The following is a 57,671-nucleotide window of genomic DNA, read 5'->3' as shown; positions in this document are numbered from 1 at the left end:
TCGCTCGACATCGATGGCGTTGGCGAACTGGTGCGCATGGCTGCCGAAAAGGGCAGGGCAACGCGACCCGACATCAAGCTCGGCATTTGCGGCGAACATGGCGGCGACCCGGCCTCGATCCGCTTTTGCGAAGAGGTTGGCCTCGACTACGTGTCCTGCTCGCCCTATCGTGTGCCGATCGCCAGACTGGCGGCCGCGCAGGCAGCGGTGCTGGTCGCGAAGGCAGGCCGCGGATAGGTCCATCCAGGCCGAGCTTACCGTTTTGTAAAACAAGTCGCGCGAACGTGCTGACGGGTTTGCATAATCTCGACAATATTTCCGCTCAATTTGCAGACGTCCCGACAATTGCTCTCGGAAACAGATGTTGCAGAGTTCACCCGCACTGTTCCACTCGATCCTGGTCATTCAGACGAAGTTCATCGGTGATCTCGTTCTCGCCTCGACGCTTGCAGAAAACCTGCGGCTCGAATTCCCCGGCGCCAGGCTGGTGTTTCTGTGCGAGGCGCGCTTCGAGAGCTTCGTGATCGCCCATGGCATTGCTTCCGAGGTGGTCACGTTCAGGCGCGCCCGCATGCGCGGCACCAACCTCGAGCGCGGGAAAGAGCTTTACGCCATGGTGCGGGCGTTGCGCCGCTTCCGCTTCGACCTGACGATCGACTTGGCCGATTCGAAGACGTCGCGCATCATCACCGGGCTCGTCAACGCAAGGACCCGCGTCGGCTACAATCCTCCCGAAAGACCCTTGCGTATGCTGGAGCGGCAGCCCGCCAATGTCTTTGCCACGCCCTACGGCTCTGATGGCCAGCATTTTCAGTACCGCTACCTCTCGCCGCTCGAAGCGCTCGGCATCGAACTTCGCACGGTGATTCCGAGCCTTCAGCCGCTGCCGCTGGAGACGGCGAATGCATTGTCGCTGCTGGGTAAGCACCACCTGCGGCCAAACGCCTTCATCACCGTGCATGCGGGTGCAAGCTTCGAGGGGCGACGTTGGCAGCCGGAGCGGTTTGCCGCGGCGATCGTGGAAATTACCGGCGAAACCGGCCTGGACGTTGTCCTGGTGGGCGGCCCGGATGAGCGGGAGATTGCCGAACGTATCGTCGCCAGGACCGCGCCGTCAGTGGTCGATCTCGTAGGGGCTCTGTCGCTTGAAAGGCTGCTGGCGGTGCTGAAACAGGCCCGGCTGTTTCTTGGCAACGAGAGCGGCCCGATGCACATGGCCGCAGCCACTGGGACCCCGGTTGTCGGGCTGTTCGGTCTGACGGATCCGGCGCGCTGGGGTCCCGTCGGCGTGCCCAGCATCTCGCTCCAGCCGCCGATGCCTTGCGCCTGCGTGGCCAAGGACCTCTGCCGCGCGCCGGATCCCAGCAAGGCTTGCTGCGTCTGGGGCCTTGAGGTCAAGCCTGTCGTCGACGCGGTGCGCGAGCTTCTTTCGCGTACCGAAATGAAACGGGAACGCTCCGTCTGAGATCATGCGCCGCGCGGGCAAGCGCTGTCGCCGTCGTGGAATGGCCTGTTCAACACGCGAACGGTCAAATTGTCACGCCGGGCGCTTTTCTGCTATGCGCCATCCCGATTTCCGCCTTCATGCCGTTCTTGGGATGCCCGCTTGAAATGACCCGTCAGGAATTCGGTTTGATGCGCCTGCTGCAAGAAAATCTCTGCATGATCGCCATGTGCTTGGCGATGGTATCCGCCGGCCATGCCGCGCCGCTCGTCGAGCCGACGCTGCACATCAGGCCGCAGGCGAGCGGAGCCGGCCACGTTGCGCTCACGCTCGACGCATGCGGCGGACAGACCGACAACCGGATCCTTTCGGCACTGGTGGACAACAAGATCCCCGCCACCATTTTCGTCACCGGGATCTGGCTGAAGCGAAACGCTGCCGCCGTCGAGATCATGCAGGCGCATCCCGATCTGTTCGAGCTGGAAAATCACGGCGGCCATCATATCCCGGCGGTCGACACGCCGCGGAAAATCTACGGCATCCGCAGCGCCGGCAGCCCGGACGCGGTGCTGGCCGAGGTCGAGTCGGGTGCCGCCGCCCTTGCCGGGACCGGGGAGCCGGCGCCGAAATGGTTTCGTGGCGCGACCGCCGAATACAGCCCGTCGGCAATCGCCATGATCCGCAAGCTTGGCTTCAAGATCGCGGGATTCTCGATAAACGGCGACGGTGGCTCCTTGCTTGGCGCCAAGGAAACCGCGCGGCGCATTGCGGCGGCCAAGGACGGTGACGTGATTATCTCGCACATCAACCAGCCGACCCATGCGGCCGGCGAAGGCGTGGTGCAGGGGCTGCTGGCGCTCAAGGCCAAGGGCTTGACCTTTGTGCGGCTCGATGATGCCGACGGGGTCGGCAATCACGGCACCACCGACTGACCGGTGCATTGATATTCAGCCGGACTGCGAATGGTGGTTTCCTGTGCTTCCGGTACTCACGGACCCAAAAGTCCGCTCCGTTCCGGTTCTCGGAACGCACCATTCTCGGCTCGACCTGACCTGAATCTCGACGCACCTCACGCCGAGTTCGCCTGGGTTCGAAAATCGCTCAGGCCGGTTTGGCTTCGATCGAGACCTTGCTGGCGTAGAATGCGCCGTGGTCGCGGATTTCAGTCATTTCGTCGAAAGGCCGTTCATAGGCCCACATAGCGTTCTGGCCGGTCTCGCCGGCAGGCAGCACGCTCCAATAGTTTGCGTCGCCCTTGTAGGGGCAATGGGTCGAGTGTTCGGTGCTGCCGAGCTTGCCGAAATCGATGTCGGCGAACGGAATGTAGAAGGCCGCGGGATAGGGGGCCTCGGTCAGCACCTTGGCGTTCGCTGATGAAGCGATGACCACGTCTCCGGCGCGCACCGTGACGGTGCCCGCATAGGGCTCGATGGTGATGACTTTGTCGGGATTGCGTTGAAAACCGGGGGCGGGATTGGCGATCTGATCCATGGGGGTCTCCTTGCGTCGACTTTAAGTGTGTCGCGCAAGCGCATTGCGCAAGGCCCCCGGGGGCGTGCAACACACAAGGCCTGGCCGAGGCCGGCGATGATGGATCGCGCCTCCGAAGATACTTGTCCGCCAGAGCAATCCAGGAAAAATATGAAACGGTTTTCCCTTGGGAATTGCATCAAAACAGTCGGTTAGGCAGCGGCCTTGAACACGTCCATGAGACCGGCATAGGCAGCAGCGATACCGGCGACCGGATTGCTGCTTCTCGACACGGTCTCGACTTTCAAGGAACCACCGCCGGTCGGCAAGGTGAGCAGCAGAAACTGGCGATTGCCGCCGTCGCCGACGGATGCGGCAGCGACATGCTGGCCTTCGCCCTGATTCTGGACGCACATCTTGAACAGCAGTGTGCCGCCGACCGCTTCGAGCGCGCCGCCGACAACTTCAACAAATTCATCTTCGGAAACAGTCTTGGTATCCGGCACCAGATCGGCCAGACTTTCGGCAAGCGTACTCTCCAGGGCCTTGTCGTCGAGCTGCGCGTCCATGCGAACCTCTTTCAGTCGCCAATCGCACCCCTTTGCCCGTTAACGAAACTTAACGCCGACGATGGCCGGATTGTGGCGGTTTTTCACCAATGTAGCGCCCGGCGGTGCTGGCGGCTGGACAATCCGCGGGTTCGCTCCACAATGGCCCGAAAAGCACAACGCGAAAGCGTGAGGGAGGACCGAATGCTGGGACTGATGCAGGAATGGCCGCTGCTTTGCCACAAGCTCATCGACAATGCCGAGCGGCAGCATGGCGTGCGCGAGATCGTGTCGCGCTCGATCGAGGGGCCGATCGTGCGCACCACCTATGCGGACATCCATCGTCGCGCCCTGAAGGTCGCCCAGCGGCTGGAGCGTGACGGCTATCGCCTGGGCGACCGCATCGCCACGCTGGCCTGGAACACCGCGCGCCACATCGAGGCCTGGTATGGCATCATGGGCATCGGTGCCATCTACCATACGCTCAACCCGCGGCTGTTTCCCGAGCAGATCGTCTGGATCATGAACCATGCCGAGGACAAGGCTGTCTTCGTCGACCTGACCTTCGTGCCGCTGCTCGAGAAGATCGCCGGAGCCGTCAAGTCGCTGAAACAGGTGATCGTGCTGACCGACAAGACACACATGCCGCAGACGACATTGCCCAATGTGGTCGCCTATGAAGACTGGCTTGATGAGGCGGATGGCGACTTCGCCTGGAAGACCTTCGACGAAGGCACAGCCGCCGGCATGTGTTACACGTCCGGGACCACGGGCGATCCAAAGGGCGTCGTCTACAGCCACCGTTCGAACGTGCTGCACGCCATGATCGCCGCCATGCCCGATGCCATGGGCCTGTCGTCGCGCGATACGATCTTGCCGGTCGTGCCGATGTTCCACGCCAATGCCTGGGGCCTTGGCCAGAGCGCGCCGATGATCGGCGCCAAGCTCGTCATGCCTGGCTGCAAGATGGACGGCGCCTCGATCTACGAACTGCTCGACACCGAAAAGGTGACCTTCAGCGCCGCTGTGCCGACCGTCTGGATGATGCTGCTGCAGCATCTGGAGGAGACCGGCAAGAAGCTTCCCTATCTCAACAAGGTCGTCATCGGCGGCTCGTCCTGTCCGCGCGCGATCATGACGAAGTTTCAGCAGAACTACGATGTCCAGGTCATCCATGCCTGGGGCATGACCGAAATGTCGCCGCTCGGCACGCTGTGTACCTTGAAGCCGGACTATGCCGGTCTTCAGGGGGAAGCCCGGCTCGATGTCCAGCAGAAACAGGGCTACCCGCCCTTCGGCGTCGAAATGAAGGTGACCGACGACGACAACAATCCGCTGCCCTGGGATGGCAAGACATTTGGCCGCCTGAAAGTGCGCGGACCGGCCGTTGCCCGGGCCTATTATGGCGGTGCCGGCCTGGAGCAGTTCGACGAGGACGGCTGGTTCGACACCGGCGACGTCGCTCACATCGACGCTGGCGGCTATATGCAGATCACCGATCGCGCCAAGGACGTCATCAAATCCGGTGGCGAATGGATTTCGACCATCGACCTCGAGAACCTGGCTGTTGGCCACCCCGATGTCGCCGAGGCGGCAGCCATCGGCGTCCATCATTCGAAGTGGGGCGAACGGCCGTTGCTGGTCGTCGTCCGCAAGCCGGGCAAGGAACCCAGCAAGGTGGATATTCTCGACTTCATGAATGGCAAGGTGGCCAAATGGTGGATGCCGGACGATGTCGCCTTCGTTGGCGAAATTCCGCACACCGCCACCGGCAAGATCCAGAAGATCACCTTGCGCCAGCAGTTCAAGGACTATCGCTTGCCGACGGATTGACGGGGTGGTGCATGTTTCGGCTTCATGCCATCGCAAAAAGGCACTAAGTGTCCGTTCGGGTTGGGGCAGCGCAGAGAACGATGGTTAGCATTCCCGAACGGCAAACGTCGAAGGCGGCCGGATGGTCCCGGCGCACGGCCGCTTTTTCGTTGGTGTTGCTGCTGACGGTCTTCGTCGGCCATCGCTTCGATTTCGTCGAAACACCGGTCTTCCTGTGGGTGCTGGGCATTGTCGCGCTGCTGGCGGCCATGGCGCTGCTGTTTGCCGGATTTGCCTTTTCGCGGCTGTGGAACTTCGGCGATCGCGGCGGTCGCGACCTGACGGTCGGCGCGCTGCTGGCGCTGCTGGTGCTCGCGCCCTATGGCGTCGTCGCCTACTGGGCGACAATCTATCCGCCGCTCAGGGATATCTCGACGGATTTCGACGAGCCGCCGGCGCTCGACGTGAGCGACCGGACGAAGGACATGAACGTGCTCTCCCCGTCGACGCCTGGCGAACAGCGGCTGCAGACCGACAGCTATCCGCTGGTCAGCGCACGCAGCTACGACTTGCCGTTCGAGACTGTCGTCAATGCCGTGGAAACCGTACTCGATCGGCGCAACTGGGATCTGTCGGAACCCTATCCCGACCTCGCCGGGCAAAGCGACGTGACCATTACCGCCGTCGCCAAGGGCTTTGTGCTCGGCCTTCCCGCCGATGTGGCGATCCGCGTGACCGACGATGGCGATACGGTCATCGTCGATATGCGGTCAGCTTCGCGATACGGCCGCTACGATCTCGGCGACAATGCCGCGCGCATCACCGATTTCCTGGCGGAACTCGACCAGGAGGTCGCCGGCCAGGTTGGCGCGGCGCCGGCCGAGTAGGGCCGGCCTATCTGGCCGGCGTGAAGATGCCGTCAATGGCCGGGGCGGCGTCTGTCATGACCAGACCGCGCGCCACCAGATCCTCGAGATGGGCAAGCACCGACAATCCGGCGGCGCCATGCAGCCGCGGGTCGGTATCCCTGTAGATCGCCTTGACCATGTCCACAATCGTCCGGTCGCCCTCTCTGACCCGCTGCAGGATGGCGCGCTCGCGCATTTTGCGGTGCGTCTTCAGCCCGCGCATGAAAGCCCGCGGCGCCGTCACCGGTCCGCCATGTCCGGGCAGCAGCAAGCCATCCCCGCGTTCGATCAGCCGGTCCAGCGAGGCCATGTAATCGGCCATCGCTCCATCCGGCGGGGCGACGATGGAGGTTGCCCAGGCCATGACGTGATCGGCCGAAAACAGGATGCCGGTTCCTTCCAGCGCGAAAGCCGCGTGATTGGCGGTGTGGCCCGGGGTCAGAACCGTCCTGATCGACCAGCCGTCGCCGTCGACCACCTCGTCGTGGGAAAGGGCGATGTCGGGGACGAAAGCCATGTCGGCACTGGCGTCGAGCGCATTGGTCTCCCCGATATGCAAAGGCCTTGCCGGCCGGTGCGGCCCTTCTGCCAGCACGGCGGCGCCGGTGCGCTCTTTCAGCCGGGCCGCCAGCGGGGAATGGTCGCGGTGCGTGTGGCTGACGAAGATATGGCTGACCGGCCGGCCCGCGATCACGTCGAGCAGTGCGTGCAGATGCGCCTCGTCATCCGGCCCCGGATCGATCACCGCCAGCGTCTCGCGGCCAACGATGTAGCTGTTGGTGCCGTGAAAGGTGAAAGGGCTCGGATTGCGGGCCGTGATGCGCTGGATATCGGGCGCGACGCTTACCCCCTGTCCATAGAAGGGATCGAAGCCGGTATCGAATTTGAGTGCCATGGCGGATGCATCGGTGCCTTGTTTCAGGAAACGGCAAAACCGATTGCCGCATAACACGCAAGCCAATATAGGAGGACGTGAGGCCGCGAACATCGGAGTGCGGCAATCGGAATGGGGAAATACCATGGCAATTGCAACTACGATGCGTCCGCTTGTTTCTCTGGCTTTGCCGCAAAATGCCGCGGCGCGGCTGGCAACGCAGCTTTTCCTGGCGATCGCCGGAACGCTGGTGCTGACCCTGTCGGCCAAGACCAAGGTCATGCTTGGGCCGGTCGACATTTCGATGCAGACGCTGGCCGTGCTGCTGATCGCCGCCGCCTTCGGCATGCGTCTCGGCGTCGCCACCCTGCTGCTTTACATGGCGGAGGGCGCCATGGGCTTCCCCGTCTTCCAGAGCACCCCGGAAAAGGGTCTCGGCATTGCCTACATGCTCGGCTCGACCGGCGGTTATCTCGCGGGCTTCGTGGTCATGGCGGCAATCGTCGGCTGGGCCGCCGATCGCGGCTGGGACCGCCATCCGATCAAGCTTTTCAACGCCATGCTGGGTGCCGAGGTCGTCATGATGGCGATGGGCTTCGCCTGGCTGGCGCTGCTGATCGGCCCGGAAAAGTCGTGGCAGTTCGGCGTCGTGCCCTTCATCGTCGGCGACATGATCAAGGTTGCCCTGGCAGCAAGCCTGGTGCCGGCCGTTTGGACGTTGCTGAAGCGCGGCTGAAGCGCGAACAGGGCCTGCGGCTTGAGCAATCAAGCCTTGGCTGGAACGGCGGGTTGGCGGGGCGTGGTGTCCGCCAAGCGGCCTGCCTTTCCATCAAGCGGGCCGTTCTACTTCTCAATTCGCCGTCGTCATCCGCAATGTAGCATTTCTGCCCTTCCGACTTGTGTCTGGCGCGAATAATAGCAGAGAATGCGCCCAAGAGCTAAACCATCGACAGTGAGCAAAAAAATACTGCTCGAGGGTGCTCGAGTAGCGCGTTTTTTCCAACAGCACGGTTTGATGGGCGATGGCAACGCAACTGAGCCTTCTGGAGTGGATGGAAAAGCCGACACTCGAGGCGGTTGTGAAACCAGATATCGTCTTTGATAGCGAAGATTGGGTCTTCGTTACCAAGCACCCTGAAAATACCCGCTTTGAACGCAAGTCAGGACGGATCGAACCAAAGGACCTCGCAGTCTGTCTTTCTGCGTTCGGCAATGGGCCAGCGATCGAGGGCGGTATCGTCGCCATTGGCATCGAAAAGAATGGCAGCGTATCCGGCTGCAAGGACATCTCAGAGACGAAGTTGCAGGAATTGGAGTTCATGGGGCGCGACCATTGCGTCGCCGGACGCTTCGTGACCAAGAGGCGGGAAGTAACTAACCAGAAGGGTGAGCCGGATTTCATAATCCTAGCGCGGGTGTTTTATGTGGAAGAGCGCCTTGTCGAACTAACCAGCGGCACGGCTTATTGCCGCGAGTCAGATCGCTCACGGCGCTTGTTGGACGCCGAAAAGGCAGAAATTCGCATCAACAAGGGGGAACGGGCATTTGAGCTAGAAGCGTGCACGCTGACCTATCCGGACGATTTCCGAATTCCCCTGATCCGCCGCTTTTCACAACAGGTGCTTACCGCGCGCGCTTCATCGGCGGCAATCCTCGACGAGGAAGTTTTGGAATCAATGCGTCTAGGAAAAATCCGAGACGGGAAATTCATCCCAAACAACATCTGCGCGCTGATGTTTGCAAAAGATCCACAACAGGTTTTCCCCGGTGCCTATGTTCATTTTCTCCGTTTCGAGGGCACCGAAGAAAGGTCTGGAAGCGAATACAACGTCACTAAAGATCGGATGCTGTCTGGCACCCTTCTTGAGGTAATCGCGGACGCTTCCCAAACGCTCGACGCAAGCTTGCGGGAGTTTACCGAGTACCGTTCCGGCAAGTTCCATCAGGTTCCCGAATACCCTCGTGACGCATGGTACGAATTGATCGTCAATGCATGCGTCCATCGCTCATATCATGCCAAGACCCAGCCGATTTTTGTGAAGCAGTTCGACGACCATTTGGAGGTGGAAAGCCCCGGCGTGTTCATGCCGTCCGTCACTTCGGAGAACCTATTTCACAAACCAAGAAATCCGTTTCTTATGTTCGTCCTTCGCGAGTTTGGGGAAGTACGATGCATCAGTGAGGGAACGAAGCGCATCAAGCGGGAGATGACCGAAGCAAAACTGCCTCCTGCGGAATTCAAGGAAACCATACATTCGATCAAGGCAATCCTGCGAAACGACATCGCGAATAGGACAAATTCCCTCGACAACGAAGCGTATCGCATGTTGGGCGAAGCCCTCGCGTTTTCGCTCGACGCTGATGAGAGACGGCTTGTCAATTTTGTGGTTGAGCACGGGAGAATCAATTCCAGTGACGCGCTTAGAATTCTCAGCACTACCTATTGGCACACCGCCAAAGCCAAGCTGAAAAGGTTGGCTGATCGCGGGATACTGACATGGGTCTCAACTAAGGTTCGCGACCCAAATTCGCACTTCATACTGACTAAGCGTTCATAACTTGTCTCAAGGGGATAATTCCCATCATCAATGGGCAAATGCCCGACTTTCCTCCGCTGCTAGAACCGATGCCGATTCGGCAACGCGCCAAGAAACACAAGAAGAGTGACCAGATTGAAATGATGCTGCCAATAGGCGAGGGCATCCCTGTCAAATTGCGGAAGAACGAGGTTCTTGATCCTCGCTATCTCGATTTGGTTGGCTAGGCCGAGGGGCGTCCGCAATGAAAGAAGCGATTTAGCCTTACCGCTCAACTCCTATTCCGCTTTGCAAGATCCCAAGCGTCATCTACGACATTGAGTGCCTGTTCTCCAGGCATGTTACAAATGGGCGCTTCTGATGAAAGTTTTGGTCACCGGCGCTGCCGGCTTCATAGGCTATCATGTATCGAAACGGCTGCTGGAGCGCGGCGACGAGGTTGTCGGCATCGACAACGTCAACGACTACTATGATCCGCGGATCAAGGAGGCGAGGCTGCGGCTGCTGGAGGAGGCGAGCCGCAAGACCAATACCGGCTATCAGTTCATCCGTGGCAATCTCGCCAACAGAAGTGTTGTCGATGGCTGCTTTGCCGACCACGCATTCGACCGGGTGATCCATCTCGCGGCCCAGGCCGGGGTTCGCTACAGCCTGGAAAACCCGCACGCCTATGTCGAAAGCAACATCATCGCCTATGCCAACATGCTCGAGGCCTGCCGCAACAGCGCCGTTGCGCACCTGACCTATGCCAGCACCTCGAGCGTCTACGGCGCCAACACCGACATGCCGTTTTCCGAGCACCGGCCGGCCGACCACCCGCTGCAGTTCTACGCCGCGACCAAGCGCGCCAACGAGCTGATGGCGCACAGCTACAGCCATTTGTTCCGGTTGCCGACGACCGGGCTTCGCTTCTTCACCGTGTATGGCCCCTGGGGGCGCCCGGACATGGCGCTGTTCCTGTTCACCAAGAACATCCTTGCCGGCGAGCCGATCAAGCTGTTCAACAACGGCAACCACACGCGCGACTTCACCTATGTCGAGGACATCGCCGAAGGCGTCGTGCGGGCCAGCGACAGCCCGGCCACGGGCAATGCCGCCTGGGACTCCTGCCGTCCAGATCCGGCGACGAGCAGCGCCCCGTGGCGCATCTTCAACATCGGCAACAACAATCCAGTGAAGCTGACCGCCTATGTCGAGGCGCTGGAAAAAGCGCTGGGCCGGAAAGCCATCGTTGAACTGCTGCCGCTGCAGCCCGGCGACGTGCCAGATACCTTTGCCGACACATCGGCGCTGGAGCAGGCGGTCGGCTACCGCCCGACGACGACGGTGACCGAGGGGGTGGGGCGGTTTGTGGAGTGGTACCAGGCGTATTTTGGGCGGGGATAGGTCTGTTTTGGCGATTCCTGGCCGATTCCGCGCATAGCCATGGTCCGTGACCACGCAACCAGGGGGAGATGGAATCGATACGGCTCGCAAACAGAACGTCTGCACCCCACCGCGGTCCAAAGCGCTGTTGAGCGTTTGCATTCCTACGTTCAACCGGCGGGGCATCCACTAGTCAGCTAAGTTACTGATATGCCTCCACGCCCAAGGCGGGAGAGACACACAATGTCTCCCTTGTGTGTCTGACCTGCCTGATTTCCGGATTGAAAGGGAGACGGCAATACTCCACCATCGACCTGTTGTTGCAGTTGAACTGGTCGCAACAGTGATATTCGACAGCGAATTGCAATCCAGACGCGATTGAGCTTACGATGCCTTTTGCCAGCATACGGTCTGGCGGGGATCGGGCGTGGGGTCCGGCATGTATCACGGCAGCTTGTCACGAGCGGCTTTATGGAAAGCCGCATCATTGTCACGCGAGAGATTGCAGGCAGAGAGACGGAGAGGTTTCTCATGCTGATTGCGCGTCTCATATGAACCGCGTAGGCATCGCGGCATTCACCGCGCCGCTAACGCTCGCTGTGGTTCTGTTGGCCGTGCACAGATTTCCTGCCGGGCAGACAGCTGCAAACGTTGATGTGACGCCTGAAAATCAACAGCAACAGCCCGCTGCGATTGAAAGTACGATCCAAGGGCAGGCGTCGGTCATCGACGGGGACACACTGGAGATTCACGGCATTCGAATTCGGCTTAATGGTATTGACGCGCCCGAATCTGCGCAAAAGTGTGAAGCAAAGGGAATAAGTTACCGTTGCGGACAGAAAGCAGCGTTTGCGCTAGATGAAATTCTTGCAGACAAGACGGTAGCATGTACCAAACTCGGTATCGACAGATACGGTCGAACGATAGCGAAGTGTACTGTCGCAGAGGTTGATGTTAGTGCTGAGATGGTCCGCAGAGGGTGGGCAACAGCGTACAGAAAATACTCCCTTGACTATGTGTCGTTTGAGGATGTTGCACGAGCGAGTGGACTTGGTATATGGGCTGGTCCATTCGAGAACCCTGCTAAGTTTCGCCTAAATCGGAAAAAAAGTTGAAGTGAGACGACAAATAGAACTGGTTATATTACTGATAACGCAACGAGATGCGGGCTAGGGAGCATGGAAAATGGCAAAGAGAGACGAATCTAAAAGTCTTACAGCGAGTACTGAGCCTTTGGGGCAAGTCCCAACAGTTATTCCTCTGGGACAAAGCAGTCAAATCGATCTGTCATGGATGCCGGAAGACCAGCGTCGAGCGCTGCTGACCGAATACGCAAGAGGCGCGCTGGATGTGAGCAAACGAGCCCAGGAACTAGGTGTCGAAGTTTCAGTGCTTCGGAGTACATTAGGCACCTTGGGCGAGACCACTAAGCAGGTTGCGCAAGACGGCAATTCAGTGACGTTGACGCACGTACAGAACAGTCAATTTGGTCGCACTGAGGTAATCATGGGGAATACCGATGCCGCGACAGCAGGAAAACTTTCACGTTCTCAAACGGGAGAACGAGATTGGACGCCTTACTATGTACTAGGTGGAATAGTTGCGTTGATTTTTATTGCGATTGCCCTGGGTCGCTAACGTGTACCGGACGACGCTACGCCTGTCTGAAGACGTTGACGTTGAGAAGCAAATAGCCGTCTTGCGTAGAGATAGTTCTAGAGCAGGTCTTTCGGAATTAGTCATCGAGGAGATGACTGATCAGGTGCGGGTCGTCGTCGGCATGGCTGCGGCACAAGGCACGAAGTTAACGGCGCAAGGCAGCCAGATGTCGCTCTCTCGGCAAATAAGGGGAGAGGGATATGAACTGCAACTTATCTACGGGGCTGGCGCTCAAACGTCCTGGTTGGGCCGCTTTGTTCGCGCTCTGAAGGGGTGACAATGGCACAATACAGCCGCCGATATCCAAAGCGCCCACACTCCAACCGAGACTATGGGCATGAGCGGGCGCGTCAACACATTGAAGATGCGAGACGCTTAAGTCACGAACTCGGGGGAACTGATGAGGACGTTAAGCGGTATTTCTTTTCGCTGTCCCAGTCTGACTTGAGCCGAATACTGGACGAGTACGGTCGAACGTATGGATATCAAAAGCAGGAATACGCTGCAGAGACCATGCATGATTGGAGAACTGGGCGAAGGCAGATGAGCGGGACTGTTGCCGAGAGACTGTTCAATCTTCTTCCCCCCACTATGCCGCTGTCGGAGAAATATAGGCTGACTGAAGGTCTCTGGCGGCACTATGGACCAAGCTCCAGGCGCGTCATGCGAGTAGGACTTGACGCGAACCTTGAACAGGTTCTCGAACTGGCACGTCAGCACATTGACGAGGTTGTAACGCAGTACCGGATTCCAGAGCAGATAGAGCGCCGATTTAATTGGCTTTCGTCTGGTGACGTTGGCGTGAAGCAGGAACTTCTTAACCACGTGAGGTCGATGGAGCGCACAATGGTGGTTGAAGCGGCCCGCGCGCAGATGCCAGTTCTTTTAGAACATATCAAAGGCCAGTACGGGGGGCGAACATCGCGACTCGCTCAAGTTCTAAAGGTCGGCAAGCACGAACTTGAATTACTTATCGACAAGAGCGCGTCGGGAGTACGAATCGAAGAGGCAACTTACCGTGTAGCGTCCAGTCCGTCTGCGTCTGGTGGGGGCGGTGGATTGGCCCTGATGATCATTGTTGGAATAGTTGTTCTCTTTTGGTTGTTGCATTAGTCCACCTCAGCTGGTGATCTCCTTACGGAGAGCCGCGCAGGCACCTCGCAGGCGGTTATCGCCATCGCGAACCGGTGTGGGGAAGAGGCTCACAATATGGCGATGAAACGCCCGGGCGCGATATTGCAGGATCAGCCGCTCGTGCCCAGCTCGCATCGCTGGCGATATCTGCTTGCGCGAGCACCTCTTCGAGTTCTGTCGATGCGCTGCAACCGGCCCCATCCTCAACGGCTCTTTCTGGCGGCGGCACGCTGCAGGTGGTGAAGGATCTGCCTGCGCCGCAGAACACCCAGAATGGCAGCGAGCAGCCCTTGTCTGCCAACGATGTGCTCGAGGTCAGCGTGTTCCAGGTCGACAATTTGAACAGAACCGTTCAGGTCGACGCGGGCGGGCAGATTTCGCTTCCGCTGATTGGGGCGATGGCTGCGGCCGGGAAGACCGTTCGCCAGCTCGAGAAGGAAATCGAGACCGCCTATGGCGAAAAATACCTGCAATCGCCTGATGTGACGATTTTCGTCAAGGAATCGATTGGCCAGCGCATCACGGTCGATGGTGAAGTCAACAAGGCTGGCATTTATCCGGTGTCCAGCAGCGCTTCCTTGCTGGATGCGATCGCCCTTGCCGGGGGCTTCAATCCGGTTGGTGATGCCGGCAAGGTCTTCGTCTATCGCAATGTCGGCCAAAACAAGCTGGTCGCAAACTACAATGTAGAGGAAATCCGCGCCGGCAAGAATCGCAACCCGCGCATCTATGGCGGCGACGTGGTCGTCGTCTTTGCTTCGAAGTCGAAAATCGCGATGAACAATTTGAAGGATGCTCTGGGCATCGCCTCTAGCGCTGCCCGCATTGCGGTCATTCCGTAGACACGGACAACCCCTGGATCACCTCGCGCATGCTCGATCGTAACAGGCAGCCCCAATTTACCGGACCCGGACATGGCCAGGCCCTGTCAGCGGACCTCTATTACGACGTGCCGCAAAACTACGGCCCCTATGGTCGCGACTATGCCGGCCAGGATGAGGGGTTCAATCCGCTCAAGCTGCTTTTCTACATTGTCCAATACCGCTGGCTGATCGTCATGATGGCAGCCGCCGGGCTTGTTGCCGGCGTCATCGTGACGATGATGCAGACACCAAAATATCAGGCAACGACGCAGCTCGAAGTTCTGGTCCCTTCGGCGAAGGTCTTTCAAGACATTGAGGTTGTTTCCGAAACCAGCGATGTCAGGGCCTTCCTGACCGCGCGTGAGAAGCTGAGGAGCCGGGCGCTGGCTCAGCGCGTGGTGTTCCAGCTGGGGCTTGGCGAAAAGCCGGATTTCCTGTTTCCGACGCCGAGCTTTTCGCTGAGCAACATTGTCTACCGAGCGTTCGGGATGTCCAAGTCGCCTTCCATCGAGGAGAAGACACCCGAAGAGCGTGAGGCAATTGCCATCAAACGCATCCTCGAAGACCTGACGGTCAATCTGGTCACCAACACAAGCCTGCTGTCGATCACCTTTGTCGACCAAAAGCCGAAATATGCAAGCGATGTAGCCAATCAGGTGGCGCAGAGCTTTATCGATCAGCGCCTGGACCAGACCAGCGAGACCTCTGATCTGGCAAGGCAGTTCATCCAGGAGCAGGTTTTGCAGGTGAAGCAAAAGCTGCAGACCTCCGAGGAGGAATTGGTCGCCTATGCAAAAGATGCCGGCATTACGGTTACGGGCGACGACAAATCGCTGATCGGCTCGAACATCGAAGCCCTGAACACCGCACTGGCCACGGCAATCCAGGAGCGCCTTGATGCGGGGCGGATGGTGGATCAGATAGAAAAGGGCCGCGGGTCGAGCCTCGGTCCGGTTCTGGAAAGCGAAGGTCTGCAGAAGCTCAGCGAAAAGTTGGCGGATCTGACCAGCCAGTATCAGCAGAAACTGGGTATTCTGAAGCCTGGTTATCCGGAAATGCAGCAGCTGCAATCGCAGATCAAGGAACTGCAGCGGCTCTACAACAACGGCGTGCTGGCGATAACCGATTCGTTGCGGCTGAAATACCAGGAAGCGCAGAACAAGGAGGCCGATCTCAAATCCAAGCTCGCGGAGATGGAGAGGCAGCAGGTCGCCTTCAACGACAAGAATATCAAATACACGATCCTGAAGCGTGAGGTCGATTCCAACCGGTCACAGTATGACAGCCTCATCACAAAGCTGAATGAAGTCGGGGTTAGCTCGGAGCTCAAGACGCAAAGCGCCGCGATTGTCGATTTCGCTTCGTTGCCCACAGCCCCCTATTCTCCGCGCCTGAGCATCAATCTTGCAATCGCTCTGGCGCTTTTCATGGCCTTGGCTGCATCGATCATCTACATCATCGAGTTGCTGAACAACACCTTCACCAACCCTGAGCAGATCGAGAAAGAGCTGGGGCTGTCGATGCTCGGCATCTTGCCGCTTGTCGATGACCGCGAACTCATAGGCAGCATCGCCGATCAGAAGTCCGGGCTCTCCGAGGCCTATCGTTCACTGCGAACATCGCTGCAGTTCTCCGGTGCGGAGGGCGCGCCGCGATCGCTGCTGGTGACCAGCTCGGAACCGTCGGAAGGCAAGTCGACCACCTCGTTCAAGCTTGGCCAGGATTTCGCGGCGCTCGGCGCAAGGGTTCTGCTTGTCGATGGCGACCTTCGCAAACCCAACCTGCATCGGCTGTTTGGCCTCGACAATGCGATCGGGCTGAGCAACCTGCTGACAAATACCGTTCGCAAGGACGATCTGGCGGGCATTTTCAGGCCGACGAAATACGCCAATGTCACCGTGCTGACGTCCGGAACGATTCCGCCGAATCCGGCCGACCTGTTATCTTCGCAGAAGATGGCGCTGGTCTTGACCAATCTCGGCAAACGCTTCGATCTGGTCATCATCGACGCCCCACCGGTCGTCGGTCTTTCCGATGCACCAATCCTCAGCCGGCTTGCCGAAGGCACGTTGATGGTCGTTTCCACCAACCAGGTCACGCGCAAATCAGCCAAGACGGCGGTCAAGCGTCTGCGCGCAGCCGGTGCGAATGTGATCGGAGCGGCGATGTCGAAATTTGCGGTCAACACGTTCGATTATAACTACGCCTACAAATACATGAACTACCAGTACTACGACTACGGCGCGAGTACCCCGAAAATTGAGGGCAAAGTCGATGACGGAGCAGGCCAGCCCGCTCACGCGAAATCTGCGACGTTCAGGCGTTTGGTTCGTCGCCTCCGTTCTGGTGTTGGCGGCCTCGTCGATCGGGTTAAGTCGGTTTCTTGAGACCCGAACGCCGGCCGTATCGCTTGCGCTCGATCCGTTGAACATAGACGCCTTGATAGGTGAAATTACCGGTCAACTGAACGAAACAGACAATGGTGCTGATCTCGACGTTTTGGCTGAAAAGGCCAGGGACGCACTTCGCTTCAATGTCGCGGACGCCCGGCTCTACAGCCTGATCGGCGAGATCAAGTACCGGCAAGGCGAGAAAGACGAGGCTTTTGAACTCTTCGATCAGGCTCGAAGGCTGTCCAAGACCGAGATCCATGCGCTTCAGCGGTCGATCGACCGCTCGATCGAGCTGAGCGATCTGTCAAAGGCTGTCGGGGAGATCGACACCTTGCTGCGCCGGTGGCCGGACCGGTTTCCCGTCATCGCCGCGGGCATGCCGGCCATTCTTTCAAATCCAGACGGATATCAGGCTGTCCTGGCAGCCATAAGGATCGAGGCACCGTGGAGGGCCGGTCTTTTCTCCGCCCTTGGCCAGGATCCGCGCGGCCTGCGCGCAGCAGATCAACTGCTGCTCGACCTTGCCGGATCGGGTTCACCGCCGACACCGAAGGAATTGTCCGCCGTAATCAACGGCTACATCAGGCAAAAGCAATACGAGGCCGCCTATCGGCTGTTCCTTTTCAGCCTGTCCGATCAGGAGCGGACGCTGGGCGGATACATTTTCAACGGCGGCTTTGAGCCGGTCCGCAGCGGCAAGCCGTTCGATTGGCAGGTTCACGATCGATCCGGTCTGGAAATTACCTTTGCCGGGTCGCGCGAGGTCGGCGAAAGCGACAGCGGAGCGACCGTTCGATTTTTGAACACGCCGGTGAAGAACGCCGCGCTCCAGCAATATGTCGAATTGCCTCCCGGCTCTTACAGGATTTCCCTGATCGCCTCCGCGAGAAACCTGAAGCTGCCAAAGCAGCTGTTCTGGTCCATCAGATGCGCAGATCCGGCAAGCGAGATAGCCCGGTTCAACATCCCGGAAGGCACATTCAACCGGCAGGATTTGAGCCTGGATTTCGCGATCGGAGCAAGCGCGTGTCCCATGCAATTGCTGCGGCTGGAAACAGCCGCTATCGCTGAGAGCTGGCGATTTCGATACGTCGGCACGTTGGTCATGCACAAGCTGAGCATCGAAAGAGTTTCATCTTGAGAGAGCGGTCAACCCGGTCCACGGAGTGGGAAAAGTATCTGCTTGGGTCGGTTCTTTTCGTGTCGGTGCTGATTGGCGGCGGCACGGCGAGTGGCCTTTATACCGAAACGCTGATCGAGATTGCGGCGATTGTTTCGGCCGCGGCCGTCTTTTCAAGGCCATCGGGGCAGGGCATTCCCCGTTCGGCTCTGTGGCTGCTTGCCCTTGCCCTGGCCGTGTTATGTTTTCAGATCGTGCCGATGCCCGCGGCCCTGTTGAGCGGATTGCGGCCTGAAGTTCTGCTCGCGAGCCCGTGGCTCGCCGGCGAGACCGAGCTGCGCTTCATCAGTGTTGGCGTGGGGCGCACGATCGAGTGTCTGTTGTATTTCGCGGCGGCGGCGGCATTTTTCCTGGGCGTCACCCGCCTGCGCCCGGATCAGGTCTACGGCCTTCTGCCCTTCTTCTTTATGGGTGTCATCTGCAACGGATTGGCCGCGGCGATCCAGTATTCACTCTCCGACACGGTTGCCATAGAGGGGTTGTTGCCGTTCACGATAAACGCGGGGCTGTTTGCCAACCAGAATCATTTTTCAGCTTTGCTCTTCGTCTCCATTCCCTTCGTCGTCTACTACGGTCTGTTCCGCGGGCACCTTCTGTCCGGATCGCTGGGGTTGATGTCGCTGTTGCTGCTGCTTCTGGCCGCGGGTTCGCGCGCCGGTATTCTGATAGGGCTAGCGATCACGATAATAGCGGTTGTCTTTCTGTCTGCTCGCTCCAGGCTAGGCGGTTATGGCATCCTTGCTGTCTTCATCGGTCTTTCGCTCTACACGATAGGCGCGTGGACCAAGATCGATGCGGAGGTGGTTGATCCGGCCTTTGGGCGAGCTGAATTTGCCCGCACGACGATTGCGGGAATTGAAGAGAATTGGCCGACAGGAGTGGGTTTCGGCAGTTTTCAGAAGGTCTATCAGATTTACGAAAAGGGAGAGATGATCTTCAAGCCCTACGTGAATCACGCTCATAACGACTATCTGGAATTGGCACTTGAGGGTGGGGCGCCTGTTGTTTTTCTGATCGCAGTTTACCTGATATTGCTTTTTGCATCATCTGTTGGGGGCCGGCGAGATCCGCTTCAGAAAGCGGCGTTCCTCTCAGTGTCGTTTCTTCTCGTTCATTCTCTGGTTGATTATCCCTTGCGAACAGCGGCGCTTGCGATGGCTTTTGCGTATATGAATGGCATTATCCTTCACAAGGGATTTGCTGAACGGTTGAGCCAAAGAGGCGAGTCGACCGCGGCCCGTCATGACAATCTCCTTGTTCCCGTCAGGCCGTCGGCTCTGGCAAGATAAGAGCAGTGGGGTCGCCTGGAATTGGCGATGGATTGGCGCCGGACGTGGTCCGGTCGTTTGTCGAATCCCGAGATTGACAAGCCATTGCATGGAACCTAAGCACGGACTGCTCGGGCCGGGGGGCTTAGGCATGTCAAGGAGAGCTTCTTGAAAGGAATTATCCTTGCTGGAGGCAGTGGAACGCGTCTTTATCCGCTAACATTAGCAATCTCTAAGCAGATTCTGCCGATATACGACAAGCCGATGATCTATTATCCGCTGAGCGTTTTGATGCTCGCGGGTATCCGCGAGATTCTGGTCATTTCAACGCCGCGTGATCTGCCGGTTTTTCGCGATCTGCTTGGCGATGGATCGGAGTTCGGGCTCGAGCTGTCCTATGCCGAGCAGCCGCAACCCAACGGCCTTGCGGAAGCCTTTATCATCGGCCGCGAGTTCATCGGCAAGGACAGCGTGTCGATGATCCTCGGCGACAACATCTATTTCGGCGATGGGCTGTCGCAGCTTTGCCGCGACGCGGCCTCGCGCGAAAAGGGCGCTTCGGTGTTCGCCTATCATGTCGAGGATCCCCAGCGTTATGGTGTCGTATCCTTCGACAAGGCCACCGGAACGGCGCTGACGATCGAAGAAAAGCCGCAGAATCCGAAATCCAACTGGGCTGTCACGGGTCTCTATTTCTATGACAACGACGTCGTCGACATCGCCCCCGCCATCCGGCCCTCGGCGCGCGGCGAGCTCGAGATTACGGCGGTCAACAATGTCTACCTCGAGCGTGGCCAGTTGCATGTGCACCGGTTGGGGCGCGGCTATGCCTGGCTCGACACCGGCACGCAGGACAGCCTGCATGAAGCCTCCTCGTTCGTGCGCACCATCGAGCATCGCCAGGGCATCAAGGTCGCCTGTCCCGAAGAGATCGCCTTTGAACAGGGTTGGCTGACTGTGGACCAGGTTCTGCGGCGCGCCGACCGCCTGGGCAAGAATGAGTATGCCGCCTATCTGCGCCGGCGTGTCATCGATCTGTCGGAGGGCTAGGTGCTGGAAGTCAGGTCCCTTGGCATCGATGGCGTGCTGGAAATCGTTCCGAAGCGACATGGCGACGCGCGCGGTTTCTTCGTGGAAACCTACAATGCCGAGCGCTTTTCGCAGGCCGGCATAGACTTGGCTTTCGTGCAGGACAATCACTCCTATTCAGCGGCGGCGGGTGTCTTGCGGGGGCTTCATTACCAGCTTGCGCCGCGGGCCCAGGACAAGCTGTTGCGCGTCATCCGGGGCAGCATTCTCGACGTCGCGGTCGACATTCGCCGCGGCTCGAAGACCTTCGGAAAATGGGTCGCTCTCGAAGTGTCGGCCGAAAAGGGCAACCAGATTCTGGTGCCGAAAGGCTTCGCGCACGGCTTCGTGACGCTCGTGCCCGACACCGAGGTCCTGTATAAGGTCACCGACACCTATTCGCAGGCGCATGACCGGTCGATCCGCTTCGACGATCCCGCCATCGGTATCGAATGGCCGTCATTGACCGGCGGGTTCCAGCTTTCTGACAAGGACCTGAAGGCGCCGCTGCTGGCCGCCGCCGAGGTGTTTGCCTGATGGATTGCCAAGGCGTGAGGACAGCGGCATGAATTTTCTGGTGACGGGCGGTGCTGGCTTCATCGGTTCGGCGGTGTGCCGGCACCTGTGCGCCAACCCCGCCTATCGGGTTACCAATCTCGACAAGCTCACCTATGCGGGAAACCTGGCCTCGCTGCGGCCGATCGAGAATGCGCACAATTACCGCTTTGCTCATGCCGATATCTGCGACGAGAAGGCGGTGCTCGACATCCTCCACCGGGACGATATCGACATCGTCATGAACCTTGCCGCCGAGAGCCATGTCGACCGTTCGATCGACGGGCCGGGCACGTTTATCGAGACCAACATCGTCGGCACCTACAAGATCCTCAATTCCGCGCTGGAATACTGGCGCGGCCTGCCCGAGGACAGGAAGGGCCGCTTCCGCTTCCATCATGTCTCGACCGATGAGGTGTTCGGCGATCTTCCTTTCGATGGCGGCATGTTCGTCGAGGAGACGCCCTACGCGCCGTCTTCGCCCTATTCCGCCTCGAAGGCGGCCTCGGATCATCTGGTGCGGGCCTGGCACGAAACCTATGGCCTGCCGGTCGTGCTTTCCAACTGCTCGAACAATTACGGACCCTATCACTTTCCCGAAAAGCTGATCCCGCTGGTGATCCTCAACGCGCTCGATGAAAAGCCGCTGCCGGTCTATGGCGCCGGCGCCAATGTGCGCGACTGGCTGTTCGTCGAGGATCACGCGCGGGCCCTGGAACTCGTCGCCACGAAGGGCCAGCCGGGCGAGAGCTACAATGTCGGCGGCAATTCGGAGCGGACAAACCTGGGCGTCGTCGAGACGATCTGCGATCTGCTCGACAGCAGGCGTCCTCGAGCCGGTGGCAAGAGCCATCGCGACCTGATCTCTTTCGTCACCGACCGTCCCGGCCATGATCGCCGCTATGCGATCGACGCTTCGAAGATCAGCCGTGACCTCGGCTGGGCGCCGAAGGAGAATTTCGACAGCGGCCTGGCCAAGACCGTCGATTGGTTCCTCGACAACAAATGGTGGTGGGGGCCGATCCGCGAGCAGCGCTATGCCGGTGAACGGTTGGGCGAAGCACGCAAGGGGGTCGCGTGAGGCTCGTTGTCACCGGACGTGAGGGCCAGGTCGCGGCAAGCCTTCTGGAGGCCGGCCAGGGGCGTGCCGGCGTGGAGGTCATCGCCATTGGCCGTCCGGACCTCGACCTGGCAAGACCCGATACTGTCGTCGAAGCCATTGCGGCCGCGAAGCCGGACATCGTCGTCTCGGCTGCCGCCTACACGGCGGTGGATCAGGCCGAGGATGAGCCCGACCTGGCATTCGCGGTGAACGCCGTCGGCGCCGGCAAGGTGGCGCAAGCAGCAAGACGGCTTGGCGTGCCCGTCATCCATCTTTCGACCGACTACGTCTTCGACGGCAGCGCTCCCGGTGCCTATGTCGAGACCGACGCAACCGCGCCGCTCGGCATCTACGGCGCCTCCAAACTCGCCGGCGAGCAGGCGGTTGCATCAGCCAATCCGCGCCATCTGATCCTGCGCACGGCCTGGGTCTACAGCCCGTTCGGCAAGAATTTCGTCAAGACCATGCTGCGGCTTGCCGCCGACCGCGACGAGATATCGGTGGTGGCCGATCAGTGGGGAAATCCCACCTCGGCGCTTGATATCGCCGACGCAATCCTGCATGCGGCAGCACGGCTGTATGGAAACAAGGATTCCGCCGCGTTCGGCATCTATCATCTGGCCGGAACCGGCGAGGCCAACTGGAGCGGCTTTGCCCGCCATATCCTCGACACAAGCCGCGTGTTTGGTGGCCCTTGGGCGCGGGTACGGGACATTGCCACGATGGACTACCCGACCAAGGCGCGCCGCCCCGCCAATTCCCGGCTATCGAGCGCGAAATTCGCCTCCGTCTTCGGCTGGAACGCGCCGGACTGGCGGGCGGCGGCAGGCCGAGTTGTCGAGCAACTGCTTGCGAGGCGCATTTTAAATGGATGAATCATTGAAATCACACAATGACCGGAATGCAGCTCCCGACGTAACGCACCCAGATCAACTGGGCCCGATCCTAGACGACAGACTTGCTCCGCTATTTTGGCCGCCCGCGTCGCTCGATCGCGCAAGCGCCTGGTTCGGACACATCCCCTTTGCGCAGTGGCTCGTCAATACCACTAGCCCGAATGTCTTGGTGGAACTGGGCACCCACACTGGTGTCTCGTATTCAGCGTTCTGCTCGGCAGTCGCACGTGGAAATCTCAATACTCGTTGTTTCGCTGTCGATACATGGAAGGGGGACGATCATGCAGGTCACTACCCGGAACAGATTTACATAGATTTTTCACTGTTTAACGACGCGACTTACGGCAGTTTCTCGACCCTATTGCGGCGAACCTTTGATCATGCGGTAGAGCATTTCGCTGACGGGACCATTGATCTTTTGCATATTGATGGTTTTCATTCCTATGAGGCGGGTAGCCACGATTTCAATACGTGGAAGCCAAAGCTCTCCGACCGCGCGATCGTTTTGTTTCACGACACCAACGAACACAGAGAAGGCTTCGGAATCTGGCGGCTTTGGGAAGAACTAAAACAACAGTACCCAACCTTTGAATTTCTCCACAGCCATGGACTGGGTGTCCTTTGTTTTGGAAATCACGTCCATCCTGCTGCAATTGACCTGTGCAATCTCGATGGTGAAAATGCCAACAAGCTGCGAGAGCGTTTTCAAGCCATCGGAGACAGATGGACCCTGGATGCGGCCCTGCGTCGCAAATCAACCGAGGCTGAGGCTCGGCTTGGCAAGCAGGCTGAAGAAGCAGCCTCCCTTCGAAAGCAGCAGGAAATTGCAGCGAAAGAGCGCGCGGATTTGCTTCGGGCCAATGATGGATTCAAGTCTGAACTCGAATCCATTGCGCGACATAGAAACCAGGAGGGGGAGGCAGCCCGCAAATTGATCAGTACACGCGATGCTGAAATCGCAAGGCTGACGGCCGAGAAGAAAGGCTATGAGATACAGAGGCGGGAACTCGAAACTCATCTTGTGGGCCTTCGTCGAGAAAAGCAGGAATTCCTAGCATCTACTTCTTGGCGTCTCACTGCGCCGGTTCGCTTGATGCCAGCCAGCATACGCGTTCCAGCTAGGCGTCTCGCGAAGTTGGCTTGGTGGGGCATCACACCTCACCTTTGGGCTACGCGGTACAAATACTATCGAAACGCATTCTCTGTTAGGAATTCTGAAGAAAACACGACGTCTTCCGTTGTCACGGGATCTTCAAGTAGAACGCAAAAACAAGTTGAAATCAGATATCCTATAAAGCGAATAGAGGATAAGTTTAATTCGGTTGCGATCATCGTCCCTATCTATAATGCTCCAGAGGAAACGGAAAGATGTGTCCGCTCGATCTTGCGGCATAGTGACTCTTCGGTTCGCCTCATTCTGATAAATGATGCTAGCTCAGACCATAAAGTCCGGGAAATTCTGGAGAAATATCAATGTTTGCCAAACGTCGAGGTGGTTAATAATAAAGACAATCTTGGTTTCACAAGAACGATCAATCGTGGCATTGAACTGGCCGGTTCTGCAGATGTCGTATTTTTAAATTCAGATACGATCGTCACACCCCAGTGGTTGCGCAATCTTCAATTCGCAGCGTACTCGGAAGATCGTATAGCCACAGCGACGCCATTTTCGGACAATGCAGGGGCGTTTTCGGCGCCGGAGATTGGCAAAAGGAACTCAATCCCGGCATGGCTGGAACTCGACGACTACGCTCGTCTGGTCACGCGTGGCAGCATGCGGCATTACCCCAAGGTTCCGACCGGAAATGGCTTCTGCATGTTTGTCAGACGAGCCTGTATTGAGGAAGTTGGCGTACTTGATGCCAAGGCGTTTCCGCGTGGCTACGGCGAAGAGAACGATTTCTGCATGCGCGCCGGCAGGAGAGGTTGGCGGCATGTGATCGATGATGCGACGCTGGTTCATCATGTACGCTCAGCAAGTTTTGGCGATGAGAAAACGAAATTGATGAAGGATGGTCGCGCTGTTATCGACAAGCGCTACCCGGAATACACGCGGAAGGTTCGTAGCTTTATCGATGACCCCATCGCTTCGGCTGCACGCCAAAGAGTTGGCGAGGTTGCCTCTGTCCCGCTGCTGCAGAATGGAGTGCGCCCCCGCGCCGTATTCGTCATATCAACCCGAACTGGCGGCACGCCGCAAACAAATCAGGACCTTATGGAGGCCCTGGACGACCGCTACGAGTCTTATCTGTTGCGCTGCGATGCTAAAACAGTCGAATTTTTCCGGATCGCTGGACGCCAGCAAATACTGTTGGAGGCGGTCAAGCTCGAACGGCCGATCAAAGCATTTCCACATGTGTCGGAGGAATACGACGCGATCGTTCGCAGGCTTTTAATCCAGCACCAGATCGAGATTGTGCATATTCGGCACATAGCATGGCATAGCCTCAAACTACCCGCGATCTGCAAATCTTTGCAGCTTCCGGTCGTTTTTTCATTTCATGACTTCTATACTATTTGCCCGACGGTCAAGCTTCTTGACGAGAATCTGCAGTTCTGCGGGGGGGCGTGCACAGCGTCGCTCGGCCAGTGCAAACATGAATTGTGGACCGATCCAGACTTCCCTCCATTAAAACGTAACGCCATAACGGACTGGCAATCAGCGATGAGCGAGATGCTGGCGCACTGCGATGGCTATATTACGACTTCATATGGATCGCGTGATCAGATTATGAAGATCTATCCGATTACGCAAAAAAAGCCATTTCCTGTCATTCCGCATGGCCGCGATCTGCAGATGAAGAATGTGGCTAGTACGTCTAGATCAAAAAACGAGAAAATTCGCATACTGGTGCCTGGTAACATAGATGTTTCCAAGGGAGCAGGGATACTAGAGTCCTTGACGAAATTGGACAAAGAAGGAGTGTTTGAGTTTCATCTCCTTGGCAGGACGACAATACCGCTGACCAAGGATTTCGTCTTTCATGGACCCTATAAGCGGGAAGAATTTATTCAGAAGGTGGAGAGCATCCGCCCTCATTTCGGCGCCATCTTCTCCATTTGGCCTGAAACATTTTGCCATACTTTGACAGAAATGTGGGCGTGCGGGCTGCCCGTACTGGCGCTGGACTTCGGCGCTGTGGCCGAGCGCATACGCCAAACGGGAGGCGGATGGCTTCTTGCGAATTCCTCGCCGCAGACCTTGTTTGACCAGTTGCAGGCGATCGCGCACGATTTCGCGGACTATTCGCAGAAACTCGATGAAGTTCGTCTATGGCAGGAACGGATCGGCCGCACCAACTCCACGCTTTGGATGTCACAGTATTATGACGAACTTTATCGAAGCCTATTGACGCGCGAAGCACATGTCTCCGAAGGTCTGCACCGTCCTCGCGTCGGAGTGGTCCTGCCCGGAAATGGGCCTGATTATCCCGCTTCGAGTCACATCAGAGTTTTGGAAAAAATTCGCGACAACATACGGCGATCCGTCAGATACGACATCATCCCTGCCAGTGATGTGGCCGATGAAGCGACTGTCGGCCAGTTCAACGCTGTCCTTGTCCAACGTACGGCCTTGCAGCCGGATGATTTATCCAAGTTTGAATTAGCGTGTTCCTCCAGCGGCACGAAGATCATCTACGAGATAGACGACGACTTGATCGGCATGCGCGACCGACCCGACCTGACCGTCAATTACGAAGCATTTAAGGAGTCGATAAATTCAATCGCCAAAATGGCTGACGTGGTGGTCACATCCACACCGATTTTGGCGGATCGCCTCCGAACCATCAACAGTTCGGTGGTGATTGCGGAGAATGCATTAAGCGAGCGGCTCTGGTTTGGGCCAATCGACTCTGTCCTTGATGGCCTGGGAGTTCCCAACCTCCAAAAGCGCTCTACCCAGGAAATCCGTATAGTTTACATGGGAACAAAAACCCACAGCGCAGATCTCGCGCTTTTGGAGCAGCCAATCAGAAGGTTACGGTCTGAATTCCCAAACCTTCGATTCTTTACGATCGGAATTACTGGAGAATCAGAGGACTGGTTTGAGAAAGTCAGTATCCGGGACAAGTATAAGATCTATTCGAATTTTGTGCCATGGTTCAGAAAAATCGCAATGGAAATGGATATAGCGGTTGCTCCTCTCGAAGGAACGCTGTTCAATGCCGCCAAGTCCCCCTTGAAATTCTATGAATACTCTGCAGCCAAACTCTGCGGCCTCTACAGCGCGGTTGAACCGTATAAGTCCGCCGTTCGCCCAGGAGAAACGGGTTACCTAGTTGATAATACCGTTGAGGCTTGGACGAACAGGTTGCGACACGCAATCCAAAGACCGGATGAGAGGCGCCAGATGGTGGCCAAGGCATTTGACGAGATGCTTCATCATCACAGGATGAGTTCTGCGGCAGAGCAACTGGATGACATCGTCATGGATCTGTCCGACGTTCAGTCAGAAAAGATAGTGGCCGGCAGGTGAGGCCGACTGAAGTTTACGGGCAAGGGTGTCGATGGCCATTGGCCCTCAATCTGTTCTGTCGAAGGTGCCGGGGAGGGGTTGGCTGACATCGAGGGAGAGCCGCTTACGACGAAAGAGCCATAGCGCTGCTTGGGGCACTGTGGCTTACGGCGCACCTGCCCGTGCTGGCCGCCGGGCTGCTCTGTTGAGAGCGCGCTAAAGAGGGCCAAGATGGTCATCGATATTCTCGCCGACTGGTTGCGCGCTATCGGCGGTTGTGATTTGTGGACGTTTTCGTCAAGGGAGGGTGCCGGCAATGCCCCACGTGGTTCGCATCGAAGCTCCAGTCTCTAAGGTGATCGAATCTCTGGTAACGCCAATAAGGGGGTGGATCTCTTCAGACGTCGAGCCGTCGAGCGTTACAATTACCCTTGGTGGTCAGGAGGTAAGATCCAACCTCATCGACCGTCCCGATGTGCGGCGCGCTTTCCCTGGGAAGTCCGCTGCTGGATTTGTTTCCAAGATCGACTTTCGAACCGTTTCTAACTTCGACAAAATCGAAGATGTCGTACTTTTGGTGGACGGGAAAGAATTCGCACGGCTGCCGGTCAGGGTCGACAAGATTGCCTCGTTTCGGGATTCTTGGGCTAACACCAAAAAGAAGAAATTGGCTTGGGCAAATGATCATCTTGCGTGCTCCGTATGCGGAAAAAGTATAACATTTACATCGACCGAGATTGATTGCAAAACTTGCGGCTCTCACTTTACGATGGGTTCAAATTCGATCGATCTGCTCCCGCAGAGCTTGCGTGACGAATTCCGGATCATCGATACGGAAAACGTCTCCGCACATCCATATGCGCCAGAAGCAATGAAGTTCTTTTCAGAGGTGTCGGCAGATCGTGGCATGATCCTGGACATGGGATCGGGCGATCAAGCGTATATAGATCCCAGCATAATTTGTTCCGAAATCGTCGCATACCCAGCAACAGATGTGCTCGCGGTCGGGCAGAGGCTCCCCTTTCAAGATGCGTCTTTCGATGGTGTTCATTCCAACGCAGTCTTGGAGCACGTAACCGACCCCTTCGCTTGCGCTGCCGAAATAATGCGTGTCCTCAAGCCCGGCGGGCGGATATTCTGTTCCGTCCCATTCCTTCAGCCCGAACATGGCTACCCGCATCACTATTACAACATGACGCAGGATGGTCTGACCAACCTATTCACCCGCTTGGGCGCAAATGTTCTCGAAAAAGCCACTCCGAATTGGGGGCATCCCATGTACACAGGCCAGTGGTTTATGTCTTCTTATCTTAAATATTTGTCACCCGATCAGAGGACGAAGCTGGAAGCAATGAGCATTTCTGATTTCTTGAAACTTCGGCGATCACCAGTAGAACCAATGTTTTCGTCGCTCTCCGATGAAGGGCTACGGGTGCTTGCTTGCGCGACGTATGCTACATTTTCGAAGCCTTGCTGAAGGTACAATCCGGCGTGAGCTAGGCGGTAGTTAGCTTCGCCGTTTCCTTGTCCGCGGCCGTAACACCGGAATGTCATAGCAGCGCGCTAGACTCAGGAATAGGAACTGAGTTCTCCGGCAACGGTCGCCGACGCTTCTTCAGTGCTAGAGACGGATACTCCACATAACGCCATGAGAGCGCGGCGAAGCCCAGCGTGACGGGGAGTGCTATCGCGAACATCTGCCAAGCTCCTATTTCAGGAACTAGATGGGCAACCATCTGCTGCACGGGAAAGGCGTATAAGTAGGTGCCATATGAAAGGTCACCGAGCCTGGATGTTAGAGCTTTGCCCCGCGATCCGCTCATGCCGACATAGAAGACGAGATAGGGCAGGGCCACTGTAAGGAAGGCTGGGAAGGCCGGTGTCTTGGCTGAAAGGTAAAGGCCACCCACGAAAGCTGCTGCGATGGCCCCGTGCATAGGAATATGCTCGCGATAGAGCCAGAAGCCGGTCCCGATCATAAAAAATGTGCCGTAGCGCAGAAAGGGGTAAGTGGTAACGACGCTGAAAAGCTGTGGGCCGCGATGGGGACCGAATCCAAGCCCGTAGAACTGTACGCCCACTGCATACAAAATCAGGAAAATCAACAGAACGCCGCAGAATGTCCCCCTATGCAGCAAGCCGAGCCCCGCAAGAGCGGGAAGAATGAGATACCACACCGCCTCAAGCGGTATGGTCCACAGCGAGCCGTTGATCGTGCGGGCGTAAGGCGTTGTCTCGAACACACCCGGAAGCCTGAATTGAAGATCTACGATGAAGATGCCGGATAGATAAACCCAGGTTTGCGAGTTCGTGAAATAGGCCGCCAACGGGAGCGTGGTGGCGCTTGGCCCAATCACGAAAACGGCGAAGAGGAGAACGACGGCTAGTCCTGGGAAAATGCGCAGGGCGCGGGCGAGCAGATATTCCGCCAGCCTTCGTTCTTTGAATGAGCGTGCAATCAAGAACCCGCTTATCACGAAGAAGATCGCGACTGCGAGGTCGCCCCCGGACACGCCGAGCGGGCTGAACGGCTCTCCTTTGCTTCTTGTCAAAGGATAGCAGTGGCTAAAAAGCACAAGCGACGCTGCGAACAGCCTGATTGCGTCAAAGTTGTTGGCGCGGGGGTTGAAGCGCTCAGCGAGCGTTGGGGAGCAGATGTTGGGATGATTATGCACAACCGGTCCGCATGGGATGTTCTAGACTAGGCAACGATGGGGGGCCAGATACCAACGCCATCTACCTCACAAACTTGTTTTAAACTCGACCGCTGGCCACTTCACAAGCCGCTCCCGTTTCGCATCAATTCCCAGAAACCTCAATCCGCCAGTTCGCGGTAGGCACAGATTAGATCAGTTGCCACATCAACTCGAACGGCTTTAGGCTCGTGGGAGAGTTCACGCTACCGGCGACGTGCCGGCTTGCTTGCCGAACCACTCTTCAGCTCCGCTAAACGTCTTCAGCCGTGCCGCCTCCAATTCCAGAATCTTGTTGCAAGTCTTCTGCAACAGTGCGTGGTTGTGACTGGCCAGCACGATGATCCCCGCCTTCTCGGCCATTTCGTTCATGCGCTGCCGCGCCTTGTCCTGAAAATTAGGGTCGCCGGCGCCGATCCATTCGTCCATGAGCAGGATCTCGGGTTCTAAGCTGGTAGCGATGGAAAAGGCCAACCGCGCCGCCATGCCCTGACTGTAGGACTTGAAGGGCAGATCGATGAAATCGCCGAGTTCGCTGAATTCGATGATCTCGTCCATACGGGACCCAATCTCATCCGGACTCCAGCCATTGATGAGGCCGCGCAATTCGATGTTGCGCCGCCCGGTGGCCTCGGGGCGGAACCCCAGCGCGATGTTGAACAGCGCATCGACCCGTCCGTTGATCGAGACGGTGCCTGTTGTCGGCTCGTAAATGCCGTAGAGCACCTTGAGGAGGGTAGTCTTGCCTGCACCGTTAGCACCCACGAGACCGAGCCGATCACCCGCTTCAAGCGAAAAGCTCACGCCCTCAAGCGCCGTCACATGGCGAGTGCGGCCGACACCTTCGATGCGTCCGCCCGCCAGTGCACGCCTGTCGCGCAGGGCCAGCGTCATCTTTTGGCGGACCTTATAGCTAAGCCCAAGATTTTCAGCGCGGATCGAAACCATCAGAGCACGAAAACGATCTTCTTTCGGCATCCGCCCAGAAGCAGAGTGGCCAATACCCATAGGAGCAGGATGATCATGGTGCAAATGCCGAAAGCGGTGGCCGGGAATTCCGCGTTCATAACCGGCAGGCGCACGATCTCCAGGAAATAGGTGAAAGGATTCCAGCGATAGAATTCGGCGCGGATACCTTGGCCCGGGCCAATCCAGAACACCGGAGTGAGGAACGTGCCGATGCGCATAAGGTTCTGAACGACGAAGCTCAGATCGGGGAAGAAGGCGCCAGCAACGGCAAAGACCAGGATCGCCGCCGGCGTCGCTACGATAATCATGATGAGCCCCAGCCCCGACCAGAGCCAGTCAGAGGTGACCGGCGTGTGCACGAGCAGCAGGATGGCGAAGCAGCCAACCAGAGCGTAGCCCGCACGGATCACCGATTGCAAGGTTAGGCGCATGACATAGACGGTGAGCGGCAGGGTTGTGCCCTTGATGAAACTCTCCTCACGGGTGAAGAGCGAGACGCTTTGAGTGATCACCTCCATGAGATAAAGCCAGACCAAAAGGCCCGTTGCCACATAGGCGGCATAATGCGGCACAGAGTGGTTATCGCCAAAGATGACCACAAAGGTGCCCGCGTAGGCGAGGTAGTTGATCAACAGCCAGATGGGGCCAAGAGTCGTGCGTTTGTGCTGGTCGCCGATATCCTCATGGGCCAGAGCAATCCACACCCGGCGCAACTTCATGGCCTTGGAGATATCGTCAAAAGCGCCGGTTAGTACCGCAATCATGGCTGGTAGTATCGCATCCGTTGTTCTGGCGCATTATCCTTCGCCGCCATAGCGAACCACCAAGCCGTCTCTAATAGACATTTCGGCAGGCAGATGGCAACGCATTGCGTCGTAGCGAGGTCGGGAGCAGAGTCAACTGCGGCAAAACTGGACACATGCTGATGCCGCGTTGCCCCTTTAGTAGCATGATCTAATGTGGACTCGGCAGCATCATCCAAAAAACATCTAGCTATGCCTCCCGGCCCGCAGTATGCGATACAAGACGGCGGGGGCCGGGGATGGCACTTTGCGAAAGGTGATCGGCCACGAAGTATCTTCGTGTTCGCAACTTTCTGGTGTTCATATCCGTGAGCCTGGAGTCTAGTGCTGTCCTATGAATTCTTATCTCGAATCAGTATTCGGGCTCCGGCCACGGATGCGGCGTGCCTTCATCATGATCCAGGACATGGTCATGGTCCTGGTCGCCGTGGCGCTCAGCCTCGTGCTTTCGCGGTCGGATCTTTCGTTCGGCGCCCTCTCCACCGAGGGTCTGGCCACCTGGGTGAGCACTATTCTCATCAGCCATTTGCTGTTCAGATATTGTGGCCTCTACACGACCGTCTGGCGCTTTGCCTCGACGCCGGACTTTTTCAACATCCTGAAGAGCTGCGCGATTCTGACGCTCACGCTTTACGTGGTTTCGCTGCTGGTTCGTTCCTTCCTGCCCGTGCAGGGGCTCAACGAGCGTCAGTTCATCGTCTTCTTCCTCGTCTCCTTCACGATCATATCGGCGCCCCGGCTGTTCTACCGCTTCCTGCGTGATGGCGCGAGTTGGGGGATTTTGGGCCGCAAGACCGACAAGGCGCAGGCCAAGCAAGCGTTGTTCGTTGGCCGGCTCGGCGAGGCCGACCTGATCATTCGCTTCACGCGCACGGCGCAGCCGGCGGACTATTCCATCGCGGGCATCATGGCGACCGAACGCGGCGCGCCGTTGGGGACGCGGATCCAGGGTGTTCCCGTGGTGGCGACCCGGCCGCGCCTGATCGACGTCCTGGAAGACTACGCGACCGGCACCAAAAGCCTGGACTTGCTGATTTTCGGCAGCGGCGCCGAGCGCGAGATCGAGGAATATTCGGAACTCGTCCGCGTTGCCCGGCACGGCGATATCAATGTGGTGCAGTTCTCCGGTCTTTCGGAGCTGGAACAGCACGGAAAGCTGGTTCTCGACACGGTCGAGATGGAAACGATCCTGCGCCGCCCGACAGTCGCGTCCGATATCGAGCGCATCGGCGCCTTTGTGGGCGGCAAACGTGTTCTGGTCACGGGGGGCGCCGGCTCGATCGGCCAAACGCTGGTCAAACGGTCGCTGCAGCTGGGAGCGGAGGCGGTGCTGGTCGCCGACAACTCCGAGTTCGGCATTTTCCAGCTGAGCCAGTATATCGACGAGAAGGACCACGACCGTCTCAAGGTCCGCATCGTCGATGTCGCGGACCGGCGCCAGATAACGCGTGTCGTCACGGAATTCCGGCCGGACATCATCTTTCATGCCGCTGCGCTCAAGCACGTTCCGCTGCTCGAGGAAAACTGGGATTCGGCCATCCAGACCAATATTTTCGGAACGCTCGTCTGTGCCGAAGTCGCCGCCAAATGCGGGGTTGCGCAATTTGTCCTGATATCGAGCGACAAGGCGGTGGATCCCTCATCGGTGCTTGGCATGACAAAGCGGGCCGCCGAACAGATCATCAGCGCCTTGCACGGAACGCCAGCAGGCGAGACGGGCGGGCGTCGCTCCGCCACCAAATTCATAGCTGTGCGATTCGGCAATGTCTTTGGCAGCAACGGTTCGGTGGCGACCATATTCCAGGCGCAGATCGAGGCTGGGGGGCCCGTCACCATCACCGACCGGCGCATGACGCGCTATTTCATGACCGTGGCCGAAGCCGTCGATCTCGTCATCATGTCGGCGACCGATGCCGCGTCACGGCAGGGCGGGCAGGACTATGCCGTCTATATGCTCGACATGGGCAAGCCGGTGCCGATTCTTGAAGTGGCCGAAACGATGATCCGCATGTCGGGAAAGAGCCCATACAAGGATATCGCAATCCGGTTCACCGGCATAAGGCCTGGTGAAAAACTCCACGAAACGCTGCATGGCGAGGATGAGGAACTCGTCGAACTCGGCATTTCGAAGATTTTTGGCCTCAGCACGGACGTCGTGGAATGGTCGGATGTCCAGATCGCGCTCGCGGAGCTGCAGCAATCGGCAAAAAACCAGGACAAGGCCGCCGCGCTCGCCGTGTTGGCAAGCCTTGACCGCGCCAAGAAGGCCAGGGGGAGTGCGCGTCAAGACGCGATCCCGAAAACGGCCGGGCAGGCGAGCTAGGCCCGATTCAGAATTCAGAAAGCGATCTTGGTCGTGGGTAAAGCAGATCTGCGCGTCGCGGTCCTGATGGGCACGAAAGACGGCGCCGCCTTCATCGATGAGCAGCTGCAATCCCTGCTCGCGCAGTCGCACCCTCTGGTCGACCTGTGGATTTCCGACGATGGCTCCATCGATGGCACGACCGCCATCATCGAGACATGGAAATCCCGCTGGTCCAAGGGTCGAATGACCCTCGTGGAGGGGCCGCGGCAAGGTTTCGCCGCCAATTTCCGATCGATGATCCTCGATCGACGCATCGATGCGGACTGCTATGCCTTCTGCGACCAGGACGATATCTGGGAGCCCGACAGGTTGGAGAGCGCTATCGGCTGGATGCAGGCCCATGGCACAAAAAAAATCCCGCTGATGTTTTGCTCGCGAACCGCGACCATGACGGAAACGGGAAGCCTAGTCGGCCATTCGCCGCTGTTTGCCCGGCCGCCATCCTTTCGCAACGCGCTTGTGCAAAGCATCGCCGGCGGCAACACCATCCTGCTCAACGCCGCGGCACGCGACCTGCTGGCCAGGGCCTCCGCGCGGACCGGGTTCGTCAGCCACGACTGGTGGGCCTATCTCATCGTGACCGCCGCCGGCGGCATCGTCCGCTATGATCCGCGGCCGCTGGTGCGCTACCGGCAGCACGCGGCAAACCTGGTTGGCGCCAACGTATCGTGGAGAGCAAGGGTTTCCCGGCTTGGCCGCCTGTTCAAGGGCGAGTTCGCCGGCTGGACGGACCTCAACCTTGACGGTCTTGCCGTCAATCGCGACCTCCTGACCGAGGACGCTGCGGCATGCCTCGACCTGTTCGCCAGCGGGCGGCAGGGCGGTCTTTTCCGCCGCTTGGCGGCCTTGCGAAAAAGCGGTGTCTATCGGCAGACAGTTTCCGGGAACCTGGGGCTCAATCTCGCTTTCATCCTGGGGCGCATCTGAGCATCGAATAACTGTGCGGCACGCTTGGTCAACAGATGAACTCATGCTACGTCGACCGGATTGACGGGCTTGGGCTGCCGCGTTGCCTCGGGATTTTGGCAGGGAGCATTATCGGCCGTTCATGAAGCCAGCCAAGCACATCTTCGATCTTGCCGGTGCGGCTTTGCTGCTGGTGGCCACATTTCCTGTTTTGGTGCTGGCCGTGCTTGCCGTTCGGGCATCGTCACCGGGTCCGGCCATTTTTTCGCAGACGCGGGTCGGCCGTGACGGACTGCTTTTTCGCTGTCACAAATTGCGCACGATGTATGTCGGGACGCCGTCATTGCCCTCGCATGAGGCGCCGGAAAATTCCGTGACATCTGTTGGAAAGGTCTTGCGGAAGTTCAAGCTCGATGAACTGCCGCAATTCTGGAACGTCCTGAAGGGCGAAATGAGCCTGGTCGGGCCGCGCCCCTGCCTGCCGACCCAAACGGAATTGATCGAGTATCGCAGGCGGCTGGGGGTTTTGGCCGCACTTCCCGGCATAACCGGCCTTGCCCAGATCAAGGGCATCGACATGTCGAACCCGGAGCTGTTGGCGCAAACGGATGCCGCCTATCTGCGCACAGCGTCGTTCCGGCTCGACCTTCGGATCCTGCTTGGAACGCTCTATCTAAGCTGATCCCGGGAAAGATCATGATCAAAACAAGAAGTCAGGATTTGCCGAGCCGCGCTAGCTCGGCCAGCCGCTCCAGTGTGCCGGTTTCAGGCGCCCAGCCCTGCGACACCAGCAGGGCAGGATTGCATATCTGTGTCGCGGTCAGGCTATCCCAAAATGCTCGCCTGCCCAGCACGCTTGCTGCCGGCCGCATCAGGCCGGCTGGCACGGTCATCAGGCGCATTGGCCGTCCGAAACCCCTGCGAAAGGCGGCGATGATGGCCTCGACGGCGACCGGCGGCACATCGGCGCCAACATAGATCGGCCGAAGTGACCCCGAATGGCTCAGCAGGTGCGACACCGCTCGCGCTGTGGCCTCGCAGGACATCAGCGAGCGGCTTCCTGTCAAGGCGCCCGTTGGCAGCGGCAGCGCCGTATCGGCCAGGCGCATCAGCGTCGCGAGGTTTCCTTTCATGCCGCTTCCATAGACGGGAGGCAGGCGCAACACGGCGGCGTCTGAGCGGCCATGCGACGCATAGGCGTCCAAAACCTTGATCTCGCCCTCGCGCTTCGAGCGTCCATAGACGCATTGCGGGGCAGAGGGCGTATTCTCGTCAATTGTTGCGCTGACGCGAGCGCCGATCACGGCCCGGATCGAGGAGAGATGGATGAAGCGTCCGCTTGCCTGGGCGGCCGCTGCATGCGCCAGCCGCGCGCTCAATTCCACATTGGCCGCCTGGTAATCGGCTTCAGTGGCATTGCCCTGATCATTGTTGAGGCCGGCACAATGGACGACATGGGTCACATCCCTGGTGAGCGCCAGGAAGGCCGCGGCCGGCGCATCGAAATTGGGCATCGGCACCGTGTCATCCCCCGACCCGAGCCTCTCCGGATGGCGGGAGGCGAGGCGAAGCTCGGCACCGGCTTCGCGAAGGTGGCGCACGACAAGGCGCCCGACGAAACCCGTCGCGCCCGTGACCAGGACTTTCATAGCCTTGCCCGGAACAGCTCTTGCGTGGCTGATGGAAGTGCTCGCTCTTCCATCACTGGTGCAAGTGCCTGCTCTTCCACCACTGATGCAAGTGCCTGCTCCTCTAACAAGGGAACCTGGCGTCCGGAGGCGAGATATGTTCCGCTTACCAGGAAGACCATCAGCACTGAGTCCAGAATGTCATGGCCGACCAGGATGCCCGTCATTCCGGCCGTCAGATAAGTGATCACCACCACGACAATCATCGTGGCGCCGAAGCGCTCGATCGGATCGCTGCTGTTTCGCAAGACCTGGGCGGCATTTCCAGCGGCAACGACAAAGATCGCCGCCAGCGTCACGGCGCCCAGAATTCCGGCTTGCACCAAAGTGGTCAGGAAGCCGTTGTGAAAATGGTTGAAGCCGGCGTCCATCGCGAACTGGTCATGGAAGCCTTGCTTTATCAGTAGCTGAGTCGCACCCACACCATGTCCGAACACTGGCATGTCATGGAATGCCTTGAGGCCGATCTGCCAAAGCGCAACGCGTATTCCTACCGAGGTGCCGTAGTTGCCGCTGGCTCCAAGCGCATTCCAATCGGAGCGCAGAAAGTCCACGCGCCCGGATATCGCTTGGAATCCGAAAGCGGCGATCACGACGCCGACCGCCACCAGCAGCAGCAGCAAGCGAATGGCATTCCTGCCTCTAAGCCTGTGCCGGTTGATCAGCAGAACGGCGATGCCGGCGATCAGCAGCGCCAGCCAGGCAATACGCGAACCGGAATAGATGATGGCGATCGTCCCGGCCAGTGTGGCGTAGAAGAGGGGGTTTCGGGCTCGCTCTATGCCTGACAAGGCACCGGCCACGCAGATTACCACGGCAAGGCAGACGACGGTTGCGAAGACGATCGGATTTCCGGCCCCGCCCTCGGCCCTGACCCCAATCCAATATTGCTGGATGACGGCCATGAGCAGCGCGACAAAACAGGCGGCCATGCTGGAGAGCACGATGGTGCGGGCAAGCGTGGTTTTCTGCGTGATGCTCCAGGTCGAATAGGAGACAGGGAAAAACAGGAAGGTTACGAGCGGGAGAAGATGCGGCGCATCCCGGACGAACGAGTTGTTGACGATGGAAGCCAGGAGATTGGCGGCGCAGTAAGCATAGATCGCGACCGTCAGCCAGATCATGGGCCGATCGGCGTTGAAGCGCCTTTTCCGTAAAGCAATCAGCAAGACGGACGAAAGCCCGCCGCCGTTGAACACAAAGCTGACCACCGATCCCAGGACCGGCGGAAAAAAGAAGCAAAGGATGGAGAAGTAGATATTGACCCGCGAAGGCGTGAACTGCTGTCTCAGGGATGAAAACCGGCTCAATTTTGGCTCGCTGTTTTCGGGACGTTCATGCGGCGGATCTTGTTTAGCGAAGTAGAATGCGCTCGCCTCGAAATTGCCCATGCCTCATGATGCACTTGCCCGCTTCCCGAGGCTGGTATAGCGGCTGGGCTGCCTTTTCGATAGTGTATCGGAGCCGATTGCCCTGAAAATCGGCAGCCGGCGCCGATCGATCGGCGAAGATCCCTGGCGGGCCGCGGCCGGTCTACTCAAGCAATATTTTTCCCACGTTTTCTCAGCTGTTGAGCTGGCGAGCAGGAATTTCCGGGTTTTTAGGTGTCCGTGGAAAATTCATTCCCGAACCGTGTGCCGCGGGGCTAGTCCAGCATTGTTCTTGACAACAGCGATCTGCTAGAACGCCGGCACGACAGAGATTGTCCAGAAGCAAGGCTTGAACCGGGCGCGGAATGCTCGACGATTTGAGGCAAGGCCTTCTGTTAAAAGGCACGAGAGAACGCTCACAGTCCATGACAACAACGCTTACGCATCTTCAGCGGCTTGAAGCCGAATCCATCCATGTCTTCCGCGAGGTTGCGGCCGCTTTCACCAAGCCGGTCATGCTCTATTCGGTCGGCAAGGATTCATCCGTGTTGATGCATCTGGCGATGAAGGCCTTTTATCCCGCCAAGCCGCCGTTCCCCTTTCTCCACGTCGACACGACGTGGAAGTTCCGCGAGATGATCGCCTTTCGCGATCAGATGGCGCAGAAACTCGGCTTCGATCTCCTGGTTCATGTCAACGAAGACGGCGTGCGCGACAACATCAATCCGTTCGACCATGGTTCGAACACGCACACCCACGTGATGAAGACCGTGGCGTTGCGCCAGGCGCTCGACAAATACGGTTTCGACGCGGCCTTTGGCGGCGCTCGTCGCGATGAGGAGAAATCGCGCGCCAAGGAGCGCATCTTTTCCTTCCGCAACGCCCAGCACGTGTGGGATCCGAAGAACCAACGCCCCGAGATGTGGAAGATATTCAACACCCGCATCGCATCGGGTGAATCGATCCGCGTCTTTCCGCTATCGAACTGGACCGAACTCGATATCTGGCAGTACATCCTGCAGGAAAGTATCCCGATCGTGCCGCTCTATTTCGCCAAGGAGCGGCCTGTGGTGGAGCGCGACGGCATGCTGATCCTGCGGGATGACGAGCGCATGAAGCTGCGCCCCGGCGAGATAGTGGAGAACCGGCTGGTGCGGTTCCGCACGCTGGGCTGCTATCCGCTGACCGGCGCCATCGAATCGGATGCCGACACGCTGGAAGCGATCGTCGGCGAAATGCTGACTGCGCGCACGTCCGAACGGCAGGGGCGCCTGATCGACCGCGATGAAGCTGGCTCGATGGAAAAGAAGAAGCGCGAGGGGTACTTTTGACCATGCGGCACATCATGGCAAAGAGCCTCGCGCCCACCGACGGCGTTCGCGACTATCTGGCGGCACAGGAGAAGAAGTCGCTGCTGCGCTTCCTGACCTGCGGTTCCGTCGATGACGGCAAGTCGACGCTGATCGGGCGCCTGCTGTCCGACACCAAGCAGATTTTCGAGGACCAGCTCGCCGCGCTCGAGCGCGATTCGCGCAAGCATGGCACGACGGGCGACGACATCGATTTCGCGCTGCTGGTCGACGGTCTCGAGGCTGAGCGTGAGCAAGGCATCACCATCGATGTCGCCTACCGCTTCTTCGCCACGCCGAAGCGCAAGTTCATCGTTGCCGATACGCCCGGCCACGAGCAATACACCCGCAACATGGCGACCGGTGCCTCGACCGCCGACCTGGCGATCGTGCTGATCGATGCCCGCCAAGGCGTCCTGCGCCAGACCAGACGCCACTCGATCATCGCCTCGCTGCTTGGCATCCGCCACATCGTGCTGGCCGTCAACAAGATCGATCTCGTCGGGTTCGACCAGGCAGTCTTCGACCGGATCGTTGAAGACTACCGGCAATTCTCGCGCGATCTCGGTTTCCAGACCATCGTGCCGATCCCGATGTCGGCCCGCTACGGCGACAACGTCACCGGCCGTTCGGACAAGACGGAATGGTATTCCGGCCCGACGCTGATCGAGCATCTCGAAACCGTGTCGGTCGACGAAGCGGTGGTCGAACTGCCGTTCCGTTTTCCGGTCCAGTATGTCAATCGCCCCAATCTCGATTTTCGCGGTTTTGCCGGCACGATCGCGTCCGGCTCGGTTGCGTCAGGCGACGAGGTCGTTGTCGCCAAGTCCGGCAAATCCTCGCGCGTCAAGCGGATCGTCTCGTATGGCGGCGATCTCGCCCAGGCGGCGGCCGGCCAGGCCATCACACTCGTTCTTGACGACGAGGTCGAGATCTCCCGCGGCAACATGCTGGTTTCACCTGCCGCACGGCCGCAGGTCGCCGACCAGTTCGCCGCCAACATCGTCTGGTTCGACGAACATGCGCTGCTGCCCGGCCGCTCCTACATCCTGCGCACCGAGACCGATCAGACCAGCGCCACCGTCACCGACCTGAAATACCGGATCAACGTCAACGACTTTGCCCATGAAGCGGCCAAGTCGCTCGAAATGAACGAAGTCGGCATCTGCAACATCTCGACGCGGACGCCGATCGCCTTCGACCCCTTCGCCGAGAACCGCACCACCGGCGCCTTCATCCTGATCGACCGCATCTCCAACGCCACGGTCGGCGCCGGCATGATCCTGCACTCGCTGCGCCGCGCCGAAAACATCCATTGGCAGTCGCTCGATGTCGGCAAGCACGTCCGAGCCGACATGAAGAACCAGCGGCCCGCCGTGTTCTGGTTCACCGGGCTGTCGGGCTCCGGCAAGTCGACCATCGCCAACCTGTTCGAAAAGAAGCTGTTCGCCACCGGCCGCCATACCTATATCCTGGACGGCGACAACGTCCGTCACGGTCTCAACCGCGATCTAGGTTTCACCGACGCCGATCGCGTCGAGAACATCCGCCGCGTCGCCGAAGTGGCGCGCTTGATGGCCGATGCCGGGTTGATCGTCATTGTTTCGTTCATTTCGCCGTTCAGCGCCGAGCGGCGCATGGCGCGCGAATTGATGGCCGACGGAGAGTTCATCGAGGTGTTCGTCGACACGCCCTTCGAGGAATGCGCCAGGCGTGATCCGAAGGGCCTCTATGCGCGCGCACTGAATGGCGAGATCAAGAATTTCACCGGCGTCGATTCTCCTTACGAAGCGCCGGAAAACCCCGAAATCCATCTGAAGACACTCGGCAAATCGGCCGAAGAGATGGTAGACGCCCTGGAACACTGGCTGAACGAGCGCGACATTGCCGAAGACCAATACGACAGCGGCGGCGGCATCTGACGACAGGCTGATGCTTGAAATCTTCGAGCGGCTGGCCCTGGCGGCCGGGCGCGAGGTGATGCGTGTGTTCCATGCTGGCTGTGCAGTCGATCGCAAGTCCGATGCTTCGCCGGTGACCGAGGCGGACCGCGAGAGCGAGAAGATCATTCTCGCCGGACTGCGCGCCGCATTTCCCGACATTCCCTGCGTGGCCGAGGAGGAAGCATCCGCCGGCATCGTGCCGCCCGACCTGGACGGGCCTTTCTTTCTGATCGATCCGCTCGACGGCACCAAGGAATTCGTCAACCGCCGCACCGATTTCACCGTCAACATCGCTCTGGTTCGCGATGGCGTACCGGAAGTCGGCGTCGTCTTCGCGCCCTGCACCGGCCGCTTCTTTTCCGGCCTGCCGGGCAGGGCGGAATCTCTCGGAATCGATGGCGACTACCAGATCACCGGGCGCCGGCCGATTTCGGTGAGAACAGCCATGGCGCCGCTGGCCGTCGTTGCCAGTCGTTCGCACAACACGCCGGAAACCGAGGCCTATATTCGCGACCTTGGCGCGGCCGAAATCGTGTCGGTCGGTTCGTCCTTGAAATTCTGCCTTGTCGCCAGCGCCGAGGCGGATGTCTATCCGCGCTTCGGCCGCACCATGGAATGGGACACGGCGGCGGGCGACGCCGTTCTGCGCGCGGCCGGCGGCATGACGCGCACGCTGGACGGCCAGCCTCTGGTCTATGGCAAGCGCAGGCAAAGCGACGATGAGGATTTTGCCAATCCGCATTTCATTGCCAGCGGCAGGGCAGGGGTCAGCCCCGCCTGAGAAGGCCCCGCAGCTTACTCGGCTGCGGCCTGCGCTGAATTCGAGCCGATATAGTTGCGGATCGTTTCGATGATGCGGTCCTGGTCGGCTTCGCTGAGATAAGGGTGCATCGGCAGACAAAGAATCCGCTTCGGCAGGTCTTCCGACACAGCAAGGCCGGTCGGCGTGCGCGGGTAGTCGCGATAAGCAACCTGGGCATGCAGCGGCTTCACATAATAGATGACCGACGGAATTCCCTTTTCGCCGAGATGCGCCTTCAGCCCGTCGCGCTTCGGCGTCTCGATGGCGTACTGCGCCCAGGCCGAACGGCTGCCATCCAGATTGCGGGCGGCGGTAACGACGTCGCCAAGCCCATCGGCATAGCGCTTGGCCACCACTTGGCGGGCAACCATCTCGTCTTCGAGGATGGCCAGCTTCTCGATTAGGATCGCCGCCTGCAGCGTGTCGAGGCGTGAATTGATGCCGACGCGGACATTGTCGTATTGCGTTTCGCCCTTGCCGTGGAAGGCGAAGGATCTGAGTTGCTCGGCCAGCGCATCGTCATTGGTGAACATCGCGCCGCCATCGCCGTAGCAGCCAAGCGGCTTGGCCGGGTAGAAGCTCGTCGAGCCGACCGAGCCGAACGAGCCGCACATCTTGCCGTCGAGAGAACCGCCCATCGACTGGGCGGCATCCTCGATCACCATCAGCCCTTCGCGGTTGGCGATCGCCATGATCGCCTCGTAGTCGGCGGCAAGGCCAAACAGATCGACGGGAATGATTGCCTTCGGCTTCAGCCGGCCTTCCTTCTTGATCATGGTGATGGCCGCTTGGAGGCTGGCAATGTCGATGTTGTAGGTATGCGGGTCGACATCGACGAACACCGGCTCTGCCTTGGCCAGCGCCACCACTTCCGCCGTGGCGGCGAAAGTGAAGCTCGGCACGAACACCGCGTCGCCCGGGCCGACGCCGGCCGCAAACAGCGGCAACAGCAGTGCATCGGTGCCGTTCGCGCAAGCCACGACATGCTTGGTGCCGACATAGGCGGCGAGCTTGTTCTCGAATTCGGTGACTTGCGGGCCGAGGATATAGCGGCCCTCATCGACGACACGGTCGATCGCGGCCTTCAGCCGGTCGCGGATTCGTTCGCGCTGCGCGCCAAGATCGATGAACTGCATGTCGGCCTCAAAACGGTTTCAACCAGGCGGTTTAGCCAGATAACGGCCCGCTGGTACCAGAGTTGCGCTTGACGAGAAAGCCGGACGCACAGAGCCGTAAATTGCCTGTGTGTCGTAGCCTGTTACCTGTATTTCCCGGCAGACCTTCGCGAGATGCCGGAAATCCGGGCTTCGTCGGGCGCGATCGCGCCTTTATAGCCCCACGCATCGGTCCTGCGAAACATAAAGTGATCGACTGGCTCAATCTATGTTGAGCGCTACTCAGGCGATCTCGTGTCGCCAGGGTGGATTGGCGCCGGCCCGTGACACCGTTACCGCTGCTGCCTTGGCGCCAAGCGCCAGCGCCTTGTGGATGGCGTCTTTCGATAGGTCGGAAATCGACGCTTTCGTCAGCAGGCCCTGCTCATGCAATGAGGCTAGGATGCCGGCGTTGAACGTGTCGCCGGCGCCGACCGTGTCGACCATCTCCACCTTTTCCGGCATCACCGTGACGGTGTGCTCCTTGCTGTAGCCGACAGCGCCTTCGCTGCCATGGGTGACGACGATCAGCTTCGGGCCGCGGTCCAGCCAGTTGCGGATGACATCCTCATGCGAGCCGGCTTCGCCAAACCAGTTCAGGTCTTCGTCCGACAGTTTCACGATGTCGGCCATCGCCATCATGGCGCGGATGCGCCTGAGGTGCTTGGCCTTGTCCGGGATGAAGTTCGGCCGGATGTTGGGATCGAGCATCATGACGCGGCTTGCCTGCTCGCGCCGCATGAACTCTTCGTAGGCACTGCCGGCGGGCTCCGAGATCAGGCTGATGGCGCCGAACAGCATGGCTTCGATCTCGTTGCCGAGCTGTGGCAGGTCGTCGATGGTCAGCATGCGGCCGGCGGTGTTCTCGTCATAGAAGGTGTAGGTCGCCTGGCCGTTGGTGAGCTTGACGAAGGCCAGCGTCGTTGGCCGAGGCGAGGTGTGTGCATAGGTGGAACTGACCTTGCTCGCCCCCAGCGCATCCCGGAACTGGCCACCGAACAGATCCGACGACAAGCCGGAAAAGAAGCCGGCTGGCGCGCCGAGCCGGCCAAGCGCGATCGCCGTGTTGAACACGGCGCCGCCGACATAAGGCGCAAAGGCCGGCTCGCCCGCTGTCGTCGTGCGCGGCAGCATGTCGATCAGGGCTTCGCCGCAGCAGAGGATCATGGCTTCCTGGTCTCCGGCGGATAGATCACGCCTTTGCGGATGATGATGTTGGCGTAGAGCCGCGGCTCGCTTGTTGCGACGATGGCATGCGCCGATTTGACCCGTGCATAGAAGTCGGCGCCGGCCAGCGCAACCACCTTGCGGCCTGGCGCACGTTTGGCGCAGATCGCCTCGATCTCATTATGGACGGGATCGGCAAGCGAGGGGTCACCCTTGACCGAGGCGCGGAACAGCGCCTCCGGCACGGCGTCGTCCACCGGCAGCACGCTCAAGATCGCGTCGAGCACCGGGATGAGGTGGTGACCATCGGCTCGTACCAGCCTTGTTGCCTGCTGTTCCGCCGGATAATTTCCGTCGACAAGCGCGATTTCGTCGCCATGGCCCATGCCGCGCAGGATCGCCAGAAGCTCCGGACCGAGCAGCGCCGGGATTCCGATCAGCATCAGGCGCTCCTGGAAATCGTCGTCGAGCCGATCAGGAAGCGTTCGGATAGTGGCAGGCTGGCGCCTCCGAGGGCCCGGGCATGAATGCCGACGGTTCCCTCGCGAACCGCGGGCAGCTTCAAACCTTCGCCGTCGATCGTGGCGATGGCCGCAATGATGGCGTCAACCAGACGACGGCGCACCGCCTTCGGCATCCAGCCGTCGATCACCGCCGCCTCGAAATCGATGACCGAGGATGCGGCGACGATGGCGTAGGCGAGCGCTCGCGAGGCGCTGGCGATCCAGTCGTCGAGCTCGGGTCCGATCTCGCCCCAGTCTTCCGGCGATGTCCACAGATGCGAGGCCTCGACGCCGCGCGCATTGAGCGCCTTTTCGAGCATGGCGATGGACGCCACGTCGATCAGCTGGGTCGGTTTGCCGTTCGGCCCGGGCACGGGCATGGAGCCGAGTGCTCCGGCATTGCCGGTCGGGCCGCCAAACAGCCGGCCATTCAGCACGATGCCGCCACCGGCAAAGGCACCGATATAGAAATAGACGAAGTCACGCGCGCCGCCCGCGTGGCCGAAGACGAGCTCGGCGCCGCAGGCCGACGTGGCATCGTTCTGCAAATAGACCGGAAAATCGCATTGCGCCTGGATGTCGGCCCTGATGTCGCGGCGGCGCCATTCGTCCATGACGTCGCGCGGGGCGCCGGCAGTATCGGTCCAGTTCCACAACTCGAACGGCATGGCGATGCCGAGCCCGGCGATGCGCTTGTCCTGTGCGGGCGTCAACTCGCCGCGCATCTGCCGAATGCCGTTGCTGACGAAGTCCACCGTCTCGCGCCGCGCCGGGTAGCGGTATGAATGCTGCAGCATCGAGCGCACATTGCCAAGGAAATCGATCAGCACCAGTTCCGCGCTGCGCCGGCCGATCTTCAGGCCGATGAAGAAAGCGCCTTCGGGATTGAGCGCCATCGGGATGGAGGGCTGGCCGATCTTGCCGCGCAACGGCGCCTGGCGCAGCAGAAGGCTTTCTTCCTCCAACTCACGCATGATGACCGAAACCGTCTGCGCCGAAAGTCCGGTCATGCGAGCGATGTCAGATTTCGCCAGGCTGCCGTGCTGGCGCACCAGCGAGAGCACCAACCGCTCGTTGTGGTCGCGCATGCCGCTCTGGTTAGTGCCGCGGTGAATGAGGCTGTCATTCACCTCGGGCGAACCGTGCCTCGCAATGGCGGTTTCCACCCTGTTCCTCCCGTCGTTTCCCCTCAATGCTTTTGGGCCAGAATGGGTGAACGAAGCAATGCTGTCAATAATAAATAAGAGTGATTTAATTATTGACAGAGGCTTCGGCCTGGTGTCTGTTGAGGCAGCGTCCACACTGGGAGAATTTCGTTGGATGCGCTGCAGGTGCCGGTTGGCCGGCATCGGAATGGTTCCACTGGGAGGAAAATCGTGACCAATACAAAACTGTTGAAATCGACCGTGTTTGCCGCCGCGGCTCTTGGCCTGATGGCGTTTGCCTCGTCCGCATCCGCGGCCGGTGTCGGCGCCTGCCTGATCACCAAGACCGACACCAATCCCTTCTTCGTCAAGATGAAGGAAGGCGCGACCGCAAAAGCCAAGGAACTCGGCGTCGACCTCAAGACCTACGCCGGCAAGATCGACGGCGACAGCGAGAGCCAGGTCGCGGCGATCGAAAGCTGCATCGCCGACGGCGCCAAGGGTATCCTGATCACCGCGTCCGATACCAAGGGCATCGTGCCGACCGTGAAGAAGGCGCGTGATGCCGGCCTGCTGGTGATCGCGCTCGACACGCCGCTCGATCCCATCGACGCGGCCGACGCGACCTTTGCGACGGACAATCTCGAAGCCGGCAAGCTGATCGGCGCCTGGGCCGCCGCCACGCTCGGCGACAAGGCCAAGGACGCCAAGATCGGTTTCCTTGACCTGACCCCTTCGCAGCCGACCGTCGACGTCCTGCGCGACCAGGGCTTCATGATGGGCTACGGCATCGATGTGAAGGATCCCAACAAGATCGGCGATGAGGACGATCCGCGCATCGTCGGCCACGATGTCACCAACGGCAACGAGGAGGGCGGCCGCAAGGCGATGGAGAACCTTCTGCAGAAGGACAACACCATCAACGTCATCCACACCATCAACGAGCCGGCCGCTGTCGGCGCCTACCAGGCGCTGAAGGCCGTCGGCCTCGAAAGCCAGGTGCTGATCGTTTCCGTCGACGGCGGCTGCCCCGGCGTGAAATCAGTGGCCGAAGGTGTCATCGGCGCCACGTCGCAGCAATATCCACTGCAGATGGCAGCACTTGGCATCGAGGCGATCGCCGCTTTCGCCAAGGACGGAACCAAGCCGAAGCCGACCGAAGGCAAGAATTTCTTCGATACCGGTGTCAACCTGGTGACCGACAAGCCGGCCACTGGCGTGAAGTCCATCGACACCAAGGAAGGCCTCGCCAAGTGCTGGGGCTGATGCCGGTCTGACAGGCATCTACGGAACCTGAGCGGTCGGGGCTTGATCCCCGGCCGCTTCGGGTGGACGATGGGTCGCGTGACCGCGAACAATCCCGGCGACAGACCGGAAAAGCGTGGACGGGTGTTGGCGCGTGGCTGGCACCCAACGGGGAGGAAACATGGCTCAAGCTCAGGAATTCGAGAAGGTTCTCTCGAGCAGCGATACAAGCGTTGCCGCTTTTGACGAGCACAAATCGGCCGTCAAGCGCATCCAGCATTTCCTGCATTCGACGCCGGCCGCGGTGCCATTGATCGTGCTGGTTCTGGCGATCGTCGTCTTCGGCATCACCATCGGAGGACGCTTCTTTTCGTCCTACACGCTGACGCTGATCCTGCAGCAGATCGCCATCATCGGCATTCTGGGTGCTGCGCAGACATTGGTCATCCTGACCGCCGGCATCGATCTGTCGATCGGCGTGATCATGGTGATTTCAGCAGTGATCATGGGCAATTGCGCGGTCAGCTACGGCATGCCGAGCGTGCTCGCCGTGGCGATCGGGCTTGCCGCCGGCGCGGCCTGCGGGCTGCTCAACGGGGTGCTGGTCGCCTACATGAAGCTGCCGCCATTCATCGTGACGCTAGGCACCTGGAACATCGTCATGGCCACGAACTTCATCTATTCGGCCAATGAGACGATCCGCGACACCGACGTCGACACCCAGGCGCCGCTGCTGCATCTGTTTGCATTAAGCTTCAAGATTGGCACCGCGGTGCTGACGCTCGGTGTCATTGCCACGGTCGTGCTCGTTCTGATCCTGTGGTACGTGCTCAATCACACGGCATGGGGCCGCCATGTATACGCCGTTGGCGATGATCAGGAGGCGGCGAAGCTGTCGGGCATCCAGACCAAGAAGGTGCTGATGACGGTCTACACCCTTGCCGGACTGATCGCCGCTTTCGCTGCCTGGGTCTCCATCGGCCGCAACGGCTCGATCTCGCCGTCAGCCGCCGTCACCGACTATAATCTCCAGGCGATCACCGCGACGGTGATCGGCGGTATTTCTCTGTTTGGCGGACGCGGCTCGATCCTGGGCACGCTGTTCGGCGCGATGATCGTCGGCGTCGTCTCCATGGGCCTCAACATGCTGGGCGCCGATCCTCAATGGAAAGTGCTGCTCACCGGTGTGCTGATCATCGGCGCCGTGGCAGTCGACCAATGGATCAGAAAGGTTTCGGCATGACCATGACCCAGGAACCCATTCTCACCGCTCGTGGACTGGTCAAGCGCTATGGCCGTGTCACCGCCCTCGACAATGCCGACTTCGACCTTTACCCCGGCGAAATCCTCGCCGTCATAGGCGACAATGGCGCCGGCAAGTCGTCGCTCATCAAGGCGATTTCCGGCGCGGCCGTACCCGACGAAGGCGAGATCCGGCTTGAAGGCAAACCTGTCGCCTTCAAATCACCGATGGAGGCCCGCGAAGCCGGCATCGAAACCGTCTATCAGAATCTGGCGCTGTCGCCGGCACTCTCGATCGCCGACAACATGTTCCTTGGCCGCGAAATCCGCAAACCGGGTTTTCTGGGCGACTGGCTTCGTATGCTCGACCGTCCGGCAATGGAAAAGCGCGCCCGCGACAAGCTCACTGAGCTTGGCCTGATGACCATCCAGAACATCAGCCAGGCGGTGGAGACGCTTTCAGGCGGCCAGCGCCAGGGCGTGGCGGTGGCGCGCGCCGCCGCCTTCGGCAGCCGTGTGGTGATCATGGACGAACCGACGGCCGCCCTTGGCGTCAAGGAAAGCCGCCGCGTGCTCGAACTGATCCTCGACGTCAAGAAGCGCGGCCTGCCGATCGTTCTGATCTCGCACAATATGCCACATGTCTTCGAAGTGGCCGACCGCATTCACATCCACCGGCTGGGGCGTCGCCTCTGCGTCATCGATCCCAAGCAATATACGATGTCCGATGCCGTCGCCTTCATGACCGGCGCAAAGGTTCCGCCCGAGGCGGCGCTGGCGGCTTGATGCATGTCGCCCAAAAGTGCGTAGCGGTTTTCGGAACAACGACATGTATGGAACAAGAAATTTGAAGCGCGTCGCGCGGGATCGCCTGGGCGCGTGACGCTTCGAACTGTCAAATTGCCGCAGGGTAAGCCAGTATGCGCTGATCTAAATCGATTGAATATGTAGTGGTATCGGCTAGCATGGGCTGGGAGGAACGATGAAAGCCGGTATGATCGTGGCAACCGCACGAGAGGCAGCATGACGCGCGCGATGACATCCGAAGCTCCCCAGCCCGAACTTGAAAATCCCGATCCCAAGACACTCGCCTCGGAAGTCTTGAAGGCCCTCAAATACCGGGTTGGCAAGGACACCACCGTCGCGACCCAGTACGACTGGCTGACCGCCTCGATCAAGGTCGTGCGCGACCGCATCGTCGACCACTGGATGCAGGCGACGAAGGAGGCCTACGACCAGCAGGAAAAGCGCGTCTATTATCTGTCGCTGGAGTTCCTTATCGGCCGCCTGATGCGCGACGCCTTCTCCAATCTCGGCCTGATGGACAATATGCGCGCGGCGCTGTCGTCGCTGGGCGTCGATCTCGATCTGATCGCCGCTCTCGAGCCGGACGCGGCACTCGGCAATGGCGGCCTCGGCCGGCTTGCCGCCTGCTTCATGGAAAGCATGGCGACCGTCGACATTCCCACGCATGGCTATGGCATCCGCTATGCCAACGGCATGTTCCGCCAGGAGATTCATGACGGCTGGCAGGTCGAACTGCCCGAGACCTGGCTCGATCACGGCAACCCCTGGGAATTCGAACGCCGTGAGCGCTCTTTCGAGGTCGGTTTCGGCGGTTCGGTGGAATCGATCACCTCCAAGGACGGCCGGCTCGAACGCCATGTCTGGAAGCCAACCGAGCATGTGCTGGCCGTCGCCTATGACACGCCCGTCGTCGGTTGGCGGGCCAATCGCGTCAACACGCTGCGGCTCTGGTCGGGCATGCCTGTCGATCCGATCCTGCTCGACAAGTTCAATGCCGGCGACCACATCGGTGCGCTTGCCGAAAGCAACAAGGCCGATGCCTTGTCGCGCGTGCTCTACCCCGCCGATTCACACAAGGCCGGGCAGGAACTGCGGCTCAGGCAAGAATACTTCTTCTCCACCGCCTCGCTGCAGGACATCGTCCAGCGCCATCTCAGCCAGTATGGCGACCTGAAGTCGCTGCCCGACAAGGCTGCGATCCATCTCAACGACACCCATCCGGCCATCGCTGTCCCCGAGTTGATGCGCCTGTTGATGGATGTCCACGGCATGGATTTCGACCTTGCCTGGAGCATCACCAAGCGGACCTTCGGCTACACCAACCACACGCTGCTTCCTGAAGCGCTGGAAAGCTGGCCGGTGCCGCTCTTTGAGCGGCTGCTGCCGCGCCACATGCAGATCGTCTACGCCATCAATGCCGAAGTGCTTCTTGAGGCGCGCGCCTCCGACCAGTTCTCCGACGAGCAGATCAGTCGCATCTCGCTGATCCAGGAAAACGGCGACCGTCGGGTGCGCATGGGCAATCTGGCCTTTGTCGGCTCGCACTCGATCAACGGCGTTTCGGCGCTTCACACCGACCTGATGAAGGAAACGGTGTTCGCCGACCTGCACAAACTCTATCCCGATCGCATCAACAACAAGACCAACGGCATCACGCCGCGGCGCTGGCTGATCCAGTGTAATCCCGGGCTGACGTCGCTCGCCCGCGAGACGATCGGCGACCGTTTTCTCGACGACATCGACGCCATCAAGGGTCTCGACGTCTTCGCCGGCGATGCCGCCTTTCGCGACAAGTTCGCCGCCGTCAAGCGCGCCAACAAGGCGCGGCTGGCCAACCTCGTCGCCGACCGGCTCGGCATCAAGGTCGATCCCTCGGCGCTGTTCGATATCCAGATCAAGCGCATCCATGAATACAAGCGCCAGCTTCTGAACATCCTTGAGGCGATCGCTCTCTACGACCAGATCCGCTCGCATCCCGAGCGCGACTGGATGCCGCGCGTGAAATTCTTCGGCGGCAAGGCGGCACCCAGCTACCACAATGCCAAACTGATCATCAAACTCGCCAACGACGTCGCCAAGGTCATCAACCGCGATCCGGCCGTGCGCGGTTTGCTGAAGGTGGTGTTCGTGCCAAACTACAATGTCAGCCTGGCCGAGATCATGATGCCGGCGGCCGACCTGTCCGAGCAGATCTCGACCGCCGGCATGGAAGCGTCAGGCACCGGCAACATGAAGTTCGCGCTGAATGGTGCGCTGACCATCGGCACGCTCGACGGCGCCAATGTCGAGATCAAGGAGTGCGTCGGCGACGACAATATCTTCATCTTCGGCCTGACCACCGCCGAGGTCGCTGAGCGGCGCAACAACGGCTACGATCCGCGCGCCGTCATCGAAGCATCACCCGAACTGGCGCAAGCGGTTGCTGCCGTTTCGTCGGGTGTCTTTTCGCCGGACGATCCGGAGCGTTACCGCGACTTGATGAACGGTCTCTATCAGAGCGACTGGTTCATGGTCGCCGCAGATTTCGACGCCTACGCCGCTGCGCAGCGCGAAGTCGATGCCGTCTGGCGCAACAGTCCCGACTGGTACGCCAAGGCGATCCGCAACGTTGCGCGTGTCGGCTGGTTCTCCTCCGATCGCACGATCCGCCAATATGCGAAAGAAATCTGGAACGTACCTGTCTGATGTGATTGCATGAGGCCGCGAACAATGTGGTCCCAGGGTGTGAAATGCACACCCTAGAACAAAACACTCGGTGCCCGGGGAGGGACGCTGCCTGATGAAGAAGCCGCGCGCGACCGCTGCGACAAACGGGCCGGACGGACTGGCGCAAGCCAGCGATGTTGCGGCGATTGTTGCCGGCACGCACGGAGATCCCTTCGCGGTCCTTGGTGTCCATGAGATCGGCAAGAGCCTGTATGCCCGATGCTTCGTTCCGCATGCCGAATTCGTTACCGCTTATACGCTGACCGGCACCATCGCGGGTGAACTGTCCAGGCGCGACGACGGCGGCTTTTTCGAAGGCAAGCTCTCGATCAAGAAGCGGCAGCCCCTGCGCTATCACGCGCGCAATGCCGGCGGCGACTGGTGGCTGACCGATCCCTATTCGTTCGGTCCGGTGCTTGGCCCGATGGACGACTACTACATCGCCCAAGGCTCGCACCTCAGGCTGTTCGATAAGCTCGGCGCCCATGTCATCGACCACGAAGGCGCTTCCGGAGTGCATTTCGCCGTCTGGGCTCCCAATGCACGGCGCGTCTCGGTGGTCGGCGACTTCAACGAATGGGACGGTCGCCGGCACACAATGCGTGATCGCCGCGACACCGGCATCTGGGAACTGTTCGTGCCCGATATCGGTGCCGGTCGGCCCTACAAATACGAGATCATCGGTCCCGATGGCGTGAGACTGCCGCTGAAAGCCGACCCGTTCGCCTTCAAATCTGAATTGCGTCCGGCCACTGCTTCGGTCGTGGCCGTGCCACCGGCGCATGAGTGGGGCGACGAGGCGCACCGCAATTTCTGGCGCAATGCCGATCACCGGCGCGAAGCCATCTCGATCTACGAGGTCCATGCCGGCTCCTGGCAACTTCACGACGACGGTGCGTTCCTGTCATGGGACGAGTTGGCCGACCGGCTGATCCCCTATGTGGTCGAGACCGGTTTCACCCATATCGAATTCATGCCGATCTCTGAACACCCCTATGACCCGTCCTGGGGCTACCAGACGACCGGCCTCTACGCGCCGTCGGCCCGCTTCGGCGACCCGGACGGCTTTGCTCGTTTCGTCGATGGCGCCCACCGCGCCGGCGTCGGTGTCATCCTCGACTGGGTGCCGGCGCATTTCCCGGTCGACGCGCACGGCCTTGCCAACTTCGACGGCACCGCGCTCTATGAACATGCCGATCCGCGCAAGGGTTTTCATCCCGACTGGAACACCGCGATCTACAATTTTGGCCGCCGCGAGGTGGTGTCGTTCCTCGTCAACAACGCCTTGTTCTGGGCCGAGAAATATCATGTCGACGGTTTGCGCGTTGATGCGGTCGCCTCGATGCTCTACCTCGACTATTCGCGCAAGGCCGGCGAATGGATCCCCAACGAGAAGGGCGGCCGCGAGAACCTCGAGGCGGTCAGCTTCCTGCAGAAGATGAACAAGGAGGTCTACGGCCACCATCCGGGCGTCATGACCATCGCCGAGGAATCGACCTCCTGGCCGAAGGTCTCGGCACCGATGCATGAAGGCGGCCTGGGCTTCGGCTTCAAGTGGAACATGGGCTTCATGCACGACACGCTGGAGTATTTCTCCAAGGAGCCCATCTTCCGCAAACATCACCACAACGACCTCACCTTCGGCCTGACCTACGCCTTCTCGGAAAATTTCGTGCTGCCGCTCTCGCATGACGAGGTCGTGCACGGCAAAGGCACGCTGCTTGGCAAAATGGCCGGCGACGACTGGCAGAAATTCGCGACATTGCGCGCGTACTACGCTTTCATGTGGGGTTATCCCGGCAAGAAGCTGCTGTTCATGGGGCAGGAGTTCGCGCAGCGCCGCGAATGGAGCGAGGCGCGCGCGCTCGACTGGAACCTGCTGGAGTTCCGCCCGCATCGCGGCGTCTGGCAGACGGTGCGCGATCTCAACTATCTCTACCGTTCGCGCCCGGCGCTGCATGGCCGTGATTGCGAGCCGGAAGGGTTTTCCTGGCTGATCGTCGACGACAGCCAGAATTCGGTTTTTGCCTGGCTGCGCAGCGCACCGGGCGGCAACTCGGTGGCCGTCATTTCCAATTTCACGCCGGTGCCGCGCGACAATTATCGCGTGCCGCTGCCGACGGCCGGCAAATGGCGCGAAATCATCAACACCGACGCTTCGGAATATGGCGGTTCCGGCAAGGGCAATGGCGGCATGGTCGAGGCGCGGGCGGAGGGAGGGAGCATCTCCGCGACTATGCTCTTGCCGCCGCTGTCGACGATCATGCTTGAACTCGTTGCGGACTAGGTCCGTCAACTTGTCGCCGACTGAACCATGTCGAGATCGAGTAACTTGGGAGGGTAAAAATGGCAGACTTGAAACGGACCCAGCCGCTGGCGCGCGATGCCATGGCCTATGTGTTGGCCGGCGGCCGTGGCAGCCGCCTCAAGGAACTGACCGACCGGCGTGCCAAGCCGGCCGTCTATTTCGGCGGCAAGACGCGCATCATCGACTTCGCGCTCTCCAACGCGCTCAATTCCGGTATCCGGCGCCTTGGTGTCGCCACGCAGTACAAGGCGCATTCGCTGATCCGCCACCTGCAGCGCGGCTGGAACTTCCTGCGTCCTGAACGAAACGAGAGTTTTGACATCCTGCCGGCCAGCCAACGCGTCTCGGAAACGCAATGGTATGAGGGCACCGCCGACGCCGTCTATCAGAACATCGATATCATCGAGGCCTATGGACCTGAATACATGGTCATCCTGGCCGGCGACCACATCTACAAGATGGACTACGAGATGATGCTTCGCCAGCACGTCGACGCCAATGCCGATGTCACCGTCGGCTGCCTCGAAGTGCCGCGCATGGAAGCCACCGGCTTCGGCGTCATGCATGTCGATGCCAACGACAACATCATCGCCTTCGTCGAAAAGCCCGCCGACCCGCCCGGCATTCCCGACAAGCCGGAATTCGCCCTGGCCTCGATGGGCATCTATGTCTTCAAGACCAAGTTCCTGATGGAGCAGTTGCGCCGCGATGCGGCTGAGCCGGGCTCAAGCCGTGACTTCGGCAAGGACATCATCCCCTATATCGTCCAGCACGGTAAGGCGATCGCGCACCGCTTCGCCAAGTCCTGCGTCCGCTCGACCGCCGAGAACGAGGCCTATTGGCGCGACGTCGGAACGGTCGACGCCTATTGGGAAGCCAACATCGACCTGACCGACATCACGCCGGAACTCGACCTCTACGACCGCGACTGGCCGATCTGGACCTATGCCGAATTGAAGCCGCCGGCAAAGTTCGTGCATGACGAGGATGGCCGCCGCGGTTCGGCGGTGTCCTCGCTTGTCTCGGGCGATTGCATCGTCTCGGGGGCTTCGCTGAAGAGAAGCCTGATCTTCACCGGAGCGCGCATCAATTCCTATTCGACCCTGGAAGAAGTCGTCATGCTGCCCGACGTTCATGTCGGCCGGAACGCAAAGTTGAAGCGCGTGGTCATCGACCATGGTGTTAGGATACCGGAAGGGCTGGTGGTCGGCGAAGATCCCGTTCTCGACGCCAAGCGCTTCCGCGTTTCTGAAAAGGGCATCTGCCTGGTCACCCAGGATATGATCGACAAGCTGGGGCTCTAACGCATGCAGGTTCTGTCGGTCACGCCCGAGATTTTCCCGCTGATCAAGACCGGCGGGCTTGCCGACGTGACCGGCGCGCTGCCCATTGCGCTGGCGGCCAAGGGCGTGACCATGCGCACGCTCATCCCCGGCTTTCCGACCGTTATGGCCGCCTTCAAGAAAAAGCGGGCGGTTCTGCAATATCCCTTGCTGCAGGGCGGTAAGGCCTCCGTTCATTCCATCCAGCTTGCCGGGCTAGAGCTGTTCGTGCTCGACGCGCCGCATCTGTTCGACCGTCCCGGCGGTCCCTATGGCAATGCGACCGGCGTCGATTGGCCCGACAACTGGCGGCGCTTTGCAGCACTAAGCCAGGTCGGCGGCGATATCGCCGGCGGCGCCATCTCGGGCTACCAGCCTGACATCGTCCACGCCCATGACTGGCAGTCGGCGATGACGCTGGCCTATATGCGCTACGGCAAGGCGGTCGGCGTACCGTCGATGGTGACCGTTCACAACCTCGCTTTCCAGGGCCAGTTCGGCGCCGACATCTTCGGCGAGCTCGGCTTGCCTGCGGCGGCTATGGCGCTCGACGGCGTCGAATATTATGGCGGCGTCGGCTTCCTCAAGGCGGGCCTGCAGGCCGCCTGGGCGATCACCACGGTCAGCCCGACCTACGCGCAGGAGATACGCTCGGCGGAATTCGGCATGGGCCTCGACGGCCTCATCAACATGCGCTCCAGCGATCTCTATGGCATCGTCAACGGCATTGACATCGACATCTGGGATCCGGAGACCGACAAGCATTTGGTCTCCACCTACACGGCCGGGACGCTGAAGGCGCGCGCGCCCAACAGGGCCGCCGTCGAGGAGCGCTTCAGCCTCGATCGTGACGACAGCCCGATCGTCTGCGTCGTCAGCCGCCTGACTTGGCAAAAGGGCATGGACATACTAGCGCTGGTGGTCGACGGCATCGTTGCCACGGGCGCGCGGCTGGCCATCCTGGGCTCGGGCGACGCCGGCCTCGAAGGTGCGCTGCTTGCCGCCGCAGCCAGACATCGCGGCCGTATCGGGGTTGTCGTCGGCTACGATGAAGGGCTGTCGCACATCATGCAGGGCGGTTGCGACGCCATCGTCATTCCCTCACGCTTCGAACCGTGCGGGCTGACGCAGCTTTACGGCCTGCGTTATGGTTGCGTGCCGGTGGTTGCCCGCACCGGGGGCCTGGCCGATACGGTCATCGATGCCAATGAGGCCGCCGTCTCGGCCGGCGTTGCCACCGGCTTCCAGTTCGCGCCCAACAATGGCGGTGCCTTGCTGCACGCCATCCGCCGCCTCGTCGACGCCCATGCCAGTCCGCCGGTCTGGGAATCGCTGCAGCGCCAGGGCATGAAGGCCGACGTGTCGTGGGACAAGAGTGCGGATAAATATGTTGAACTCTATCGCTCGCTGCTTTCGAAAAGGGTTGCCTGAAGCATGATACGGACCATCCCCACCAAACCCTATTCCGATCAGAAGCCCGGCACGTCGGGCCTGCGCAAGAAGGTGCCTGTCTTTCAGCAGGAGCACTATGCCGAGAATTTCATCCAGTCGATCTTCGACGCGCTGGACGGTTTCAAGGGCAAGACCCTGGTGATTGGCGGCGATGGCCGCTTCTACAACCGCGAAGTCATCCAGAAGGCCATCGCCATGGC

Annotated in this window: 47 protein-coding genes and 1 pseudogene (2 of these 48 only partly in view); 36 read left to right on the top strand and 12 right to left on the bottom strand. The window is 59.7% G+C overall.

Features of this window, described 5'->3' with window-relative positions; genetic code table 11:
* The 3 genes from ppdK to ASD99_RS27440 form a co-directional block, all read left to right on the top strand.
* Positions 1-237 carry the 3' portion of a pyruvate, phosphate dikinase gene (gene ppdK, locus ASD99_RS27450; protein ID WP_056580952.1) on the top strand. 2,442 nt of this gene lie to the left of the window's left edge, so the window shows 237 of its 2,679 coding nt (coding positions 2,443-2,679); its start codon lies off the left edge, out of view; the stop codon is at positions 235-237.
* A gap of 124 nt (positions 238-361) precedes the next feature.
* Entirely contained in the window at positions 362-1,465 is a 1,104-nt protein-coding gene (locus ASD99_RS27445) for a glycosyltransferase family 9 protein (RefSeq protein ID WP_057145493.1), read from the top strand.
* A gap of 170 nt (positions 1,466-1,635) precedes the next feature.
* Positions 1,636-2,376, top strand: coding sequence for a polysaccharide deacetylase family protein (locus ASD99_RS27440; RefSeq protein ID WP_057145555.1), 741 nt, complete (start codon positions 1,636-1,638; stop codon positions 2,374-2,376).
* Between the two features lie 169 nt (positions 2,377-2,545).
* Here ASD99_RS27440 and ASD99_RS27435 read toward each other — a convergent pair whose 3' ends face one another.
* Positions 2,546-2,935 carry a DUF427 domain-containing protein gene (locus ASD99_RS27435; RefSeq protein ID WP_056580943.1) on the bottom strand — a complete coding sequence of 130 codons (390 nt, stop codon included), beginning with the start codon at positions 2,933-2,935 and terminating at the stop codon, positions 2,546-2,548.
* 191 nt (positions 2,936-3,126) lie between these two features.
* Entirely contained in the window at positions 3,127-3,483 is a 357-nt protein-coding gene (locus tag ASD99_RS27430; protein ID WP_056580940.1) for a hypothetical protein, read from the bottom strand.
* 183 nt (positions 3,484-3,666) lie between these two features.
* Here ASD99_RS27430 and ASD99_RS27425 point away from each other — a divergent pair, with 183 nt between their 5' ends.
* Complete coding sequence (locus tag ASD99_RS27425; protein ID WP_057145492.1) at positions 3,667-5,295, top strand: fatty-acid--CoA ligase; 1,629 nt, start codon at positions 3,667-3,669, stop codon at positions 5,293-5,295.
* A gap of 80 nt (positions 5,296-5,375) precedes the next feature.
* Positions 5,376-6,161: a DUF1499 domain-containing protein gene (locus tag ASD99_RS27420; protein ID WP_057145491.1), complete on the top strand. Its 786-nt coding sequence runs from the start codon at positions 5,376-5,378 to the stop codon at positions 6,159-6,161.
* Between the two features lie 7 nt (positions 6,162-6,168).
* Here the strand turns inward: ASD99_RS27420 and ASD99_RS27415 are convergent, their stop codons facing one another.
* The gene (locus tag ASD99_RS27415; protein ID WP_057145490.1) at positions 6,169-7,077 is read right to left on the bottom strand and encodes an MBL fold metallo-hydrolase; all 909 of its coding nucleotides are present in this window, start codon (positions 7,075-7,077) and stop codon (positions 6,169-6,171) included.
* A gap of 124 nt (positions 7,078-7,201) precedes the next feature.
* On the opposite strand from ASD99_RS27415, the gene ASD99_RS27410 reads away from it, so the two are divergent.
* The 17 genes and pseudogenes from ASD99_RS27410 to ASD99_RS35010 all read left to right on the top strand — a co-directional run bounded on the left by ASD99_RS27410 (position 7,202) and on the right by ASD99_RS35010 (position 29,009).
* Positions 7,202-7,792 (top strand): biotin transporter BioY, encoded by a 591-nt coding sequence (locus ASD99_RS27410; protein ID WP_056580930.1) that lies wholly within the window; start codon positions 7,202-7,204, stop codon positions 7,790-7,792.
* A gap of 286 nt (positions 7,793-8,078) precedes the next feature.
* Entirely contained in the window at positions 8,079-9,614 is a 1,536-nt protein-coding gene (locus ASD99_RS27405; protein ID WP_057145489.1) for an ATP-binding protein, read from the top strand.
* A 339-nt stretch (positions 9,615-9,953) separates the two neighbouring features.
* On the top strand, positions 9,954-10,979 hold the full coding sequence (locus tag ASD99_RS27400; protein ID WP_057145488.1) for an NAD-dependent epimerase: 1,026 nt from the start codon (positions 9,954-9,956) through the stop codon (positions 10,977-10,979).
* 530 nt (positions 10,980-11,509) lie between these two features.
* The gene (locus ASD99_RS27395) at positions 11,510-12,073 is read left to right on the top strand and encodes a thermonuclease family protein (RefSeq protein ID WP_057145487.1); all 564 of its coding nucleotides are present in this window, start codon (positions 11,510-11,512) and stop codon (positions 12,071-12,073) included.
* Between the two features lie 70 nt (positions 12,074-12,143).
* Complete coding sequence (locus ASD99_RS33710; protein ID WP_156389092.1) at positions 12,144-12,596, top strand: hypothetical protein; 453 nt, start codon at positions 12,144-12,146, stop codon at positions 12,594-12,596.
* A 564-nt stretch (positions 12,597-13,160) separates the two neighbouring features.
* A complete protein-coding gene (locus ASD99_RS27385) occupies positions 13,161-13,730 on the top strand; it encodes a hypothetical protein (protein WP_156389091.1) in 570 nt (189 codons plus the stop codon).
* 311 nt (positions 13,731-14,041) lie between these two features.
* Entirely contained in the window at positions 14,042-14,593 is a 552-nt protein-coding gene (locus ASD99_RS27380) for a polysaccharide biosynthesis/export family protein (protein ID WP_244497924.1), read from the top strand.
* Positions 14,594-14,622: 29 nt separating this feature from the next.
* Positions 14,623-14,955: pseudogene (locus tag ASD99_RS35360) on the top strand (Wzz/FepE/Etk N-terminal domain-containing protein); the annotation flags it as partial.
* A 405-nt stretch (positions 14,956-15,360) separates the two neighbouring features.
* Positions 15,361-17,001 (top strand): polysaccharide biosynthesis tyrosine autokinase, encoded by a 1,641-nt coding sequence (locus tag ASD99_RS27375; RefSeq protein WP_244497927.1) that lies wholly within the window; start codon positions 15,361-15,363, stop codon positions 16,999-17,001.
* Positions 16,889-18,148 (top strand): tetratricopeptide repeat protein, encoded by a 1,260-nt coding sequence (locus tag ASD99_RS27370; RefSeq protein ID WP_057145483.1) that lies wholly within the window; start codon positions 16,889-16,891, stop codon positions 18,146-18,148. The genes ASD99_RS27375 and ASD99_RS27370 overlap by 113 nt, the downstream gene beginning before the upstream one ends.
* Positions 18,149-18,207: 59 nt before the next feature.
* Complete coding sequence (locus tag ASD99_RS27365) at positions 18,208-19,476, top strand: O-antigen ligase family protein (RefSeq protein WP_244497922.1); 1,269 nt, start codon at positions 18,208-18,210, stop codon at positions 19,474-19,476.
* Positions 19,477-19,623: 147 nt separating this feature from the next.
* The gene (gene rfbA, locus ASD99_RS27360) at positions 19,624-20,505 is read left to right on the top strand and encodes a glucose-1-phosphate thymidylyltransferase RfbA (protein WP_057145481.1); all 882 of its coding nucleotides are present in this window, start codon (positions 19,624-19,626) and stop codon (positions 20,503-20,505) included.
* Positions 20,506-21,060 carry a dTDP-4-dehydrorhamnose 3,5-epimerase gene (gene rfbC, locus ASD99_RS27355; RefSeq protein ID WP_057145480.1) on the top strand — a complete coding sequence of 185 codons (555 nt, stop codon included), beginning with the start codon at positions 20,506-20,508 and terminating at the stop codon, positions 21,058-21,060.
* 28 nt (positions 21,061-21,088) lie between these two features.
* Positions 21,089-22,159: a dTDP-glucose 4,6-dehydratase gene (gene rfbB / locus ASD99_RS27350; RefSeq protein WP_057145479.1), complete on the top strand. Its 1,071-nt coding sequence runs from the start codon at positions 21,089-21,091 to the stop codon at positions 22,157-22,159.
* A complete protein-coding gene (gene rfbD / locus ASD99_RS27345) occupies positions 22,156-23,055 on the top strand; it encodes a dTDP-4-dehydrorhamnose reductase (RefSeq protein ID WP_057145478.1) in 900 nt (299 codons plus the stop codon). Before rfbB ends, rfbD begins: the two co-directional genes overlap by 4 nt.
* On the top strand, positions 23,048-27,553 hold the full coding sequence (locus ASD99_RS32815; RefSeq protein ID WP_082583437.1) for a class I SAM-dependent methyltransferase: 4,506 nt from the start codon (positions 23,048-23,050) through the stop codon (positions 27,551-27,553). Before rfbD ends, ASD99_RS32815 begins: the two co-directional genes overlap by 8 nt.
* 295 nt (positions 27,554-27,848) lie before the next feature.
* Positions 27,849-29,009 carry a methyltransferase domain-containing protein gene (locus tag ASD99_RS35010; RefSeq protein ID WP_057145475.1) on the top strand — a complete coding sequence of 387 codons (1,161 nt, stop codon included), beginning with the start codon at positions 27,849-27,851 and terminating at the stop codon, positions 29,007-29,009.
* Positions 29,010-29,082: 73 nt separating this feature from the next.
* Here ASD99_RS35010 and ASD99_RS27325 read toward each other — a convergent pair whose 3' ends face one another.
* From ASD99_RS27325 to ASD99_RS27315, 3 genes are all read right to left on the bottom strand, one after another.
* Positions 29,083-30,207, bottom strand: coding sequence for an acyltransferase family protein (locus ASD99_RS27325; RefSeq protein WP_162256732.1), 1,125 nt, complete (start codon positions 30,205-30,207; stop codon positions 29,083-29,085).
* Positions 30,208-30,426: 219 nt separating this feature from the next.
* On the bottom strand, positions 30,427-31,173 hold the full coding sequence (locus ASD99_RS27320; RefSeq protein ID WP_057145473.1) for an ABC transporter ATP-binding protein: 747 nt from the start codon (positions 31,171-31,173) through the stop codon (positions 30,427-30,429).
* Entirely contained in the window at positions 31,173-31,958 is a 786-nt protein-coding gene (locus ASD99_RS27315) for an ABC transporter permease (protein ID WP_057145472.1), read from the bottom strand. The genes ASD99_RS27320 and ASD99_RS27315 overlap by 1 nt, the downstream gene beginning before the upstream one ends.
* 373 nt (positions 31,959-32,331) lie before the next feature.
* Here ASD99_RS27315 and ASD99_RS27310 point away from each other — a divergent pair, with 373 nt between their 5' ends.
* The 3 genes from ASD99_RS27310 to ASD99_RS27300 all read left to right on the top strand — a co-directional run bounded on the left by ASD99_RS27310 (position 32,332) and on the right by ASD99_RS27300 (position 35,950).
* Positions 32,332-34,320 carry a nucleoside-diphosphate sugar epimerase/dehydratase gene (locus ASD99_RS27310; RefSeq protein WP_057145471.1) on the top strand — a complete coding sequence of 663 codons (1,989 nt, stop codon included), beginning with the start codon at positions 32,332-32,334 and terminating at the stop codon, positions 34,318-34,320.
* Positions 34,321-34,353: 33 nt separating this feature from the next.
* Positions 34,354-35,289: a glycosyltransferase family 2 protein gene (locus ASD99_RS27305; protein ID WP_057145552.1), complete on the top strand. Its 936-nt coding sequence runs from the start codon at positions 34,354-34,356 to the stop codon at positions 35,287-35,289.
* Between the two features lie 121 nt (positions 35,290-35,410).
* On the top strand, positions 35,411-35,950 hold the full coding sequence (locus tag ASD99_RS27300) for a sugar transferase (RefSeq protein ID WP_057145470.1): 540 nt from the start codon (positions 35,411-35,413) through the stop codon (positions 35,948-35,950).
* A 31-nt stretch (positions 35,951-35,981) separates the two neighbouring features.
* Here the strand turns inward: ASD99_RS27300 and ASD99_RS27295 are convergent, their stop codons facing one another.
* Positions 35,982-36,917 carry an NAD-dependent epimerase/dehydratase family protein gene (locus tag ASD99_RS27295; protein ID WP_057145469.1) on the bottom strand — a complete coding sequence of 312 codons (936 nt, stop codon included), beginning with the start codon at positions 36,915-36,917 and terminating at the stop codon, positions 35,982-35,984.
* On the bottom strand, positions 36,914-38,167 hold the full coding sequence (locus tag ASD99_RS27290) for an O-antigen ligase family protein (RefSeq protein ID WP_413813960.1): 1,254 nt from the start codon (positions 38,165-38,167) through the stop codon (positions 36,914-36,916). Before ASD99_RS27290 ends, ASD99_RS27295 begins: the two co-directional genes overlap by 4 nt.
* 584 nt (positions 38,168-38,751) lie before the next feature.
* On the opposite strand from ASD99_RS27290, the gene cysD reads away from it, so the two are divergent.
* From cysD to cysQ, 3 genes are read left to right on the top strand one after another with little or no spacing between them, the layout of a single operon-like run.
* On the top strand, positions 38,752-39,657 hold the full coding sequence (cysD, locus tag ASD99_RS27285; RefSeq protein ID WP_057145468.1) for a sulfate adenylyltransferase subunit CysD: 906 nt from the start codon (positions 38,752-38,754) through the stop codon (positions 39,655-39,657).
* Between the two features lie 2 nt (positions 39,658-39,659).
* A complete protein-coding gene (gene cysN, locus ASD99_RS27280) occupies positions 39,660-41,597 on the top strand; it encodes a sulfate adenylyltransferase subunit CysN (RefSeq protein ID WP_057145467.1) in 1,938 nt (645 codons plus the stop codon).
* A 10-nt stretch (positions 41,598-41,607) separates the two neighbouring features.
* A complete protein-coding gene (gene cysQ, locus ASD99_RS27275; protein WP_057145466.1) occupies positions 41,608-42,399 on the top strand; it encodes a 3'(2'),5'-bisphosphate nucleotidase CysQ in 792 nt (263 codons plus the stop codon).
* Between the two features lie 14 nt (positions 42,400-42,413).
* On the opposite strand, the gene ASD99_RS27270 is transcribed toward cysQ, so the two are convergent.
* The 4 genes from ASD99_RS27270 to ASD99_RS27255 form a co-directional block, all read right to left on the bottom strand.
* On the bottom strand, positions 42,414-43,556 hold the full coding sequence (locus ASD99_RS27270; RefSeq protein WP_057145465.1) for a DegT/DnrJ/EryC1/StrS family aminotransferase: 1,143 nt from the start codon (positions 43,554-43,556) through the stop codon (positions 42,414-42,416).
* Positions 43,557-43,817: 261 nt separating this feature from the next.
* Positions 43,818-44,741, bottom strand: a complete 924-nt coding sequence (locus tag ASD99_RS27265; RefSeq protein ID WP_057145464.1) for a carbohydrate kinase family protein — start codon at positions 44,739-44,741, stop codon at positions 43,818-43,820.
* The gene (locus tag ASD99_RS27260) at positions 44,738-45,184 is read right to left on the bottom strand and encodes an RbsD/FucU family protein (RefSeq protein ID WP_056580828.1); all 447 of its coding nucleotides are present in this window, start codon (positions 45,182-45,184) and stop codon (positions 44,738-44,740) included. Before ASD99_RS27260 ends, ASD99_RS27265 begins: the two co-directional genes overlap by 4 nt.
* The gene (locus tag ASD99_RS27255) at positions 45,184-46,410 is read right to left on the bottom strand and encodes an ROK family transcriptional regulator (RefSeq protein ID WP_056580825.1); all 1,227 of its coding nucleotides are present in this window, start codon (positions 46,408-46,410) and stop codon (positions 45,184-45,186) included. Before ASD99_RS27255 ends, ASD99_RS27260 begins: the two co-directional genes overlap by 1 nt.
* A 267-nt stretch (positions 46,411-46,677) precedes the next feature.
* On the opposite strand from ASD99_RS27255, the gene ASD99_RS27250 reads away from it, so the two are divergent.
* The 8 genes from ASD99_RS27250 to ASD99_RS27215 all read left to right on the top strand — a co-directional run.
* On the top strand, positions 46,678-47,655 hold the full coding sequence (locus tag ASD99_RS27250; protein WP_372337956.1) for a sugar ABC transporter substrate-binding protein: 978 nt from the start codon (positions 46,678-46,680) through the stop codon (positions 47,653-47,655).
* Positions 47,656-47,815: 160 nt separating this feature from the next.
* Entirely contained in the window at positions 47,816-48,877 is a 1,062-nt protein-coding gene (locus tag ASD99_RS27245) for an ABC transporter permease (RefSeq protein WP_056580824.1), read from the top strand.
* On the top strand, positions 48,853-49,662 hold the full coding sequence (locus tag ASD99_RS27240) for an ATP-binding cassette domain-containing protein (protein ID WP_224696644.1): 810 nt from the start codon (positions 48,853-48,855) through the stop codon (positions 49,660-49,662). The genes ASD99_RS27245 and ASD99_RS27240 overlap by 25 nt, the downstream gene beginning before the upstream one ends.
* A 237-nt stretch (positions 49,663-49,899) precedes the next feature.
* On the top strand, positions 49,900-52,368 hold the full coding sequence (locus tag ASD99_RS27235; protein ID WP_057145463.1) for a glycogen/starch/alpha-glucan phosphorylase: 2,469 nt from the start codon (positions 49,900-49,902) through the stop codon (positions 52,366-52,368).
* A gap of 94 nt (positions 52,369-52,462) precedes the next feature.
* Complete coding sequence (glgB, locus tag ASD99_RS27230; RefSeq protein WP_057145462.1) at positions 52,463-54,676, top strand: 1,4-alpha-glucan branching protein GlgB; 2,214 nt, start codon at positions 52,463-52,465, stop codon at positions 54,674-54,676.
* Between the two features lie 59 nt (positions 54,677-54,735).
* Complete coding sequence (gene glgC, locus ASD99_RS27225) at positions 54,736-56,001, top strand: glucose-1-phosphate adenylyltransferase (RefSeq protein WP_056580815.1); 1,266 nt, start codon at positions 54,736-54,738, stop codon at positions 55,999-56,001.
* 3 nt (positions 56,002-56,004) lie between these two features.
* Positions 56,005-57,450 carry a glycogen synthase GlgA gene (glgA, locus tag ASD99_RS27220; RefSeq protein ID WP_057145461.1) on the top strand — a complete coding sequence of 482 codons (1,446 nt, stop codon included), beginning with the start codon at positions 56,005-56,007 and terminating at the stop codon, positions 57,448-57,450.
* Between the two features lie 3 nt (positions 57,451-57,453).
* On the top strand, positions 57,454-57,671 hold the 5' portion of the coding sequence (locus tag ASD99_RS27215; RefSeq protein ID WP_057145460.1) for an alpha-D-glucose phosphate-specific phosphoglucomutase. The gene runs 1,411 nt beyond the window's last position; the window shows 218 of its 1,629 coding nt (coding positions 1-218); it begins with the start codon at positions 57,454-57,456; its stop codon lies off the right edge, out of view.

It is taken from the genome of Mesorhizobium sp. Root695, assembly GCF_001428185.1.
In the GTDB taxonomy this organism is placed as follows: domain Bacteria; phylum Pseudomonadota; class Alphaproteobacteria; order Rhizobiales; family Rhizobiaceae; genus Mesorhizobium.
This window is presented reverse-complemented; position numbering and strand designations above follow the sequence as displayed.

What these genes read in the sequence shown, in the direction of transcription:
- ASD99_RS27445 (WP_057145493.1), top strand. Translation starts at nt 362, where the DNA reads ATGTTGCAGAGTTCACCCGCACTGTTCCACTCGATCCTGGTCATTCAG.
- ASD99_RS27440 (WP_057145555.1), top strand. Translation starts at nt 1,636, where the DNA reads ATGCGCCTGCTGCAAGAAAATCTCTGCATGATCGCCATGTGCTTGGCG.
- ASD99_RS27435 (WP_056580943.1), bottom strand. Translation starts at nt 2,935, where the DNA reads ATGGATCAGATCGCCAATCCCGCCCCCGGTTTTCAACGCAATCCCGAC.
- ASD99_RS27430 (WP_056580940.1), bottom strand. Translation starts at nt 3,483, where the DNA reads ATGGACGCGCAGCTCGACGACAAGGCCCTGGAGAGTACGCTTGCCGAA.
- ASD99_RS27425 (WP_057145492.1), top strand. Translation starts at nt 3,667, where the DNA reads ATGCTGGGACTGATGCAGGAATGGCCGCTGCTTTGCCACAAGCTCATC.
- ASD99_RS27420 (WP_057145491.1), top strand. Translation starts at nt 5,376, where the DNA reads ATGGTTAGCATTCCCGAACGGCAAACGTCGAAGGCGGCCGGATGGTCC.
- ASD99_RS27415 (WP_057145490.1), bottom strand. Translation starts at nt 7,077, where the DNA reads ATGGCACTCAAATTCGATACCGGCTTCGATCCCTTCTATGGACAGGGG.
- ASD99_RS27410 (WP_056580930.1), top strand. Translation starts at nt 7,202, where the DNA reads ATGGCAATTGCAACTACGATGCGTCCGCTTGTTTCTCTGGCTTTGCCG.
- ASD99_RS27405 (WP_057145489.1), top strand. Translation starts at nt 8,079, where the DNA reads ATGGCAACGCAACTGAGCCTTCTGGAGTGGATGGAAAAGCCGACACTC.
- ASD99_RS27400 (WP_057145488.1), top strand. Translation starts at nt 9,954, where the DNA reads ATGAAAGTTTTGGTCACCGGCGCTGCCGGCTTCATAGGCTATCATGTA.
- ASD99_RS27395 (WP_057145487.1), top strand. Translation starts at nt 11,510, where the DNA reads ATGAACCGCGTAGGCATCGCGGCATTCACCGCGCCGCTAACGCTCGCT.
- ASD99_RS33710 (WP_156389092.1), top strand. Translation starts at nt 12,144, where the DNA reads ATGGCAAAGAGAGACGAATCTAAAAGTCTTACAGCGAGTACTGAGCCT.
- ASD99_RS27385 (WP_156389091.1), top strand. Translation starts at nt 13,161, where the DNA reads ATGAGCGGGACTGTTGCCGAGAGACTGTTCAATCTTCTTCCCCCCACT.
- ASD99_RS27370 (WP_057145483.1), top strand. Translation starts at nt 16,889, where the DNA reads ATGACGGAGCAGGCCAGCCCGCTCACGCGAAATCTGCGACGTTCAGGC.
- rfbB (WP_057145479.1), top strand. Translation starts at nt 21,089, where the DNA reads ATGAATTTTCTGGTGACGGGCGGTGCTGGCTTCATCGGTTCGGCGGTG.
- ASD99_RS32815 (WP_082583437.1), top strand. Translation starts at nt 23,048, where the DNA reads ATGGATGAATCATTGAAATCACACAATGACCGGAATGCAGCTCCCGAC.
- ASD99_RS35010 (WP_057145475.1), top strand. Translation starts at nt 27,849, where the DNA reads ATGCCCCACGTGGTTCGCATCGAAGCTCCAGTCTCTAAGGTGATCGAA.
- ASD99_RS27320 (WP_057145473.1), bottom strand. Translation starts at nt 31,173, where the DNA reads ATGGTTTCGATCCGCGCTGAAAATCTTGGGCTTAGCTATAAGGTCCGC.
- ASD99_RS27315 (WP_057145472.1), bottom strand. Translation starts at nt 31,958, where the DNA reads ATGATTGCGGTACTAACCGGCGCTTTTGACGATATCTCCAAGGCCATG.
- ASD99_RS27310 (WP_057145471.1), top strand. Translation starts at nt 32,332, where the DNA reads ATGAATTCTTATCTCGAATCAGTATTCGGGCTCCGGCCACGGATGCGG.
- ASD99_RS27300 (WP_057145470.1), top strand. Translation starts at nt 35,411, where the DNA reads ATGAAGCCAGCCAAGCACATCTTCGATCTTGCCGGTGCGGCTTTGCTG.
- ASD99_RS27295 (WP_057145469.1), bottom strand. Translation starts at nt 36,917, where the DNA reads ATGAAAGTCCTGGTCACGGGCGCGACGGGTTTCGTCGGGCGCCTTGTC.
- cysD (WP_057145468.1), top strand. Translation starts at nt 38,752, where the DNA reads ATGACAACAACGCTTACGCATCTTCAGCGGCTTGAAGCCGAATCCATC.
- cysN (WP_057145467.1), top strand. Translation starts at nt 39,660, where the DNA reads ATGCGGCACATCATGGCAAAGAGCCTCGCGCCCACCGACGGCGTTCGC.
- cysQ (WP_057145466.1), top strand. Translation starts at nt 41,608, where the DNA reads ATGCTTGAAATCTTCGAGCGGCTGGCCCTGGCGGCCGGGCGCGAGGTG.
- ASD99_RS27270 (WP_057145465.1), bottom strand. Translation starts at nt 43,556, where the DNA reads ATGCAGTTCATCGATCTTGGCGCGCAGCGCGAACGAATCCGCGACCGG.
- ASD99_RS27265 (WP_057145464.1), bottom strand. Translation starts at nt 44,741, where the DNA reads ATGATCCTCTGCTGCGGCGAAGCCCTGATCGACATGCTGCCGCGCACG.
- ASD99_RS27260 (WP_056580828.1), bottom strand. Translation starts at nt 45,184, where the DNA reads ATGCTGATCGGAATCCCGGCGCTGCTCGGTCCGGAGCTTCTGGCGATC.
- ASD99_RS27250 (WP_372337956.1), top strand. Translation starts at nt 46,678, where the DNA reads ATGGCGTTTGCCTCGTCCGCATCCGCGGCCGGTGTCGGCGCCTGCCTG.
- ASD99_RS27245 (WP_056580824.1), top strand. Translation starts at nt 47,816, where the DNA reads ATGGCTCAAGCTCAGGAATTCGAGAAGGTTCTCTCGAGCAGCGATACA.
- ASD99_RS27240 (WP_224696644.1), top strand. Translation starts at nt 48,853, where the DNA reads ATGGATCAGAAAGGTTTCGGCATGACCATGACCCAGGAACCCATTCTC.
- ASD99_RS27235 (WP_057145463.1), top strand. Translation starts at nt 49,900, where the DNA reads ATGACGCGCGCGATGACATCCGAAGCTCCCCAGCCCGAACTTGAAAAT.
- glgB (WP_057145462.1), top strand. Translation starts at nt 52,463, where the DNA reads ATGAAGAAGCCGCGCGCGACCGCTGCGACAAACGGGCCGGACGGACTG.
- glgC (WP_056580815.1), top strand. Translation starts at nt 54,736, where the DNA reads ATGGCAGACTTGAAACGGACCCAGCCGCTGGCGCGCGATGCCATGGCC.
- glgA (WP_057145461.1), top strand. Translation starts at nt 56,005, where the DNA reads ATGCAGGTTCTGTCGGTCACGCCCGAGATTTTCCCGCTGATCAAGACC.